General features: G+C 71.0%; 47 protein-coding genes (2 of these 47 cut by a window edge). 30 read left to right on the top strand and 17 right to left on the bottom strand.

What is annotated here, in order from left to right:
- The 4 genes in view from AB0M30_RS31205 to AB0M30_RS31190 are tightly spaced (at most 47 nt apart) and all read left to right on the top strand, a layout consistent with a single transcriptional unit that may run on beyond the window.
- Nucleotides 1-1030, top strand: partial view of a hypothetical protein gene (locus tag AB0M30_RS31205; RefSeq protein WP_364590964.1) — the 3' portion only. 1145 nt of this gene lie to the left of the window's left edge; the window shows 1030 of its 2175 coding nt (coding positions 1146-2175); its start codon lies beyond the left edge, outside the window; its stop codon occupies nucleotides 1028-1030.
- Entirely contained in the window at nucleotides 1027-3981 is a 2955-nt protein-coding gene (locus AB0M30_RS31200) for an ATP-binding protein (RefSeq protein WP_364590961.1), read from the top strand. The genes AB0M30_RS31205 and AB0M30_RS31200 overlap by 4 nt, the downstream gene beginning before the upstream one ends.
- Before the next feature lie 2 nt (nucleotides 3982-3983).
- Nucleotides 3984-4970 carry a hypothetical protein gene (locus AB0M30_RS31195; RefSeq protein ID WP_364590958.1) on the top strand — a complete coding sequence of 329 codons (987 nt, stop codon included), beginning with the start codon at nucleotides 3984-3986 and terminating at the stop codon, nucleotides 4968-4970.
- Between the two features lie 47 nt (nucleotides 4971-5017).
- Nucleotides 5018-5863: a hypothetical protein gene (locus AB0M30_RS31190; protein WP_364590955.1), complete on the top strand. Its 846-nt coding sequence runs from the start codon at nucleotides 5018-5020 to the stop codon at nucleotides 5861-5863.
- A gap of 67 nt (nucleotides 5864-5930) precedes the next feature.
- Here the strand turns inward: AB0M30_RS31190 and AB0M30_RS31185 are convergent, their stop codons facing one another.
- The 5 genes from AB0M30_RS31185 to AB0M30_RS31165 all read right to left on the bottom strand — a co-directional run bounded on the left by AB0M30_RS31185 (nucleotide 5931) and on the right by AB0M30_RS31165 (nucleotide 9696).
- On the bottom strand, nucleotides 5931-6377 hold the full coding sequence (locus tag AB0M30_RS31185; RefSeq protein ID WP_364590952.1) for a hypothetical protein: 447 nt from the start codon (nucleotides 6375-6377) through the stop codon (nucleotides 5931-5933).
- Between the two features lie 17 nt (nucleotides 6378-6394).
- The gene (locus tag AB0M30_RS31180; protein ID WP_364590950.1) at nucleotides 6395-7393 is read right to left on the bottom strand and encodes a hypothetical protein; all 999 of its coding nucleotides are present in this window, start codon (nucleotides 7391-7393) and stop codon (nucleotides 6395-6397) included.
- Nucleotides 7394-7506: 113 nt separating this feature from the next.
- Nucleotides 7507-7956 carry an HIT family protein gene (locus tag AB0M30_RS31175; protein WP_364590947.1) on the bottom strand — a complete coding sequence of 150 codons (450 nt, stop codon included), beginning with the start codon at nucleotides 7954-7956 and terminating at the stop codon, nucleotides 7507-7509.
- 76 nt (nucleotides 7957-8032) lie between these two features.
- Nucleotides 8033-8524 carry a MarR family winged helix-turn-helix transcriptional regulator gene (locus AB0M30_RS31170; protein ID WP_364590944.1) on the bottom strand — a complete coding sequence of 164 codons (492 nt, stop codon included), beginning with the start codon at nucleotides 8522-8524 and terminating at the stop codon, nucleotides 8033-8035.
- Nucleotides 8521-9696, bottom strand: coding sequence for an alpha/beta fold hydrolase (locus tag AB0M30_RS31165; RefSeq protein ID WP_364590942.1), 1176 nt, complete (start codon nucleotides 9694-9696; stop codon nucleotides 8521-8523). Before AB0M30_RS31165 ends, AB0M30_RS31170 begins: the two co-directional genes overlap by 4 nt.
- 221 nt (nucleotides 9697-9917) lie before the next feature.
- Between AB0M30_RS31165 and AB0M30_RS31160 the strand changes: the two genes are divergently transcribed.
- Nucleotides 9918-12686, top strand: a complete 2769-nt coding sequence (locus AB0M30_RS31160; protein WP_364590939.1) for a BTAD domain-containing putative transcriptional regulator — start codon at nucleotides 9918-9920, stop codon at nucleotides 12684-12686.
- A 94-nt stretch (nucleotides 12687-12780) separates the two neighbouring features.
- Here the strand turns inward: AB0M30_RS31160 and AB0M30_RS31155 are convergent, their stop codons facing one another.
- The 3 genes from AB0M30_RS31155 to AB0M30_RS31145 all read right to left on the bottom strand — a co-directional run bounded on the left by AB0M30_RS31155 (nucleotide 12781) and on the right by AB0M30_RS31145 (nucleotide 16991).
- Nucleotides 12781-14238, bottom strand: a complete 1458-nt coding sequence (locus AB0M30_RS31155) for a ricin-type beta-trefoil lectin domain protein (protein ID WP_364590936.1) — start codon at nucleotides 14236-14238, stop codon at nucleotides 12781-12783.
- An 18-nt stretch (nucleotides 14239-14256) separates the two neighbouring features.
- Complete coding sequence (locus AB0M30_RS31150) at nucleotides 14257-15660, bottom strand: glycosyl hydrolase (protein WP_364590934.1); 1404 nt, start codon at nucleotides 15658-15660, stop codon at nucleotides 14257-14259.
- 278 nt (nucleotides 15661-15938) lie between these two features.
- On the bottom strand, nucleotides 15939-16991 hold the full coding sequence (locus AB0M30_RS31145) for a LacI family DNA-binding transcriptional regulator (RefSeq protein WP_364590931.1): 1053 nt from the start codon (nucleotides 16989-16991) through the stop codon (nucleotides 15939-15941).
- Between the two features lie 148 nt (nucleotides 16992-17139).
- Between AB0M30_RS31145 and AB0M30_RS31140 the strand changes: the two genes are divergently transcribed.
- The 5 genes from AB0M30_RS31140 (at nucleotide 17140) to AB0M30_RS31120 (ending at nucleotide 23576) form a co-directional block, all read left to right on the top strand.
- Nucleotides 17140-18423 carry a PHB depolymerase family esterase gene (locus tag AB0M30_RS31140; RefSeq protein WP_364590928.1) on the top strand — a complete coding sequence of 428 codons (1284 nt, stop codon included), beginning with the start codon at nucleotides 17140-17142 and terminating at the stop codon, nucleotides 18421-18423.
- A 369-nt stretch (nucleotides 18424-18792) separates the two neighbouring features.
- Nucleotides 18793-19755: an arabinan endo-1,5-alpha-L-arabinosidase gene (locus AB0M30_RS31135; protein ID WP_364590926.1), complete on the top strand. Its 963-nt coding sequence runs from the start codon at nucleotides 18793-18795 to the stop codon at nucleotides 19753-19755.
- Nucleotides 19756-19820: 65 nt separating this feature from the next.
- The gene (locus AB0M30_RS31130) at nucleotides 19821-20834 is read left to right on the top strand and encodes a GDSL-type esterase/lipase family protein (protein ID WP_364590923.1); all 1014 of its coding nucleotides are present in this window, start codon (nucleotides 19821-19823) and stop codon (nucleotides 20832-20834) included.
- Between the two features lie 94 nt (nucleotides 20835-20928).
- On the top strand, nucleotides 20929-22218 hold the full coding sequence (locus tag AB0M30_RS31125; RefSeq protein WP_364590920.1) for a ricin-type beta-trefoil lectin domain protein: 1290 nt from the start codon (nucleotides 20929-20931) through the stop codon (nucleotides 22216-22218).
- A gap of 119 nt (nucleotides 22219-22337) precedes the next feature.
- Nucleotides 22338-23576: an AGE family epimerase/isomerase gene (locus tag AB0M30_RS31120; protein WP_364590917.1), complete on the top strand. Its 1239-nt coding sequence runs from the start codon at nucleotides 22338-22340 to the stop codon at nucleotides 23574-23576.
- On the opposite strand, the gene AB0M30_RS31115 is transcribed toward AB0M30_RS31120, so the two are convergent.
- Nucleotides 23562-24839: an ROK family transcriptional regulator gene (locus AB0M30_RS31115; RefSeq protein ID WP_364590914.1), complete on the bottom strand. Its 1278-nt coding sequence runs from the start codon at nucleotides 24837-24839 to the stop codon at nucleotides 23562-23564. The genes AB0M30_RS31120 and AB0M30_RS31115 overlap by 15 nt on opposite strands.
- A gap of 200 nt (nucleotides 24840-25039) precedes the next feature.
- On the opposite strand from AB0M30_RS31115, the gene AB0M30_RS31110 reads away from it, so the two are divergent.
- The 9 genes from AB0M30_RS31110 to AB0M30_RS31070 all read left to right on the top strand — a co-directional run bounded on the left by AB0M30_RS31110 (nucleotide 25040) and on the right by AB0M30_RS31070 (nucleotide 37149).
- Complete coding sequence (locus tag AB0M30_RS31110) at nucleotides 25040-26722, top strand: ABC transporter substrate-binding protein (protein ID WP_364590912.1); 1683 nt, start codon at nucleotides 25040-25042, stop codon at nucleotides 26720-26722.
- A 3-nt stretch (nucleotides 26723-26725) separates the two neighbouring features.
- Complete coding sequence (locus tag AB0M30_RS31105) at nucleotides 26726-27715, top strand: ABC transporter permease (RefSeq protein ID WP_364590909.1); 990 nt, start codon at nucleotides 26726-26728, stop codon at nucleotides 27713-27715.
- Nucleotides 27716-27730: 15 nt separating this feature from the next.
- The gene (locus AB0M30_RS31100) at nucleotides 27731-29545 is read left to right on the top strand and encodes a dipeptide/oligopeptide/nickel ABC transporter permease/ATP-binding protein (protein WP_364590906.1); all 1815 of its coding nucleotides are present in this window, start codon (nucleotides 27731-27733) and stop codon (nucleotides 29543-29545) included.
- Nucleotides 29542-30504, top strand: coding sequence for an oligopeptide/dipeptide ABC transporter ATP-binding protein (locus AB0M30_RS31095; protein WP_364590903.1), 963 nt, complete (start codon nucleotides 29542-29544; stop codon nucleotides 30502-30504). Before AB0M30_RS31100 ends, AB0M30_RS31095 begins: the two co-directional genes overlap by 4 nt.
- A 147-nt stretch (nucleotides 30505-30651) precedes the next feature.
- Nucleotides 30652-33096 carry a glycoside hydrolase family 2 protein gene (locus AB0M30_RS31090; RefSeq protein WP_364590900.1) on the top strand — a complete coding sequence of 815 codons (2445 nt, stop codon included), beginning with the start codon at nucleotides 30652-30654 and terminating at the stop codon, nucleotides 33094-33096.
- The gene (locus tag AB0M30_RS31085) at nucleotides 33097-33945 is read left to right on the top strand and encodes a substrate-binding domain-containing protein (RefSeq protein WP_364590897.1); all 849 of its coding nucleotides are present in this window, start codon (nucleotides 33097-33099) and stop codon (nucleotides 33943-33945) included.
- A gap of 365 nt (nucleotides 33946-34310) precedes the next feature.
- On the top strand, nucleotides 34311-35654 hold the full coding sequence (locus AB0M30_RS31080) for a glycosyl hydrolase (protein WP_364590894.1): 1344 nt from the start codon (nucleotides 34311-34313) through the stop codon (nucleotides 35652-35654).
- 106 nt (nucleotides 35655-35760) lie between these two features.
- Nucleotides 35761-36777, top strand: a complete 1017-nt coding sequence (locus tag AB0M30_RS31075) for a LacI family DNA-binding transcriptional regulator (protein ID WP_364590891.1) — start codon at nucleotides 35761-35763, stop codon at nucleotides 36775-36777.
- A gap of 183 nt (nucleotides 36778-36960) precedes the next feature.
- A complete protein-coding gene (locus tag AB0M30_RS31070) occupies nucleotides 36961-37149 on the top strand; it encodes a hypothetical protein (protein WP_364590888.1) in 189 nt (62 codons plus the stop codon).
- A gap of 46 nt (nucleotides 37150-37195) precedes the next feature.
- Here AB0M30_RS31070 and AB0M30_RS31065 read toward each other — a convergent pair whose 3' ends face one another.
- Both AB0M30_RS31065 and AB0M30_RS31060 read right to left on the bottom strand, forming a co-directional pair.
- A complete protein-coding gene (locus tag AB0M30_RS31065) occupies nucleotides 37196-38290 on the bottom strand; it encodes a ricin-type beta-trefoil lectin domain protein (protein ID WP_364590885.1) in 1095 nt (364 codons plus the stop codon).
- 102 nt (nucleotides 38291-38392) lie between these two features.
- Nucleotides 38393-39556, bottom strand: coding sequence for an ROK family transcriptional regulator (locus AB0M30_RS31060; RefSeq protein WP_364590882.1), 1164 nt, complete (start codon nucleotides 39554-39556; stop codon nucleotides 38393-38395).
- Between the two features lie 117 nt (nucleotides 39557-39673).
- Here AB0M30_RS31060 and AB0M30_RS31055 point away from each other — a divergent pair, with 117 nt between their 5' ends.
- Genes AB0M30_RS31055 through AB0M30_RS31040 form a run of 4 tightly spaced genes read left to right on the top strand, consistent with a single transcriptional unit; the run spans nucleotide 39674 to nucleotide 44985 of the window.
- On the top strand, nucleotides 39674-41845 hold the full coding sequence (locus AB0M30_RS31055; RefSeq protein WP_364590879.1) for an alpha-galactosidase: 2172 nt from the start codon (nucleotides 39674-39676) through the stop codon (nucleotides 41843-41845).
- A gap of 10 nt (nucleotides 41846-41855) precedes the next feature.
- The gene (locus tag AB0M30_RS31050; protein ID WP_364590876.1) at nucleotides 41856-42734 is read left to right on the top strand and encodes a sugar ABC transporter permease; all 879 of its coding nucleotides are present in this window, start codon (nucleotides 41856-41858) and stop codon (nucleotides 42732-42734) included.
- Nucleotides 42731-43615 (top strand): carbohydrate ABC transporter permease, encoded by an 885-nt coding sequence (locus AB0M30_RS31045; RefSeq protein WP_364590873.1) that lies wholly within the window; start codon nucleotides 42731-42733, stop codon nucleotides 43613-43615. Before AB0M30_RS31050 ends, AB0M30_RS31045 begins: the two co-directional genes overlap by 4 nt.
- A 20-nt stretch (nucleotides 43616-43635) precedes the next feature.
- Complete coding sequence (locus AB0M30_RS31040) at nucleotides 43636-44985, top strand: sugar ABC transporter substrate-binding protein (RefSeq protein WP_364590870.1); 1350 nt, start codon at nucleotides 43636-43638, stop codon at nucleotides 44983-44985.
- Nucleotides 44986-45012: 27 nt separating this feature from the next.
- Here the strand turns inward: AB0M30_RS31040 and AB0M30_RS31035 are convergent, their stop codons facing one another.
- The 3 genes from AB0M30_RS31035 to AB0M30_RS31025 form a co-directional block, all read right to left on the bottom strand.
- Nucleotides 45013-45345 (bottom strand): DUF6355 family natural product biosynthesis protein, encoded by a 333-nt coding sequence (locus AB0M30_RS31035; protein ID WP_364590867.1) that lies wholly within the window; start codon nucleotides 45343-45345, stop codon nucleotides 45013-45015.
- Nucleotides 45339-45599: a DUF6355 family natural product biosynthesis protein gene (locus AB0M30_RS31030; RefSeq protein ID WP_364590864.1), complete on the bottom strand. Its 261-nt coding sequence runs from the start codon at nucleotides 45597-45599 to the stop codon at nucleotides 45339-45341. Before AB0M30_RS31030 ends, AB0M30_RS31035 begins: the two co-directional genes overlap by 7 nt.
- Before the next feature lie 82 nt (nucleotides 45600-45681).
- Nucleotides 45682-46035 (bottom strand): hypothetical protein, encoded by a 354-nt coding sequence (locus tag AB0M30_RS31025; protein WP_364590861.1) that lies wholly within the window; start codon nucleotides 46033-46035, stop codon nucleotides 45682-45684.
- A gap of 87 nt (nucleotides 46036-46122) precedes the next feature.
- Between AB0M30_RS31025 and AB0M30_RS31020 the strand changes: the two genes are divergently transcribed.
- Nucleotides 46123-46305 carry a hypothetical protein gene (locus AB0M30_RS31020; protein WP_364590859.1) on the top strand — a complete coding sequence of 61 codons (183 nt, stop codon included), beginning with the start codon at nucleotides 46123-46125 and terminating at the stop codon, nucleotides 46303-46305.
- A gap of 937 nt (nucleotides 46306-47242) precedes the next feature.
- Here the strand turns inward: AB0M30_RS31020 and AB0M30_RS31015 are convergent.
- Nucleotides 47243-47863 carry a DUF998 domain-containing protein gene (locus AB0M30_RS31015; protein WP_364590856.1) on the bottom strand — a complete coding sequence of 207 codons (621 nt, stop codon included), beginning with the start codon at nucleotides 47861-47863 and terminating at the stop codon, nucleotides 47243-47245.
- 140 nt (nucleotides 47864-48003) lie between these two features.
- Between AB0M30_RS31015 and AB0M30_RS31010 the strand changes: the two genes are divergently transcribed.
- From AB0M30_RS31010 to AB0M30_RS30995, 4 genes are all read left to right on the top strand, one after another.
- Entirely contained in the window at nucleotides 48004-48327 is a 324-nt protein-coding gene (locus AB0M30_RS31010; protein WP_364590853.1) for a YciI family protein, read from the top strand.
- Nucleotides 48324-50267 carry a sigma-70 family RNA polymerase sigma factor gene (locus tag AB0M30_RS31005; RefSeq protein WP_364590850.1) on the top strand — a complete coding sequence of 648 codons (1944 nt, stop codon included), beginning with the start codon at nucleotides 48324-48326 and terminating at the stop codon, nucleotides 50265-50267. Before AB0M30_RS31010 ends, AB0M30_RS31005 begins: the two co-directional genes overlap by 4 nt.
- 173 nt (nucleotides 50268-50440) lie before the next feature.
- Complete coding sequence (locus tag AB0M30_RS31000) at nucleotides 50441-51814, top strand: amidase (protein WP_364590847.1); 1374 nt, start codon at nucleotides 50441-50443, stop codon at nucleotides 51812-51814.
- 162 nt (nucleotides 51815-51976) lie between these two features.
- Nucleotides 51977-52474, top strand: a complete 498-nt coding sequence (locus AB0M30_RS30995; protein ID WP_364590844.1) for an N-acetyltransferase — start codon at nucleotides 51977-51979, stop codon at nucleotides 52472-52474.
- Between the two features lie 14 nt (nucleotides 52475-52488).
- On the opposite strand, the gene AB0M30_RS30990 is transcribed toward AB0M30_RS30995, so the two are convergent.
- Entirely contained in the window at nucleotides 52489-53175 is a 687-nt protein-coding gene (locus AB0M30_RS30990; protein WP_364590841.1) for a class I SAM-dependent methyltransferase, read from the bottom strand.
- Nucleotides 53176-53221: 46 nt separating this feature from the next.
- Between AB0M30_RS30990 and AB0M30_RS30985 the strand changes: the two genes are divergently transcribed.
- A complete protein-coding gene (locus AB0M30_RS30985) occupies nucleotides 53222-53641 on the top strand; it encodes a MarR family transcriptional regulator (RefSeq protein WP_364590838.1) in 420 nt (139 codons plus the stop codon).
- A gap of 86 nt (nucleotides 53642-53727) precedes the next feature.
- Nucleotides 53728-57414 carry a S8 family serine peptidase gene (locus AB0M30_RS30980; protein ID WP_364590835.1) on the top strand — a complete coding sequence of 1229 codons (3687 nt, stop codon included), beginning with the start codon at nucleotides 53728-53730 and terminating at the stop codon, nucleotides 57412-57414.
- On the opposite strand, the gene AB0M30_RS30975 is transcribed toward AB0M30_RS30980, so the two are convergent.
- On the bottom strand, nucleotides 57401-57671 hold the 3' end of the coding sequence (locus AB0M30_RS30975) for a helix-turn-helix domain-containing protein (RefSeq protein WP_364590832.1). The gene runs 764 nt beyond the window's last position; 271 of the gene's 1035 nt are visible here — the last part of the coding sequence; its start codon lies off the right edge, out of view; the stop codon is at nucleotides 57401-57403. The two genes, AB0M30_RS30980 and AB0M30_RS30975, sit on opposite strands and share 14 nt — an antisense overlap.

Here is a 57671-nt window from a genome sequence, read left to right as displayed (position 1 = left end):
CGGCGCGGCGAGCGGTGGCGAGCAACGCGAGGAGCGGGCCTTGGCCACCGAAGTGTTCGGGCAGGTGCTCGCCTGCCTGGACCAGCCGCCGACCTTCGCCCGGCTCGCGGCCGCGCTCCGGGTGCTGCGCCGCGGCGGCGACGTCGAAGTACTGGCGCCGCACGAGGTCGGCCGGCTCGTCGACGGGATCGGCGAGGTCGACCAGAACGAATGGACCGGCCGCCGGCTGCGGTACTGGGCGAGCCGGCTCGACGTGCTGCACCGGCTCGCCCCCGCCGGGGGACGAGCGGGGTCGCTGTGGTCGCGCGACGACGTGTCGCTGCTGGCCACCCCGGGCGGCCGTGACGACCGCACGGAACTGATCGACCGGCTGCTGCTGCAGCTGGCGCGCCAGGCGATGCGGGTACCCGGGCTGCTCGGCTCGCACCTCGTCGTGGCGGGGGCCGACCGGCTCGGCGCGAGCACCGTGGCCGCGCTGTCGGAGCAGGCGCGTGCCGCCGGGATCCGGCTGGTGCTGTTCCTCGACCAGCCGCAGGGCGACATCGAGAAGACCGTGGGCACCGGCGGGGCCGTGTGCATCATGAAGATGTACAACCACCGGGACGCCACGATCGCGGCCGAATTCATCGGCAAGGGCCACAAGTTCGTCGTGAACCAGGTGACCTCCCAGTTCGGCAGGACGTTCACCGACGGCGGCGGCGACAGCTTCTCGGCGAACACGACGGCGGGCTCGAACAGCACCCGCAAGCGGATGCGCAACGAGCGTGGGCTGTCCGACTCCCGCGGGCACGCCTGGACCGGCAGCCGGAACTGGTCCGCCGCCGACAACATCGGCACTTCGACCGGCCGCGCCCGGGTCTACGAGTTCATCACCGAACCCCAGTCGATCCTCGGGATGGCGCCCACGGACTTCATCCTGGTCGACAACTCCGGCGAAGACCGCCGGGTGCTGATGGCGAACTGCTACCCCGGTATCTGCGTCATGGACCGGGTGTCGAGCGTGCCGGCCGGGCCGGGGCGACGTGCATGACGCCGTGGCGGGACGTCGAATTCCGCGAACTGACCGAGGTCCCGGCGCCGCCGCCGTCGTCGGAGGCGAAGGACCGCAAGGACCGTCGTGAAACCGGCGACGACGGCGACGGGCCGTTGGCCGCGTCGCTGGGCGGCGCCCACACGAGCCTGCTGGCCGGGGGCAACCCGGCGGCCGCGCTGGCGACGGCGTGGATCCGGCCGCGGCACACCCGGAGCCTGCGGTTCCTGCTCGGAGGGCTGCCGGACTTCCCGCTGGCCGCGGGGAGCCCGGACACCTCCGGCGACGGCCGCGCACCGGAGGTGCTGTTCCCGCCCGGCGCCCGCGCCACCCCGCTGCCCCCGGCCGAGGTGGCCGAGCTGCTCGGCGGCTTCCGGTTCTGGGTGCCCTGCGTCGGCACGCCGGACGCGCTGTGGGCGCCCGCGGCGTCGAAGCAGACACCGAACGGCCGGCGTCGCGGGTCCTTCGACCAGCACGTCGCGCACCTGCGCGACCCGTTCGCCTGGCTGGTGCTCGCCGAACCGCTGCCGCCGCACCGGGTCCAGCCCGAGCTGGACCGGCTGGTCGGGGAGATCCTGCCGCTCTCGCGCGGCGAAGTCGGGGAAGCCAAGCGGATCACGCTCGAACGCAAGCAGGCGCGGCACCGGGAACTCACCCGGTCGCAGGCCGAGCACACCTGGCGCGTCCGCGTCTTCGTCGGCGGGGTCGACGAGGCCGAAGCGCGCCGCTCGGCGGCGATGCTGTGCGCCGCCGCCGATCTGCAGGACCAGCCGTACGTCCTGACTCCGCTGGGCCCGGCCACCGCCGATCCCGGCCCCGATGCGGGTGCCTTTTTGGCCACCACCGATCTGCTGGTCCCGCTGACCCGGCCGCCCCGGCGTGAGCTCGGCGGGGTGCGGGTGGTCGACCCGCACCGCTTCGACGTGACACCGGAGCACTCCCACCCCGGCGGGGTGAAGCTGGGCGAGGTGCTCGACTCGGCCCGCACCGAGGCCGGCGGCGTCTCGCTCGGCCACGACTCGCTCAACCGGCACACGTTCGTCTGCGGCGCCACCGGCAGCGGAAAGTCGTTCACCGTCCGGCACCTGCTGACCGAAGCGACCCGGGCCGGCCTGCCCTGGCTGGTCATCGAGCCGGCGAAGGCCGAGTACCACCGGATGGCCAACCGGCTCGAGCGAATCGGCCGGACGCCCACCGGGGCCACCCCGGAGGTGGTGGTGATCAAGCCGGGTGCCGCCGAGGTGGCGCCGGCCGGCTTCAACCCCCTCATCCCGGCCGTGTCCCCGGCGGACGGCGACCGTGTGGAGAAGAGGTTCTCGCTGCAGACCCACCTCGACCTGACCCGCGCGCTGTTCCTGGCGGCCTTCGAGGCCCACGAGCCGTTCCCGCAGATCCTCGCCACCGCGTTGACCCGCTGCTACGAGGAACTCGGCTGGGACCTGGCTCTCGGCGAACCCGCCCATCCGCGGGGACGGCCGCGCTACCCGACGCTCGGCGATCTGCAGCGGGTGGCCCTGAACGTCGTCGCCGAGGTCGGCTACGGCCCCGAGATGGCGGCCGACGTCCACGGCTTCATCACCGTGCGGCTGGGCAGCCTGCGGCTCGGCACCACCGGCCGGTTCTTCGAAGGCGGCCACCCCCTCGACTTCGCGAAGCTGATGCGGCGCAACGTCGTGTTCCAGATCGAGGACGTCGGCGACGACGCCGACAAGGCGTTCCTGATGGGTGCCGTGCTGATCCAGCTGTCGGAGTACCTGCGCATCACCCGCGGCGGCACCGCCGAAAACCCGCTGAGCCACCTCACCGTGATCGAGGAGGCGCACCGCCTGCTGCGCCGCCCGGACCCCGGGGCGACCGGCGCGGCCTCGCAGGCCGTGGAGATGTTCGCCGCCCTGCTGGCCGAGGTCCGCGCCTACGGCGAGGGCCTGGTCATCGTGGAGCAGATTCCCAGCAAGCTGGTGCCCGACGTCATCAAGAACACCGCCGTCAAGGTCGTCCACCGGCTGCCCGCCGAGGACGACCGCAAGAGCGTGGGCGCCACCATGAACCTCGGCGAAAGCCAGTCGCGCTACGTCGTCTCGCTCGAGAAGGGGGAGGGCGCCGTCTTCACCGACGGCATGGACCGGCCGCTCCTGGTGCGCGTCCCGAACGGTCGCAGCGCCGAGAAAGGCGACCCGGCGCCGCCGGCCCCGGTGACCGGCCTCATCGGGCGCCGCAGCCCGACCTGCGGCGACGCCTGCCGGGCCGAGGCCTGCACACTGCGCCAGATGAGCGAAGCCCGCCAGGTGCTCGCCCGGTACCCGGTGCTGACGATCTGGGTCGAGCTGACCGTCCTCGCGCACCTGGTCAATTGCCGCAATCCCACCCTCGACCCCGGCTACCGGCGCCTCCTCGGCGCCGAGCCACCCCGGATCCTGCAGTGCGCGGTCTCCCACGCGGTCGACGACGCCGTCGACGTCCGATCCGGGCAGCTGCAACCCGGCCTGTCCCCGGCGGAGCTCGCCCGGCACTGCCGTGACGTGCTGATGGAGTCGTTGTCCAGAGACGGGCAAAACCACTGCCAGGGCGACGATTGGGGCTTCCTGGCGAAGCCGTACCAGTGGGAACCCGTCGAGCAAAGCCTCTCGCAGCAGGCACCCGGCTACCAGCGCCATCCGTCGTCCGACGCCTGGGAACGCCGCTACGGCCGGGCCATCCCGGGAGAAGACTGCTTCGACCAGCTGACCGCGGTCCAGGGCTGGAACGATCGCGCGCAGGACGACCAGGGCGTCCGGGACGCGGTCACGTTCGGCACCCGGCGGCCCTCGGTGCTCGAGCTGGCCATCGGCGGCGTGGTCGCCGACGGCGAGAGCTGGGACGCCAAAGCCGCGGCGGCGACCATGCCGTTCGCCGACGACGGGTGGTCGCTGCTCCACCTCGTTCCCCGCCTGCGGCAGAGAAAAGAGGAGTGATCATGGGAGCCGACACGCCGACGACGCAGAAGCCGCCGGACCAGCCGAAACCGCCGGCGGCGGTGGTGGCCGGACCGTCGATTTCCCAGGGGGAGTGGCGGGACAAGGTCAAGGCGCAGCTGCAGCCGCTGCCCGCGGAGAAGGATCCGGCCAAGGACGCCCGACGGCTCGTCGACCTGAGCGGCGGCCAGAACCCGGTGGTGAAGCTGGACGCCACCAGCAAGGCGCAGCTGGAACGGATCGCGGCGGGCCCGCCGCCGGGTAAGTCCACAGTGGAGCTGACCCGCGACGGCCGCACCCTCGAGGTCGGCGCGAACCAGGCCAAGGCTCTTTCGGTGCTGGGTGTCCTGGCGGAGAAGACCGCCGAGCGCCGGACGGAGCCGGGGCACGGCTCGGACGTGCTGGAGATCGTCTCTTACGTCCGGTTCGGCGACGCGAAGCACCCCCAGGGCAAGCACGGCGAGGGCGTGGCGTTCGACATCGCCGCGTACGGCGGCCACCGGTTCGACGAGAGCCGCCCGGCGGAGTCACGCGCGGCGGTCAAGGCGCTCGTGGCGGACCTGCCCGCCGGCCATTACGGCCTGGGCCTCCCGCGGTTGCCGACGAAGTTCCCGATCCCCGAGGACCGCGGGCACCTGCAGAAGTACGCCGAAGACGTCGGCGCGCACCCCGAGGCCTACCAGCGCGATCCCGGCGGCGGGGCGGCGTTCGAGCTCACCCGGAGATGGGGCGATTCCCGGGCTTCGTCGTACGCGGTCGTGCACGCCCGGCCGACCGAGGCCCTGCTGAAGGCGGAGGATCCGCACTTCAGGCAACCGCAGACGGTCGCGGAGGTGAAGCCGTTCGGGGACGTGACCCGGCTGGACGCGGGCACGGCGGCCGTCATCCGCGAGGCGGCGAAGGACCGGCAAGCCCACATAACACCGTTCGCGGACGGATTCGGCCACGCCCACCTGTCCGTGGTCCTCCCGGGCGCGACCAGCTTCTGACCCGTGCCGCCCCGGACCCCGGGCACCGCGAGACGAACGGAGTGATCATGACCGGAGACAAGCCGAGGTCGGCGGACCAGCCGAAACCGCCGCCGCCGCCGGTGGATGTGCGTCCCCCGATCTCCCAGGGGGAGTGGCGGGAAAGGGCCAAGGCGGAGGCGAAACCGCTGCCCGCCGGACCGGGACCGGCGCCGGCCAAAACTCCGGACGGCCAGCACAAGCCGAGTCCCGCGGAGTCCGCGGAGAAGACGAAAGCCGGCGCTCCGGCCGATCACCGGCCCCCACCGCCCACGGCCGACCGATCACGCCTTTCGCCCGATTTCAAGGAATGGCCGAAGCTGGGGCCGCCGATCGACTCCGCGAAACCGCCCGCGTGGCGGGGCGGGCCCGTCGACGTGACCCGGGTGACCAGGGAGATCAAGGTCGACGTCAACCGGTATCGGCCGCAAGGAGGCGGCCCGGTCGACTTGGCCAAGCTGAAGAGCGATGTCGGCAAGCACGTCAAGGAGCTGTCCGAGCTGCGCTCGAAGGACGGTGGCGGCGCCTTTTTGAAGGTCGAGCTGCGGAACGTCCAATTCGGAAAGAGCAGCGAGGCGCAAGCGATCCGGAAGAGCGTCGTCGAGGCCGGAGCGAAATCCGGCGTGATCGTGAACGTCAGGGTGCAGGACGGGAACAAGATCCGGACGGCGGACGGGACGATCCTCGGCGCGGTGTCCCAGCCGAACAAACCGGGTCCGCCCGAGGGCACGCCCGGCGGGCCGAAGCCGGGCGACGGAAGGCGGGGTCCCGCCCATGACGCGAAGCCCGGGCCGCCTTCACCGGGACACCGGATCGAGGTGCCACCGCTCAGAAACATCCCCGTCCCGCCGCACATTCCGGGCCGCCCGCACTGATCCCACGAGAGGTGCCGGCTCCGCGGTCGATACACCGCGGAGCCGGACCTCCGCCCCGTCGGACGCCTCAGTCGCACCAGCCCCAGCCGCTGACGGCGACCGCGGTCGTGCCGGCGTCCCCGGTCTTGTCGCCGACCCAGCCCGCGTAGCTGATGCACTGGGGCGCGTACCCGCGGACGACGGCGTAGTACTTGAAGTTCCCGCGGTCGTGGATGTTCTGGCTCGAGTCCTCGGAGTCCCGGTTCAGCCCGGCGAAGGTGTCGGTGGCGACCCCGATGAACGACCACTTGATGGTGACGACGCAGTTGTAGCCGCCGGACTTGTAGAGCAGGTAGACCCCGCCCCACTTGCTCCCGCCGTCGGTCTTGGCCGGCAGCGACGAGATGATGCGGTAACCGGAACCGCAGACCTCGGCCGGGGTGTAGGGGTTGGTGGCCGCCCCGGCGGGCGGCGCGGCCGTGAGGACGGCCGCCAAGCTCAGCACGGCGACCAGGGTGCGGCGCAGAAGTTTCATGGAAAGCTCCTCGTTCGTCAGGTGCAGGTCCAGCGCAGCGCGGCGGGCGCGTTGCTGGTGTTGCCGAAAATCACGCCGTCGTCGCCGATGACGAACACGTCCGCGTCGCCGCCGTCGGGGAACGGGAGCCGGCCCAGCAGCTTGGTGTCCTGCCAGACCGCGGCCGGTCCGATCAGGTTGGTCAGGCTGCCCGCGATCAGCCCGTGCTTGTTGGTCGCTTCCGCCGTCCCGCCCTGCTCGAGGGGACGCGGGTCGGCCGGGCCGTGCCACGCCAGGGCGCGCGAAGCGGGCCACGAGTCGATCGCCGTGCCGACCACGACGCCGTTGCGGATCTGGCGGATCAGCACGGGACGGTCTTCGCCGGTCAGCGGGGTGACGACGCCGGCCCGCCAGAGCCCGCCGAGCTTGCTGTCCGGGGCGCCGAGCAGCACCGTGCCGTCGTCGTCGAGGTCCATGCCGTACCGGTCCGGGAGGTCGATGATCCGCGGTCCCGCGGCCAAGACCGACCAGAGGACGCTCACCCGGTGGCCGTCCTTGAGCTCGGTGGCGGAGGCGAGCACGTCGCCGCGGTCGTTGAGCGCGACGGCCGATTCGAGCCGGTACCCGGGCGGGTCGGGCAGGCGGCTCAGCGTGCCGGGACCGCGGTGGCCGCCGCTGAACAGGTAGACGCCCCGGGTCGTCGACGGCAGGCCGCCGTCCAGCAGCACGGTTCCCGCGGAGTTCTCGTCGGCGACGTTCGGGTAGACGAACGCCGCGAGCGCGTCCGGGATGCGCGGCTTGCCGCCGGTCCAGAGCACGACCCGGCCCATGTCGACGCTCCGGTCGCTGACGTCCCCGGAGTAGTTGCCGTGGCTGTCGGTCCCCCGGATGTGGACGTCGGCGGCGAAGTAGCCGTCGGGCGCCTCGATGTTGTGCGCCGTCCAGGTGCAGGCCCCGGCCGCGATCGCGGAAGGTGCGGTGACGGCGGTGCCCAGTGCGAGTGCCGCGAAGGTGAGCGCGGCAGCACGTCGGAACATACGAATCCCCCTCGGAATCGGTCGACGCCGAGTCCACGCCCGACCGCGCCGGTGGGTTGAGCCGCGTCACCCGCACGGCCTAGTCGTCGTGAGCCGGCGGACGAAGTCACCGGTCAGTCCGTCGACACGATGGCGTCCTTGATCGCTTGCGCGTCACTGTCGAGGAGCGACCTCTCGCGTTCCGGGGTGTCGGCCTCGAGCGTCCAGCCGTCTCCCGCGTAGCGGGGGATGACGTGGAGGTGGAAGTGGAAGACCGTCTGGAAGGCGGCTTCGCCGTCACAGACGAGGATGTTGATTCCCTCGCAGCCCCTGCGTGAGCGTCGCAAGGCTCGTGCCATGTCTTGCCCGACCGACCAGACGTGAGCGCTCGTGGCCCGATCGAGGTCTTCGAGGCCCGAGGCGTGCTCACGTGGCACGACGAGAAGATGGCCGGGCGTGACGGGGTTCAGGTCCATGAAGGCGACAACGGTCTCGTCCTCGTGCACCACGCTGGCCTCGGCCTGGCGCGCCACGATGGCGCAGAAGACACACCCCTGCGCCGGCGATGTCGCGCTGTCTGCCATGCGCGCAATGGTTCCAGAACGCGGGCCGTTCACTCTGGCCCCGGATGGAGCAAGCACCTTTGCCGCCGGCCGGTGCTCAGTCTTCGCCGCGGGAGGTGTTGTGGGCGCGCTGGTGCTCGGTGATGTCGATGAGCTGGCGCTTGAACCGCCCGTAGTCGTCGTCGCCGAGGCGTTCGGTGTGCCGCTGCTGAATGGCCGCCATGATCGCGTCCGCCGTGCGCATCTGCGCGACACCGCGCTCGGTAGGGCGGATGAGCTTCGCCCGGCGGTCGCTCGGATCGGGGCTCCTCTCGACGTACCCGAGTGCCTCCAGCTCGTCGATGAGGATGCCGATGTTCTGCTTGTGCTGGCCGGACAGCCGCGACAGGTCGGTGGCCCGCACCCCGTCCTCGTCGAGGTAGGCCAGCACCGCGCCGTGGCGGGGTTTCAGGTCGTCGAAGCCTTGCTCGGCGAGCCTCGAGAACAGCTCCCGCTGCACGGCGAACAACAGCCGGCCCGCGAGGACGCCCAGGTCGGGGTCCGTCGAGTTGCGTTCCGCTCGGGTGATCGCCCGCACCTCCTCGTTCACGCCTGCTCCGGCCCCTTGATGGTTTCATGGAGCCAGCCGGTGATCTCCGCCCACACCGGGTGGCCCGGCCGGACGACGTCGAAGTGGGTGCCGCCCTCGACCTCGACGTAGCGGGCGATGCCGCCCTCGGCGACGACCTTCTCGACGTAACGCCGGCTCCATTCGGCGGGCACGGCCTCGTCGGCGGTGCCGTGGACGGCGAGGACCGGGACGCCGGCGCCGGCCAGCTCCGACGGCGACGTCCACGCGTAGTGCTCGGGCACGTCGGCGGCGTGCCCGCCCAGCAGCAACGGCAGGATCCCGTCGCCGACGGCCGCCGCGACCGCGGGCCACGCTTCGGGCCGCGCCGGCTCGGGCGCGTCCTTCGGCGGTTCGGCGTCCAGGTCGGCGAGGACCTTCCCGAAGCCCTCGGTGTCGGCCGCCCGCAGGTCGAGCGCGCCGGCCAGTTCGACCAGGCCGGCCGGGGTGACTTTCGGGCGCGCACCGGGCGCCTCGGGCGGCAGGGCGTCGCGGTGGGCGGCCCACGTGGCCAGGTGCCCGCCGGCGGAGTGGCCGAGGAGCACGACCCGGCGGAGGTCGAGCGCGGGGTCCAGGCCGTCGAGGGCGTCGATGGCGGCGGCGACGTCGAGGAAGGTGCCGGGCCACCCGCCGCCCGGCTCGCCGATCCGGCGATATTCGACGTTCCACACCGCATACCCGCGGGCGACGAGATCGTCGGCGACGTCGGTGATCTGACGGCGGTCCCACATGGCCGTCCAGTACCCGCCGTGGATGACGGCGACGACGGGGAACGGGCCGTCGCCCCCGGGCAGGTACAGCTCCCCGACCTGCGACGGCTCGGGGCCGTAGGCGACGGTGCGGACGCGCCTGGCGCCGTCCTCGGCGTCGTCGTAGCGAACACCGCGCTCGGCGCCGACCAGGGAGGCGATCGTCGCGAAGAAAGCCCCGATCTCCGGCAGGTTCGCCCCCTTCGCCTTCGACTCGTCCCACGCTGCGTCGTCGGTCCATTCGACGAAGTCCAGCCAGGTCTGCTCGTCGAGGCGGACCAGGCGAGCGGCGAGGAAGCCGCGCCGGTCCCGCCGGAACGCGGCCACCATGCCCGGGCGCGCGGCCAGCATCGCCTCGGTGTTCTCCGGGGTCACGGTGAAGGTGGTCAGCTCGATGACCGACATCGTCAGCTCCTCAGTCCGCTACTTAGTCCAGATCTATGATAATCATAGAACTTGACTAAATGCGAGACTGCGGCGCGAGACGGTAGGGGAGCTCCCCGCACGGTCCGTTGTGAAGTCACCATGCACGGCCGATCGTGTGAATTGATTGCAGGGTTTCTGCATCCGGCTGCGTGAACCGCTATGCCTGGTTTCAGCGAAGTCGCGGGACCAGGGGGGTCGGTGTGGCAGCAGTGGTGCGGTTGCTGGGGGAGGTCGCCGCGGACGTCGACGGGGTGCCGGTCGACCTGGGGCCGCCCCGGCAGCGGTGTGTGCTGACGGCGCTGGCGGTCGACGCCGGGCGGGCCGTGCCGGTGGACCGGCTGGTGGAGCGGGTCTGGGGCGCGGACGTGGCGCAGCGGGCGCGGGCGACGTTGCACAGCTACATCTCGCGGCTACGGCGGGCGTTGGCCGGTGCGGACGGGATGGCCATCGGGCGCCGGTCAGGCGGCTACGTCCTCGTGACCGATGCCGCCCGGCACGTGGTGGACCTGCACCGGTTTCGTGAGCTGTGTGCTCGGGCCCGCTCCGATGACGAGCAAGCCGTGCACTCGTTGACCGAAGCTTTGGCCCTGTGGCAGGGAGAGGCACTGACCGGCTTGACCGGCGCGTGGGTCGAAGCCGAACGAAGCCGGTTGCGGCAGGAGCGCCTGGCCGCCGAGCACGACCTGGTGGACGCGCGGCTGCGCGCCGGAGAAGGCGGGGAGCTGGTGGCAGAGCTGTCCGCCCGGACGACGCAGTGTGCGCTGGACGAGCGGGTGGCGGGCCAGTACATGCTGGCCCTGCACCGGGCCGGGCGCACGACCGATGCCTTGGAACACTATCGGCAGGTACGCGCGCGATTGATCGCGGAGCTGGGGACCGAACCCGGTGCCACCCTCCAGGAACTGCACCAGCAGGTCCTGGCCGCCGACCCCGGTCTCACCGCGGCACCTGCCGGCGGCGCCGGTGAGCAGGTGGCGCCTCGTCAGCTGCCGGCCGCACCCGCACCGTTCGTCGGCCGGCACCCCGAATTGGACCGGTTGGACGACTGGGGGACGGCAGCCACGCCCGCGATCCTGGCCATCGCGGGGCCGGGCGGTATCGGCAAAACGTGGCTGGCGCTGCACTGGGCCCACCGGCAGGTGGATCGGTTTCCCGACGGCCAGCTGTTCGTGGACCTGCACGGTTTCAGCCCGGACAGGTCACCGATGGACCCCGCCGTGGCGGTGCGGGGGTTCCTCGACGCCTGGGGCGTCGATCCCGGACGGCTGCCCGTCGCGCCCCACGCCCAGGCAGCGCTGTTTCGCAGCTTGGTCGCGGGCAAGCGGATGCTGCTGGTGCTGGACAACGCCGCCGACACCGCCCAAATCGCCCCGCTGCTGCCGGGGAGCACAACGTGCACGGTGGTGGTGACCAGCCGCAACCGGCTTCCGGGCTTGATCACCCAGGGAGCCCGGCACGTGCCCCTGGACTTCCTGCCTGACACCGAGGCGCGCGCCTTGCTGACCGAGCGTCTCGGCGCCGTGCGGGTGCGGGAGAATTCCGCGGCGGTGGACGACCTTCTCGGGTTGTGCGGCGGGTATCCCTTGCCCTTGAGCATCATCGCGGGTGAGGCCTGCACACGCCCGCTCCTGCCACTGACCGAGCTGGCCGCCGAACTCCGTCAGCTCGGCCTGAGCGCGCTGGCGGACGACGACCCCGCCGCCAGTTTGCCGTGCGTCCTGTCGTGGACCCGGCACACGCTCACCGCCGAGCAGGATCGGCTGTTCGCCTTGCTGGGCCTCGCCCCCGGCACCGACCACGGACTCGCCGCCGTGGCCAGCCTCGCGGGTGTCTCGCTCTCGGACAGCAGGATGCTGCTACGCGGGTTGGAACAGGTGTCGCTGATATTCCGGAACGCCGCCGGCCGATACGTGATGCACGACCTGATCCACGCCTACGCCACCGATATCGGGCGGGAGCTGCCCGAGGATGCGCAAGATGCGGCGCTGCACCGGGTGCTCGACTTCTACGCCCACACCGCTCACAACGCAGGCCTCCTGCTGGGTTCGCACCACGACCCCGTTCGGCTCGCTCCGCCCGTACCCGGTACGCACCGCCAGCCGATGCCCGACGCGGCAGCGGCGATGGCGTGGTTCGATGCCGAGCGTGCCGCCCTGCTCGCGGCCCAGCAGACTGCCTCCCACCACCACCTGCACCACACCGTGTGGGGACTGGCGTTGTCCTTGAACACTTTCCACCACCACCGGGGCCACCGCTACGATCGCCTCGCCGCGTGGCGGGCCGCCACGGACGCTGCCGCCCAGCTGTCCGATCCCACCCCGCTTCTCGTTTCCCACCGGCATCTCGGCCACGCCTGCGCCGCGGTGGGATTGCGCGACGAGGCGATCGAACACTTGCAGCACGCCATAACCCTCGCCGAACAGTACGACGATCCCGGCCAGCAGGCGCACGCACACCAAGCTCTTGCGCGGGTATGGGGCCGGTGGGATGACCGGCACGCACTCGACCACGCCACTCGAGCGCTTCGTCTCTTCCGCGAACTCGGCCCGCCGTTGTGCGAGGCCCACGGCCATCACGCGGTGGGCTGGTACACGGCCCGCCTGGGCGACCACGACACCGCTCATCGTCATTTCCGGGATGCGCTCGGTCTGCACCGAGCTCACCACAACCCGACCGGTGAGGCGAACACCCTGGACAGCCTCGGCTACGTCGAGCACCACAACGGCGACCACCGCCGAGCCGTCGACCATTACCGACAGGCCTTGGCCTTGCGCCGTGGTCTCGGCAACGCCTTCGACTCCGCCAGCACCCTCGAGCACATCGGCCAGCCATACATCGCTCTAGGCCGGCACGAGAAAGCACGCGCGGTGTGGCAGGAGGCACTGGAGCTGTACAGGCAGCAAGGACGCGACGAAGACGTCAGAAACGTGCGGCAAAAGCTCGACACCCTGGGAACGCCAACCCGATGAACCCACCCGGGAGAGGACGGTAAAGGCGGGGGTGGGCGCGCGGCGGCCGGGCGGCGCACCGATCGGTACGCCGTCCCGCTGCCGTCGGCCGAAGTCACTTGCGGTTCCACTTCTGGTTGTCGGCGCCGCTGCACGTCCACAGCTGCACCCGGGTGCCGTTCGCCGTGGCCGCGCCCGTGACGTCCAGGCAGAGCCCGGATTCCCGGCCGACGACGGTTCCGGCGGCCGTCAAACTCCACTGCTGGTTGGCACCTCCGGTGCAGTCCCAGATTTCGACCGCCGTGCCGGCCGCCGTGGCGTGGCCGGGTACGTCGAGGCACTTGGTGCCGTAGACCCGCAACGCGCCGTTGGGCAGCTGGGTCCACTGCTGGTTGGCGCCGCCGGTGCAGTCCCAGATGGCCAGGAGTGTTCCGTTGGCGGTGGCCGCTCCGGGCACGTCCAGGCAGCGGTTGGCACCGGCGCCGCGCAGCACTCCGCTGGAGGTGTCGCCACCGGGACCGCTGGGCAGGCCCCAGCCGTAGCGGAGCCGGTCGAGCCCGGACTGGTTGGTGACGGTCAGCGAGAGGTTGGTGCCGGTGCCGTTGAGCGAGGTGATCGCGCAAGAGGCGTTGAAGCACGGGCCCGGGCCGACCGTCTGGTCCGCTCGCTTGACCCCGGTCCACAGCAACGATCCCATGCCCAGGCTGCGCACGGTGTCGGTGAGTGCGTAGAAGTACGAGACGTTGTTGTTGCCGTCACGCGGACCGTTGTAGTCGGCGCCGGTGTTCATGGGCACGCCGAATTCGGTGAGCACGGCCCGGTCGGCGTAGCCGCACAGGCGGCTTTTGAAGCTGGCGATCCAGTCGGCCTCGGTGGGGTGGGTCTCCCCGCCGAGGGTGTACATGTGGATCGACAGCAGCGTGCCGCTCAAGCGCGAGTCGGCGCCCACCGCGCACAGGTCGATGTCCGACCACAGGCCGGGGATGATCATCCGGCCGCGGGGCACTGTGGGGTAACGCGCCAGCCAAGCGGCGGCGAGGTTCGTCAGTTCGGTGGCGCTGTACCCCCAGGGCTCGTTGATGAAGTCGAAGGAGAAGCGGCTGTTGCCACCGTACTTGGCGATGACCTTGTCCCACATCGCGTTGAAGGCGGCCGTGTTCGCGATCCGGCCGCTGCCGTCCGGCGGCGTCCAGGGGGCGATCATGACGTTCATGCCCAGCGCGTCGGCCGCGTCGTAGGCCGCCACGAGGCTGTTCCACCAGGACGACGAAGTCGTCTGCGGGTTGATGCCGAACCGGATCGTGTTGGCGCCCAGGTTCTGGAAGCCCTTCAGGATCGGGGTGGCCTTCGCGTAGGTGGTGGCGTAGCTATCCGAGGTGGACAGTCCGATCGGGACGTTCGGGTCGGTCAGGAAGTTGTCCCGGTAGTCGGCCCAGTTCACCCCGTGGAACTGGTTGGTGGTGGCCTGCGCCGGCGGACCGGCGGCGGCCTGGATGCCGAGGCAGCCCAGCATCAGGGCGATGGCCGGCCCGATCGAGGCGAACCGCCTCGGCCGGTGGTGGGTCGATCTCATCTTTCCTCCAAGGCAGCTCTATTTGAGGTTGGGCACTTCGTCGCGGGTGACGACGTAGGGGCTGTTGAAGGTGCTCCGGAGGAAGCCGGGATCCTGGCCGGTGATCCAGGTGCTGTTCCACGTGCTGAACATGACCCAGCGGGTGCCGGTGGACTGGAGCTGCGCCGGGTCGGGGATGGCGCCGTTCTCGTGCAGCGCGATCGGGATAGTCGGACCGACGACACCGCGGGTGGCGTTGAACAGCGACGTCAGCGGCCCGTGGTCGTTGACGTAGGTGTCCGCGCCACCGACGTCCACATAGGACTTTCCAGGGTAGAAGGACGAATTCGGCTCGCCGTTCGCCGGCCACAGCCACACGAGGTTGTGGATGCCCTTGACGTTGACGAAGTAGTTGAACTGGAACTTCCACAGCCGCTGGTACTGCGCGCCGCCTTCCTTGCTCCACCAGAACCACGTGCCGCCGGCCTCGTGGTACGGCCGCCACAGGACGGCGACGTTCTGGGACTGCAGGCGCAGCAGCTGGCTCGCCGCTTCGTCCAGTTCGGCGGTGTAGGAGGCGTATTCGCGGGTGCCCGGGGTGAGGGTGTTGCCGATCGACGCGGTGCCGCCGTAGTTGCAGCGGCTGGTGGCCGGTGCGCCGACGTGCCAGCCGATCATCGGGATGCCGCCGGCGTTCCACCAGGCGGCGGCGCGGTCGACGGCGCCGGGGCGGTCGCACATGTCCAGCCCGCGGATCGCCGGGGTCTTCCCGGTGTTGTTGTGGATGAAGGTGAACTCGTTCTCGCTGCCGTTGGTTTCCTGCTGGCCCGAGACGATGTGGTTGCCGTACTGGCTGTAGAGGTAGCACAGCAGGTGACGGGCCTGCGGGGTGGCGTTCGGGTCTACGGTTGCGACGTTGCAATCCGTGCCGCTTCCGCCGCCGTTCAACGTCCACTTCTGGTTGCTCTGGCCGGTGCAGTTCCACAGCACCACGGCCGCGCCGTTCGCCGTCGCGGCCCCCGAGACGTCCAGGCACAGCCCGGAGGCCACGCCGGTGATCGTGCCGTCGCCGCCCAGCCGCCACTTCTGGTCCGGGCCGCCGGTGCACGTCCCGACCTCCGCCTTCGTGCCGGGAGTCGTCTGGCTTTCGTGCGCTGCCAGGCACATCGTCCCGTTGTAGACCCGCAGCTCCCCGGCTGCCGTGGTGGCCCAGTTCTGGTTGGCGCCGCCGTGGCAGTCCCAGATCTCCACCGCCGTTCCGGGGGACTGGCTCGCGCCGGTCACGTCGAGGCAGCGACCGGAACCGGCGCCGACGAGTGTGGCGCTGGTCGCCGCCGGCGCGGCGGGGGCCCCAAGCAGGGCTGTGCCCGCGAGGGTGGCAGCCGCGAGGACGCCGAGCCGCCGGATCCGGCGGCGCCAGGGCGTGGTGAGAGCAGGATTCATCTTTTCCTCCAAGCACTGCGTCGTGCGGAGTACTGCTTCTGCGGGCTCCGGAGATGCCCGGACCCCTGATCCGGATCGGCCGCGACTTGCGACGTTCCAATCGATCTTCACCCGGGAGCCGGGAAGTGGGTGGGCCGGTGCCGTGGACCGTACCGCCGTGAAACGCCCACCGGCAATACCCTTTGCCCGGGCAGAAATCGCGAGGGACTGGTCGGCGCAACGCGGAGCGCGCCACCGGAACCAACCGGCAGCGCCGAACGCGCGAAGCCCGGGCTCGGTCAGCCGGCGGAGGGCGGCGCCGTGGAGGCGCGCACGACCAGGTCCGGGGTGAACCGGATTTCCTGGTGCTGGTGGCCGGGCCGGTCCTCGGCCAGGAGCAGCTCCGCGGCCGCGCGGCCGAGCTGGTACTTGGGCTGGCGGATGGTCGTCAGGGCGGGGGAGAGCTGCTCGGCGAACTGCACGTCGTCGTACCCGATCACCGACATCCGCCCGGGCACCGGAATGCCCCGCCGGCGCAAGCCGCGCAACTGTCCCAACGCGACGACGTCGTTGAAGCAGATGACCGCGGTCGGGCGCGGCGACACCGCGAGCACCCGGTCGACGACCGAGTCGGCCACGTCGACCGTGCACGGCTCGGGTACCGGGATTTCGACCAGCGTCGAGGGGACGTCCAGGCCGGCCCGCGCGATCGACCGGCGGACACCCTCCGCGCGGTCTCGCAGCGACCGGACCCCCGCCCGGCCGCTCAGGAAGGCGATCCGCCGGTGGCCGAGCGCCAGGAGGTGGTCGGCGGCGGCGCCACCGCCGTGGACGTCGTCGACGGCGACCGCGCAGAGGTCGGCACCCGCCCGGGGGTGATCGACCAGGACCACCGGGGTACCGCGCCCGCTGAGGCGCTCCAGCCGGTCCAGCCGCGATCCGGCCGGGTTGACCAGGACGCCGCGGACACCCAGCTCCTCCATCATGTGCAGGTAGGTGTTCTCCTGGGCGGTGCGCGAGTCGGTGCTGCCGACGATGAGCAGGCAGCCCGCCTCGGTGAGCCGGTCCTCGATGCCCCGGGAAACCTCGGCGAAGAACGGGTTGGCGGTGTCCAGCAGCAGGCAGCCGGCGATCGTGCTCGGTGCGCCGCGCAGCTGGCGGGCCGCGCCGTTGCGGACGTAACCCACCTCGGACATGGCGTCCTCGACCCGGCGCCGGGTGCTCGTGGCCACGACGTCCGGGTTGTTCAGCACGTTGCTCACCGTGGAGGTCGACACGCCCGCGGCGGCGGCGACCTGCCGGATGCTCGCCCGGAGCGCCCGCTGCGAGCCGCCACCCTCGTCTTGCCCCATTTCCCCACCCTACTGAGCGATCCGGCCGGAGGTAGTCGGCCGGACCCGACGGCCACGGGATACGCGTTGGTTGACTTTCTTTCTTCAGAAACCTAACAATGTCGTGGCAGAGCTCCACCGCGCTCATCGAGGAGACAAGGCGGTTCGGATGGCATCGAGGACGACGGTCTTCGTCACGACCCTGCTCATCTGCCTGGCGGCGCTGCTGGTCCCCGGCACGGCCCGGGCCGCGTCGTTGCAAGAGGTCAGGGACTTCGGCTACAACCCCAGTGGTATCAAGATGTTCGTGTACGTGCCCGCCACGGTCGCGGTGAAGCCCGCCGTCGTGGTCGGGGTGCACTGGTGCCACGGCACCGCGCAGGACTTCTACACCGGCACGCAGTACGCCGCGCTGGCCGACCGGTACGGGTTCATCGTGATCTACCCCTCGGCGGTCAGCTCCGACGGCTGCTGGGACGTCCACTCCCCGTCGGTGCTCACGCACAACGGCGGCGGCGACGCGCAAGGCATCGTGTCGGTGGTCAAGTACGTCCAGCAGCACTACAACGGTGACCCGGGCCGCACGTTCGTCACGGGGCACTCCTCGGGCGGCATGATGACCAACGTCCTGCTCGGCTCCTACCCGGACGTGTTCCAAGCCGGCGCGTCGTTCGCGGGCGTGCCGTTCGGCTGCTTCGCCGGTCCGGCGTCGTGGAACACCGACTGCGCGGAGGGCCGCATCAACAAGACCGGGCAGCAGTGGGGCGATCCGGTGCGGGGCGCCTACCCCGGCTACGGCGGCCCGCGGCCCAGGGTGCAGCTCTGGCACGGCACCGAGGACGACGTGCTCCGCTTCGCCAACTTCGGCGAGGCGATCGAGCAGTGGACCAACGTGCTCGGCGTGAGCCCGGCGCCGACCTCGACCGAGTACAACACCCCGCGCAGCACCTGGACCCGCACCCGCTACGGCTCCCAGGTCGAGGCGATCCGGGAGCAGGGCCAGCCGCACAACCTCCAGATCCTCGCCGACGAGGCGATCCGCTTCTTCGGCATCGGGCAACCACCGGCCGGCGGCTCGCTGGTCGGCGCGCAGTCCGGCCGGTGCCTCGACGTCGCGTCGGCGAGCCACAGCAACGGCGCCGCCGCGCAGCTGTGGGACTGCAACGGCGGCACCAACCAGCAGTGGACGTCCACATCGGGCGGTGAACTGCGGGTCTACGGCGACAAGTGCCTCGACGCCACCGGTCAGGGCACGAGCGCGGGCACCACCGTCCAGATCTGGGACTGCAACGGCCAGGCCAACCAGAAGTGGACCACGCGGTCCGACGGCTCCGTCCAGGGCGCGCAGTCGGGCCTGTGCCTGGACGCGACGAACCAGGCCACCGCGAACGGCACCCCGATCGCGCTCTGGACCTGCAACGGGGCCGCCAACCAGCGGTGGATCCGGCGGTGAGGGAACCGCCGAACCCCCTCGCTCAGCCGTCCGGCGGGCTCACCTTCGACGACGGCAAGGCCGGCAACACCCCGGCCTTGCTCGCCGCGCTCGCCAAGAAGCCCCGCCATTCGGTTCGAGCAATTCGACGGTGCGGTCCGTCGAAGCCGAATACGGCCTCCGGGCCGGTGCTGCCGCCACGCCTCCGGCCGCGGTAGCCGGGACAAATCCGGCTCGGCAGTAAGCGCTTTCACCTGTGTCCTTGACGGGTGGCACACGCAATTGTGCGGGGTCTGTCGGCAGCGCCGGGCTTCGGCTACTCTTGTCTGAGAGCGCTTCCAATCGTGAGTTCCTCAGCGTCACCATCATCGGATTGCCAACGGAGGCACCATGTCGGCCGCTCGAGCACGGTTCATCGCAGTCGTCTTGTTCGCGACGGCGCTCCTCGCCACGCCGGCCGCCGCGGCGGCTGCGTACCCCAATCCAGGCCGCGTCACCGGCGACGTCGGCGTGCACGACCCGAGCGCGGTGAAGCGCGCGGACGGCAGCTACCTGGTGGCGCACACCGGGGACGGGATCGCGTTGAAGACGTCCACCGACCGCGTCGCTTTCCGCAATGCCGGTTCGGCGTTTCCGAACGGAGCGCCGTGGACGACGGCCTACACCGGCGGGAGCCGGGCCTTGTGGGCCCCGGACATTTCGTACCACAACGGCCAGTACTACTTGTATTACGCGGCTTCCACTTTCGGCTCCAACCACTCGGCGATCTTCCTGGCCACCAGCCCGTCCGGCAATTCCGGTAGCTGGACCAACCGGGGCCTGGTCGTCGAATCGCGCAGCGGTGACAACTTCAACGCCATCGACCCGAACCTGGTCGTGGACGATCAGGGCCGGTGGTGGCTGGACTTCGGCTCGTTCTGGTCGGGCATCAAGCTGATCCAGCTGAACCCCGCGACCGGGTTGCGCCAGGGGAGCGGCCTGACCGCCATCGCCGGGCGGGGCGGCGGCGCGATCGAGGCGCCGTTCATCGTCAAGCGTGGCCAGTACTACTACCAGTACGTGTCGTTCGACCTGTGCTGCCGGGGCGCGGCGAGCACGTACCGGGTGATGGTCGGGCGGTCCACGAGCGTCACCGGCCCCTACACCGACCGCAACGGCGTGCTGATGACTTCCGGTGGCGGCACCGAAATCCTCGCCGGCCACGGCAGCATCCACGGGCCGGGTCACGAGGCCGTGCTCGCCGACAACGGCGGCGATCTGCTCGTCTACCACTACTACGCCGACAACGGTGCTTCCCTCCTGGGCATCAACCGCCTGAACTACGACTCGGCGGGCTGGCCGCAGGTCGCCTGAACGTTCAGTTGCAGCCGGAAATTCTTCGGTGTTTTCCGTGCGCGTTCACAGGAACGAGACAACCCATGACGATCGGCACGAAAACGCGGGCCACGATGCTCGCGGTCACGCTCCTGACCGCGCTCACCACGGTGGTGCACCCGGCGGCGGCCGCCACGGGTGACGGCTCGCCGTCCGACTCGAACATCAGGTACTTCGGGCGGTGGGACACCCGGTCGCCGGGCGCCTACGTGCCCGGGTGGGCCGGCGCCTACGCGGTGGTGGGTTTCACCGGTACCGCGGTGAAACTGCGTCAACGCGCGAGCGTCGACCTGTACGCGAGTGTCGATGGCGGCGCCTGGGCGTCGTACCGGAACGTGAGCGGGACGGTGAACCTGACGCCGTCCCGGCTGCCGTCGGGCACGCACACGCTGCGGGTGGCCTACCGGCAGGATGCCGGCTCCTACCACGGTGACGAGGTGTTCCAGGGCGTGAGCCTGGATTCCGGCGCGCACACCGTGGCGGTGAGCGTGCCGTCCCGGATCGTGGAGTTCGTCGGCGACTCGATCACGGCGGGCTACAAGTCGTCCCAGGAGGCGCTGACCGCGTACGGCTGGCTGACCGCCGAGAAACTGGGTGTCGCGCACACCGAGATCGCCCGTCCCAGTGTCTGCCTGTACCCGGCCTCGGGGTGCATCGGCATGCGGGACCGGTACTTCAAGACGGGCCTGGACACCAGTACGCCGGACTGGGACTTCTCCCGCTACCAGGTCAGTGACGTGGTGATCAACCTCGGCACGAACGACCGCTCGCACAACGTGTCCGGTGCCCAGTTCCAGAGCGCGTACGTCACGCTGCTGCAGCGGATCCGCGCGAAGTACCCGAACGCCACCCTCCACGCGATGGAAATCTTCAAGCAGTGGTACGTCACCGAGACCAAGGCCGCGGTCGCCGCCCGGACCAACGCGAGCGACGGCAAGGTGCGTTACGTCGCCACGGAAGGCTGGATCGACCCGGCCACCGACACCGCGGACGGCACCCACCCGAACGACGCGGGTCACCGGAAGATCGCGGCCCGGCTCGCCGCGGTCATCGGGTGAACGAACACCGTCACCCAGCCACCGCATCCCCGGTTTCGCGACGGCGAAGCGAGCTGATCGCCCCGTGGTGCACGTCGAGAAAGGAAGCATTCGCATGGTCCGCAAATCGAGATGGGCGGTGGCTCTGGCCGCCGTGGCGGTCGTTCTCGGGATCGTCGCGCCGGCCGGCGCCCGGCCGGCCTTCGCCGCCGACAACCCGTACCAGCGGGGTCCGGACCCGACCACGACGAGCGTCGCGGCCACGCGGGGGACCTTCGCGACCGCGGAGCTGACCGTGGGCAGCGGGAACGGCTTCGCCGCGGGCAAGATCTACTACCCGACCGACACCTCGCAGGGCAAGTTCGGGGCGATCGCGATCGTGCCCGGCTACACCGCGACCTGGGCGGCCGAAGGCGCGTGGATGGGGCCGTGGCTGGCCTCGTTCGGGTTCGTCGTCATCGGGATCGACACGCTCAGCCGCACCGACTACGACACCGCACGCGGCACGCAGCTGCTGGCCGCCCTGGACTACCTGACCCAGCGCAGTCCGGTCCGGGACCGGGTCGACACCCAGCGCCTGGCGGTGATGGGGCACTCGATGGGTGGCGGGGGTGCGATGTACGCGGCCCTGCACCGGCCGTCCTTGTGGGCCGCGGTCGGGCTGGCGCCGTTCAGCCCGTCGCAGAACCTGAGCACCGACCACGTCCCGACGCTGCTGCTGGCCGGGCAGAACGACGGGACGGTCAGCCCGTCGAGCGTCCAGACCCTCTACAACGGCATTCCGGCCGGGGTGGAGAAGGGCTACCTCGAACTGACCGGTGCGGGCCACGGCTTCCCGACGTCGCCGAACTCGGTGATGATGCGGCGGGTCATCCCGTGGCTGAAGATCTTCGCCGACCACGACACCCGCTACAGCAAGTTCCTGTGCCCGTCCCTGGCGGATTCGACCGGCATTTCGGGCTACCGCAGCACCTGTCCGCTCGACGTCCCGGGCGGCGGTGATCCCGGGCCGGGTGACCAGGCGGTGAGCCTGGTCGGCGCGGGCTCCGGCAAGTGCGTCGACGTGCCGAACCAGTCCCAGGCGAACGGCACCGCGCTGGTCGTCTGGACCTGCAACGGCGGGACCAACCAGCGCTGGACCCCGACGGCGGCCGGCGAGCTGCGGGTTTACAACGGCACGAAGTGCATGGACGCGGGCAGCGGCCAGCCGGGGACGGCGGTGACGATCAGCTCGTGCGGCGGCAGTACGAGTCAGAAGTGGACGGTCGCCGCGAACGGCACGATCACCAACGCCCAGGCCGGCGCCTGTCTCGACGTGTCCGGCGGCGGCACCGCCGACAACACACCGGTCATCGTGTGGAACTGCACCGGCGCTGCCAACCAGGTCTGGACCCGCCAGGCGTAGAGGAGCCGGGGAGGCGGCACCCGGCCGCCTCCCCGGCAGCTCGCGGGCTCGGACAACTTGATTAGATAGCTTAATGAAGTAAGCTGAGCGGGCTCTGTTGTGCGGAACAAGGAGGTCAGGTGCCCGAGAGCCGTCTGCTCGCCGCCGAGGTGGTGCCGCCCTGGCTGGCCGCCGAGCCGGATCGGCTGCTGGAGTTCGCCCGTGCTTCCCGGCACCCCGAAGGCGGCTTCGCCTGGCTGGACGAGCAAGGGCGTCCGGTGCACGGGCGACCGGTCGAAACCTGGATCACCTGCCGGATGACGCACGTCTTCGCCCTCGCCGTGGCCCAGGGGAGAAGCGAGTACCGCGAACTGGCGGAGCACGGGGTCGCCGCGCTGACCGGCCTGTTGCGCGACGACGAGCACGGCGGCTGGTTCGCGTCGGCCACCGCGGCCGGCCCGGTCGCCGACGACAAACGCGCCTACGAGCACGTCTTCGTCATCCTCGCCGGGGCGAGCGCGGCCGCCGCCGGGATCGGCGACGCCCGGCTCCTGCTCGACGAGGCGCTGGCCGTGTTCGACGACCGCTTTTGGGAGCCGGCGGCGGGCCTGGCGGCCGACGTCTGGGACCGGGGATGGACCCGGCTCGAGCCCTACCGCGGGGCCAACGCCAACATGCACGCCGTCGAAGCCCTGCTCGCGGCCGCCGAGATCACCGGCGACCCGCGGCTGTCCGAGCGGGCCGCCCACATCGTCGAGCGGCTCGTCGGCCGGGTCGCCCGCGGGCACGGCTGGCGGCTCCCCGAGCATTTCACGGCGGAGGGGACCGAGCTGCCCGAGTACCACCGCGACGACCCGGCCCACCCGTTCCGGCCGTACGGCGTCACCATCGGGCACCTCTTCGAATGGGCCCGGCTGGCGGTGCACGTGCGGACCGCGCTGGGCAGCCGCGCCCCGGACCGGCTCCTCGAGAGCGCCGGCGACCTGTTCGCCACCGCGGTCCGGGACGGCTGGTCGGTCGACGGCGCGGACGGTTTCGTCTACACCACGGACTTCGCGGGGACGCCGGTGGTGCACAGCCGCCTGCACTGGGTCGTGGCCGAGGCGATGGCCGCGGCCTGGGTGCTGCACCAGGCGACCGGAGAGGCGCAGTACCTCTCGTGGTTCCGGCGGTGGTGCGACTACGCGGAGAAGTACTTCGTGGACCGGGAAGACGGGTCTTGGCACCACGAACTCGACCGCGGCAACGCCCCCGCGGCCGCGGTGTGGCCGGGCAAACCCGACGTCTACCACGCCTACCAGGCCGCGCTGATCACCCGGCTGCCGATGAGCGCGTCGTTCGCCGGTGGCGTGCTGCTGGGCCGTTCAGGAAGCGGGTGACAGCGGGGGTTCGGACGGCTGGAGGTTCTCCGGCAGCCGCAGGCCGCTGTGCAGCGGCACGAGCTCGGACTGCAGCACCATCGCGGCGGCGCCGATCGCCGGTGCGGTCGCCGCCGCCCGGGACAGCCGCATCTCGACTGTGTGGTTGGCGCGGGCGAAGAACATGCCGTCCAGTTCCCGGCTGACCGCCGGCAGGTAGCTCGGCCCGGCGATGGCGAAGCTGGGGCCGGTGAGGACCACGGCTTCGAGGTCCATGATGTTCGCCAGGTTCCGCACGGCGACCGCGACGTACCGCGCCGAGCGTTCCAGCAGCGCGAGCGCGCTCTCGTCACCCCGTCGCGCCGCCCGGCTGACCGCGGCGAAGTCCGGGATCACCGACTGGTCCGGGGTGCGGTCCCGCCGGGACAACCCGGCCGCGCGGGCGAGCCGGCGATCGGCACGCGCGGCGGCCACGACCGCGGCCGGGCCGGCGAGGACCTCGAGACAGCCGCGCGCACCGCACCAGCATTCGGGACCGTCCAGGTCGAGGCAGGTGTGGCCCAGCTCGCCGGTGTTGCCGCTCGTGCCCCGGTAGCTGATCCCGTTGACGATCAGCCCGGCGCCGATGCCGCTGCCCATGTACAGCGCGGCGAAGGTGGGCGGCAGGTCCACGCCGCCGGACCAGTGCTCGCCGAGCGCCGCGGCGGTCGCGTCGTTGTCGAGCACGACCGGCAGGCCGGTGGCGCGGCGCATTTCGCCGCCCAGCGGGAAGTCCGCCCACCGCCGCATGGCCGGCGGGGTGATCGCCATGCCTTCGTTGGCGCTGAGGGGGCCGGGGATGACCAGGCCGAAGCCCAGCAGGCGCGCGCGGTCGACGTCGGCGCTCGCGACGAGCGCCCAGGCCTCTTCGGTCATCCGCCGCACGACCGCTTCCGGGGCGGCGTCCCCCGCGCCGGGCCGGGAGATGCGCGCGACCACGGCTCCCGCCAGGTCGGTGACCACGTACGTGATGTCGGCGTGGTCGAGGTGGATGCCGACGGCGTACCGGGCCGACGGGTTCAGCTGCAGCAGGACGCGGCGCTTGCCGCCGGTCGACGCGGCGCGTCCGGTCTCCTGGACGAGGCCGTCGTCGAGGAGACCGCGGACGACCGTCGAGATCGTGGCACCGGTCAGGCCGGTGGCGTTGACCAGGCTGACCCGGCTGATGGTGCCGGCGGCCCGGATGACGTCGAGGACCGCCGCCCGGCTGCTGGTGTGCGGGGTGGTCCTGGTGGGCGCGCTCATCCGAACTCCTGCCGACTTACTTAGGTCGATACGCGAAGAGTAGCAAGGCGCTGCCCGCCAGCCGGGTGTAGACAGCGCGTTCGCGCCCGGCAGATGCCCCGAAAGGGTTGACTTAATTTCTTCGATGACTTAACAATGCCTCCAGTCTTGTGCCTGCCGTGATCGGCGGACGGTCAACGCAGCCCAGCCAGGAGGACTTGATGTCGGTTCACCCAGCGCGTCGCAGGGCAGGCGGCGCCGTGCTCGCCGCGGTCGCGGCCACCACGTTCCTCACCGGCTGCGGGTCGTCGGACAGCGGGTCCGCCGCGGACAGCACGCTGGTCGCCTACACCGGCCAGTCGGGCGACTACCAGATCAACTTCAACCCGTTCTCCTCCAGCACGATGGAAGGCCCGGGGACGATCTTCGAACCGCTGTTCTTCTACAACATCACCCAGGACGCGAAGCCCGTCCCGCTGCTGGGCACCGACTTCGCCTGGAACGCCGACGGCACGCAGCTGCTGGTCACCCTGCGGCCGAACGTGAAGTTCTCCGACGGCACGCCCTTCACCGCCGAGGACGTCGCGTTCACGCTCGACATGGTGGCGAAGAACAAGACCATCAACACCACCGGCTACGACGGCCAGGCCGTCGCCACCGACGACACCCACGTCCGGATCACCTTCTCGAAGCCCGCGTTCATGCAGGGCGCGCAGGTCCTCGGCAAGACCTTCATCGTTCCCCGGCACCTGTGGTCGAAGATCCCCGACCCGGCGAACGACGTGATCGCGCAGCCGGTGGGCACCGGCCCGTTCGTGCTCGAGGAGTTCAAGCCCCAGGCGTTCACGTTCAAGGCCAACCCCGGCTACTGGGGCGGCGAGCCCGCGGTGAAGCGGATCCGCTACCTCGCGCTGGCGGGCAACCAGTCCGGCGCGGACGCGCTGGCGAGCAAGCAGATCGACTGGCAGACCGGGCCGGTCCCCGAAATCAAGAACGTCGCGAAGAACTACCCGGGCTACCAGGCCATCACCGTCCCGATGAACCAGATGAACCTCACGACCTGTTCGAACGCCGCCCTCGGCTGCACCGGCCCGCAGACCGACCCGGCCGTCCGCAAGGCGATCTACTACGCGATCAACCGCACCCAGCTCAACGCGCTGGCCTTCGAGGACACCGCCTCCGACATCTCGCCCGGCTTCACGCTGCTCGGCCGGGACGCCAAGTACGTCTCCTCGAAACTGCGGGAACGGCTCGCCCCGAAGGGACCCGACCTCGGCCGCTCGGCCGGGCTCCTGCAGGGGGCGGGTTACGTGAAGGGCCCGGACGGCTTCTTCGCCAAGGACGGCAAACCGCTGGAGCTGACGGTGCAGGTGCCCTCGGGCTGGACCGACTACATCACCGCGATCACCACCATGGCCCAGCAGCTGCAGCCCGCCGGGATCAAGCTGACCGCCCAGCAGGTGTCCTACAACGAGTGGGCCGACGCCCGCGTGCGCGGCCGCTTCCAGCTGCTGATCGACGCGATGAACCAGGGCCCGTCGGCGGACCCCTTCTACGACTACAACTACTACTTCTCGACCGAGACCACGGCCAAGGTCGGCGAATCGGCCTACCCGAACTACAGCCGCTACTCCAATGCGGAAGTCGACGCGGCGCTCAACGCCGTCAAGGGCATCGACTCGACGGACGCGGCGAAGCGGCAGCCGTATTTCGACGTCGTCCAGACCCGCGTCGAACAGGACATGCCCTACATCCCGATCCTGACCGGCGGCACGACGAGCGAGTACCACTCGGCCAAGTTCACCGGCTGGCCGGCCAAGGACAGCCTGTACGCCTTCCCGGCGGTGTGGAGCCGGCCGGACCAGGCCCAGATCTACAAGGCGCTCAAGCCCGCGGGTCAGTGACCGGTGAGCTACTACCTCCGGAAGCTGGCGTTCTACCTGGTGGCCCTGTGGGCGGCGCTGACGCTCGACTTCCTGATCCCGCGCCTGCTCCCCGGCAACCCGGTCGACGTCCTGCTCGCGAAGCTGGCCCAGCGCGGTGCGACGCCCGATCCGTCGGTGCGCCGCGCCTACGAACTGCTGCTGGGCACCCACAGCGACGAGCCGTTGTGGTCGCAGTACGGCTCGTACCTCGGCCGGCTGGCGCACGGCGACCTCGGCGTGTCGGTCAGCGTCTTCCCCGCCAAGGTCTCCGACGTCATCGCCCAGGCGCTGCCCTGGACGCTGGTCCTGGTGGGCATCGCGACGCTGCTGTCGTTCCTGCTCGGGGTCGGGCTCGGCATGTTCGTCGGCTGGAAGCGCGGCACGTGGCTGGACGCCCTCGTGCCGGGGACCACGGTCCTGGCCGCGGTCCCGTACTTCTGGCTGGCGCTGCTGCTGGCGGCGCTGCTCGCCGGCGCCCTCGGGTGGTTCCCGCTGCTCGGCGGCTACGACGTGGCCCTCGACCCGGGGTGGAACGCCGACTTCCTCGGATCCGCCGTGTACCACGGCACCCTGCCCGCGCTCACCATCGTCGTCTCCTCGGTCGGCGGCTGGCTGCTCGGCATGCGCAACATGATGGTGTCCACCGGATCCGAGGACTACGTGCTCACCGCGCAGGCCAAGGGACTGCGCGACGGGCGGGTGATGCTGCGCTACGCCGCCCGGAACGCGGTCCTGCCGTCGGTGGCCGGGTTCGCGATTTCGCTGGGCTTCGTGGTGTCCGGGTCGATCGTCACCGAGCAGGTGTTCTCCTACCCCGGCATCGGCTCGAAGCTGCTGCAGGCGGTGCAGAACAACGACTACGCGCTGATGCAGGGCATCTTCCTGATCATCACCGTGGCCGTGCTCGCCGCCAACCTCGTGATCGACCTGCTGTACGGCCTGATCGACGCGCGCACCCGGGCCCGGGCCTGAGAAGGAGAACGGCACGTGACGAACCTCAGTCCCGAAACCACCACGGGCGCGCCGATCCTGACGCCCGTCCGCCGGGGCCGCATCAGCGGACTGCGCGCGGTCCTGCCGGCGTGGTCGCCCCGCCTGGGCGTCGGGCTCGGCCTGGTCGCGGTGATCGCCCTGTTCGGGATCTTCGGGCCGCTGTTCGTCGGCGACCCCGACGCGATCCGTGACGCCGGCCTCGCCCCGCCCGGCGACGGCCACCTCCTCGGTCTCACCCAGACCGGGCAGGACGTCTTCGCCCAGCTGGCGTACGCCACCCGCGGCTCCCTCGAGATCGGCCTGATCGTCGGGGTGCTGGCGACGGTGCTCTCCGCGTTCTTCGGCGTCATCGGCGCCTACGCCGGCGGCGCCGTCGATGAAGTGTTTTCCCTGTTCTCCAACGTCATGCTGGTCATCCCCGGGTTGCCGCTGGTGATCGTGATCGCCGGGTTCGTGCCGCCCGAGTCCCGCGGCGCGTGGACGGTCGCGCTCGTGCTGGCCATCACCGGGTGGGCGGCCTCGGCGCGGGTCCTGCGCGCCCAGACGCTGTCGCTGCGCAACCGCGACTACGTCGCCGCCGCGCGGGTCGCGGGGGAGAAGCGCCGGCGCATCATCACCGTCGAAATCCTGCCCAACCTCCTGCCGCTGCTGGCGTCGCAGTTCGTGTTCGCCGTGATCGCGGCGATCCTGTCCGAGGCCGGGCTGTCGTTCCTCGGGCTCGGTGCGTCGAATTCCTCGACGCTGGGGACGATGCTCTACTTCGCCCAGAACGGGTTCGCCCTCCAGCGGTCGGCCTGGTGGTGGTTCGTCCCGCCCGGTCTGGTCATCGCGTTGTTCGGCTGCGGGCTGTCGCTGATCAATTTCAGCATCGACGAGATCATCAACCCCAAGCTGCGGGTGGCGGGCCGGCGGCGCCGCGCCGAACGGCCGGAAACCCGGCCGCCGGCCGAGGCCGGGGCCGACGTCGTGCTGAGCGTCGGCCACCTCGACGTCGTCTACCGCACGCAGGCGCCGGTCCACGCGGTCAAGGACGTGTCCCTCACGCTCCGGCGTGGCGAAATCCTCGGCCTGGCCGGGGAGTCCGGCTGCGGGAAGACGACCCTGGCCTACGCGATCAACCGGCTGCACCGGCCGCCCGCGGAGGTCACCGCGGGCACGGTCGTCCTGCACGACCGCGACGGCTCGGACATCGACGTGCTGGCCCTCGAACGCGAGGAACTGCGCGCGTTCCGCTGGGACCGGCTCTCGATGGTCTTCCAAGGGGCGATGAACGCGCTGAACCCCGTGACCACCGTGCGTTCCCAGCTGGACGACGTCCTGACCACCCACCGCCCGGGCCTGCCGAAGGCACAGCGGAATGTGAAGTGCGCGGAGGTCCTGCGGCTGGTCGGCGTCGATCCCGGCCGGCTGGGCGCGTACCCGCACGAGCTGTCGGGCGGGATGCGGCAGCGCGTGATGATCGCGATGGCCCTGCTGCTCGACCCGCAGGTGATGATCATGGACGAGCCCACGACCGCGCTGGACGTCGTGGTGCAGCGCGGGATCCTGAAGGAGATCCTGCGGCTGCGGGACGAGTTCGGCTTCGCCGTCATCCTCATCACCCACGATCTGCCGCTGCTGCTGGAGATCGCCGACCGGATCGCGGTGATGAAGGACGGCGAGATCGTCGAAGACGCGCCGGCCGAGCGGATGTACCGCGCGCCGGCGCACCCCTACACCCGGACGTTGCTCGCGTCGTTCCCGAGCCTGACCGGGGAGCGCGGGGCGTTCCTGCGCGACCAAGCCCTCACCGAAGGAGGTGTCCGGTGACCGAGCTGGCGGTTCGCGACCTGGTGAAGGACTTCCGGGTCCGCGACGGGGTGCGCCGGTCCCGGCTGCGCGCGGTCGACGGCGTGTCGTTCACCCTGACCCCCGGCCGGACGACGGCGCTGGTGGGCGAATCCGGATCGGGGAAGTCGACGATCGCCCGGATGGTCGCGCGCCTCGAGTCGCCGTCGTCCGGGCGGATCGTGGTCAGCGCCGACGACGGTGCCGAGGTGTCCGGCCGGGCGTACCGCGACCACGTGCAGATGGTGTTCCAGGACCCGTTCGCGTCGCTGAACCCCTTCCACACGGTCGAGCACCACCTGGCGCGGCCGTTGCTGCTGCACGGGCGTGCCCGGGGACGCGAGGACACCTGGCGGCAGGTCCTGAACCTGCTGGAGCGCGTCAACCTGTCCCCGGCGGACGAAATCGCCCGGCGCCGGCCGCACGAGCTGTCGGGCGGCCAGCGCCAGCGGGTGGCGATCGCCCGGGCGCTCGCGCCGGGGGCGAAGGTCATCATCGCGGACGAGCCGGTGTCGATGCTCGACGTCTCCATCCGCCTCGGCGTGCTCAACCTCTTGGGTCGGCTGCAGCGCGAGGACCGGCTGGCCGTCCTGTACATCACGCACGACCTGGCCACGGCCCGCCACTTCGCCGACGACATCGCGGTGCTGTACCGCGGCCGGATCGTCGAACGCGGCCCGGCGTCGGAGGTGATCCTGCGGCCGAAGCACCCGTACACCCGGCTGCTCGCGGCGGCCGCGCCCGATCCCGACCGGCGGGGGACAGCGGCGGTGGAGCAGGCCGAGCCGGTCGGCGGCGGCCTCGCGCCCGGCGTGCACAGCGGCTGCACCTTCCGCGACCGCTGCCGCTCGGCGACGGCGGTCTGCGCCACGACACCGGCGGAGGAGAAGGTGGGAGACGCGCACTTCGCGCGGTGCTGGTTCCCCGGCGCACCGGCATGACCCGAGGTGGGCACGCCGCGCCGTCGTCCAGCTGACCCGCTGATCGAAGAAGGTCTGAACCATAACTTGGTTGACTTACTTAAGTTACTTGAGTAACAATCGCGAGGGAGGCGCGCTCGAGGTGAGCCGCCGGGAGGAGCGCCCGAATTGAACCGTCAGGAACTGCACCGCGGCTGGCGGATCGAGGCCGTGGCCGGGCCGGTTCCGGACGCGGTCCGGGGTCGTGCGCTCCCCGCCACCGTGCCGGGCTCCGCCCACCTGGACCTGCTGGCCGCCGGCCTGATCGAGGATCCGTACCTCGACGCCGCCGAGGCCGGCGTCGCGTGGATGCACCGGGCCGGGTGGCGGTACACGCTCGACTTCGAAGCCTCCGCGCCGGCTTCGGCGGAACGCACGGATCTCGTCTTCGACGGCCTCGACACCGTGGCGACCGTGACCCTCAACGGCCGGCCGCTCGGACAGACCGCCAACATGCACCGCTCCTACCGCTTCGACGTCCGCGAGATCCTGCGGGAGGGCACGAACACCCTCGTCGTCGAGATCGCGAGCGCGCTGACCCACGCCGAGGCGGTCGAGGCGGAGCTGGGCTGGCGCGACCACGCCTACCCGAGCCCGTTCAACATGATCCGCAAGATGGCCTGCTCGTTCGGCTGGGACTGGGGACCGGACCTGCAGACCGCGGGGATCTGGAAGCCGGTCCGGCTCGAGCGGTGGACCACCGCCCGGCTCGCCACCGTGCGGCCGCTGGTGACGGTCGACGAGGATGGCACCGGCCGGGTCACCGTCCACGCGGACGTCGAGCGCGCCACCGGCCCGGGCGACCGGCTCGAGCTGGTCGCCTCCATCCCGGCCGAGAACCGGACCGTGCGCGCCACCATCGAACCGGGCGGCACCCGGGGAACCGTGACGCTGACGGTGCCGGACGTCCGGTTGTGGTGGCCCGCCGGCTACGGCGAACACCCGCTCTACGACCTCGAAGTCGGCCTCGCCGGAGCCGGGATCGAGCTCGACGCCTACCGGCGCCGCATCGGGTTCCGGACCGTCACCGTGGACACCGAACCGGACGGGATCGGCACCCCGTTCACGTTCGTGGTCAACGGCACGCCGGTGTTCGCCAAGGGGGCCAACTGGATTCCCGACGACCACTTCCTCACCCGGATCACCCGCGACCGGCTCGCCCGGCGCGTCGACCAGGCCCTCGGGGCGAACCTCAACCTGCTGCGCATCTGGGGCGGGGGGATCTACGAAACCGAAGACTTCTACGACGTCTGCGACGAACGCGGCGTCCTGGTGTGGCAGGACTTCCCGTTCGCCTGCGCCTCCTACCCCGAGGAGGAGCCACTGTGGACGGAGGTGGCGGCGGAGGCGCGGGAGAACGTCGCCCGGCTGACCCCGCACGCCTCCCTCGCCCTCTGGAACGGCAACAACGAAAACCTCTGGGGCTTCGCCGACTGGGGCTGGCCCGAGCAGCTCGACGGCCGCACGTGGGGCCTGAAGTACTACACCGAATTGCTGCCCGCCATCGTCGCCGAGCTCGACCCGACCCGCCCCTACGCGCCGGGAAGCCCGTACAGCCCCGGCGATCGCCACCCCAACGACCCCGACCACGGCACCCGGCACGAGTGGGACGTGTGGAACCGCGTCGACTACGCCCACTACCGCGACCACATCCCGCGGTTCTGCTCGGAGTTCGGCTTCCAGGGCCCACCCACCTGGGCCACCCTGACCCGGTGGATCCACGACGACCCGCTCACGCCGGCGTCGCCGGCGTTCCTGCGGCACCAGAAGGCCGAGGACGGCAACGGCAAGCTCGACCGCGGGCTGGCGGCGCGCCTGCCGCGGCCGGAGACGTTCCCCGACTGGCACTGGGCCACCCAGCTCAACCAGGCCCGCGCGGTCGCCTTCGGCATCGAGCACTTCCGGTCGTGGTGGCCGCGCACCGCCGGGGCCGTCGTCTGGCAGCTCAACGACTGCTGGCCGGTCACCTCCTGGGCCGCGATCGACTCCGACGAACGGCTCAAGCCGTTGTGGTACGCCCTCAAGCACGCGTTCGCCCCCCGGCTGCTCACGGTCCAGCCGCGCGACGGCGAAGACGTCGTCATCGCGGTCAACGACACCGCCACGCCCTGGTCGGGTGACCTCGAGCTGGAAACGCGGACGGTCGCCGGCGAGGTCACCGGGCGCCGTAGACTGCGGTTCGCCGTGCCGGCCCGTTCCACAGTGGAGCTGGCACCGGCCGGGACCGGAGAGGAGGTGCTCGTGGCGACGACCGAAGAGACCCGGCTCGTGCACGTCTTCGGCGAAGACCTCGAGCACGACTACGTGCCCGGTCCGCTGTCCGCCGCCGCGACGGCGGTGCCGGGCGGCTACCGCGTCGACGTCACCGCTTCCGCGCTGGCCCGGGACGTCGCCCTCCTGGCCGACCGCGTGGCGCCCGACGCCGTGGTCGACGACATGCTGATCACCTTGCTCCCGGGCGAAACCCGGTCGTTCCTGGTCCGCACCGCGAACACGGTCGATCCGGCCGCCTTCGCCGACCCGCTCGTGCTGCGGTCGGCGAACGCGCTCGGCTCCCCGGTGATGAGGTCCTGAGTGAGTACCCCCCGTCCCTCCGGCGCGATCGGCCTGGTGCTGGCCCGCCCACCCCGGCTGCTCGGCACCGAGCCGTTCTTCATGGAGTTCATCGCGGGGATCGAGCAGCACCTCGCCGACTGGGACCTCTCGCTGCTGCTGCACGTCGTCAGCACGCAGGACGGCGAACTCGCGGCGTACCGGCGGTGGGCCGCGCAGCGGATGGTCGAGGCGACCGTCGTGGTCAACCTCGTCCACGACGATCCCCGGCCGGCCCTGCTGCGGTCGCTGGACATGCCGGCGGTCCTCGTCGGCGAGCCCGAGGACGACCACGGCTTCCCGACCGTGCGCACCGACAACGCCGGGCCGGTCCGGGAGGCGCTGGGCGTCCTCCTCGACCTCGGTCACCGGCGCATCGCGCGGGTGACCGGGCCCGCGCCGCTGCTGCACACCCGGGCCCGCACCGAAGCATTGGTCGCCGGCTGCCGGGAGGCCGGCATCGAGCCGCTCATCGCGGAGGGCGACTACTCGGAGGAGTCCGGGGCGAAACGCACCACCGAGCTGCTGTCCGGTGCCGAACCGCCGACAGCCATCCTCTACGACAACGACGTGATGGCGCTGGCGGGGCTCGCGGCCGCCAAGGAACTGGGCATCGAGGTGCCGGAGCGGCTCAGCATCATCGCCTGGGACGACTCGACGCTGTGCCGCCTGGCCACCCCTTCGCTGACGACGATGAGCGTCGACGTGCACCAGTACGGCGTCTCGGTGGCGGAATCGGTGCTGGAACTGGTCGACGGTGCCCCGGTGACCGAACGCTGGTCGCCGGGCGCGAAGTGCGTGCTGCGCGCCAGCACCGTGCCGCCTGCCTGAGGTCGCGCCCGGAGAAGCGCGACGATTCGGTCCGTCGCGATTGATTTCCCGCCGATCGCGGAATCTTCGTTCCGCGCTGCACGGATTTACCGGCGGTTCAAGTCAACCTTCTTAAGTTTCCGGCTCGAACTTATTCTCGGAGGGTTTCCGGGTGTCAATGTGGTGTTAGAATTTCGGACTGGAAGCGCTCTCAGACGTTGTCATCCTCCCTCGCGCCGCGCCCGCTTTCGGGCGGGCCGGCCTTCATCGCCATCAAAGGAGATGCGATGTCGTTCCCTCGAAGTTCGCCACAGGTGCCAAACCCGTTCGGCCGCTGGGGAAGGAGAGCCGGCCGGGTTTTCGCGGCGTCGGTTCTCGTCGTTCCCTTGCTCGCCACCGGCGGAACCGCTTCGGCGGCCCAGACCGGCTCCCTCGTCGGCGCGGCGTCCGGCCGCTGCCTCGACGTGACCGGCAACGTGCAGACCGCCGGTACCGGGATCCAGATCTGGGACTGCAACGGCCAGGCCAACCAGCAGTGGACCCTCACGGACGCCGGTGAGCTGCGTGTGTTCGGTGGTTCGATGTGCCTGGACGCCGCCGGTACCGCGGCCGGCACCAAGCTGCAGATCCGGACCTGCACCGGCGCGGCGAACCAGAAGTTCGCCCTGCGTTCCGACGGCAGCGTCTACGGCGCCCAGTCGGGCTTGTGCGCCGACGTGAACGCCGCGGCGACCGCGAACGGCACGGCGGTCCAGCTCTGGGGCTGTCACGGCCAGGCCAACCAGCGGTGGAGTCTCGGCGGCGGATCGACGCCGCCCGGCGGCACCTGCTCGGCCGATCCCGTCAACCCGCGGGCGACGGCCCAGGCGAAGAAGCTGCTCTGCTACTTCTACAGCCAGTACGGCAACCACATCATCTCCGGCCAGGAGGAGTCCACCTGGGTGGCCGGCTCCGAGTACGAGATGAACTACATCCACGACCGCACGGGCAAGTACCCGGCGATCCGCGGCATGGACATCGAGCAGGACGGCGTCGGCGGCCGCGGGGTGACGTGGTGGAACGCCGGTGGCATCCCGATGGTCGGCTACCACATGGGTGCGCCGACGAAGCCGGACACCTACGAGGGCAGCCAGATGTCCGTGTCGATCAACGCCGTGCTCACGCCGGGAACGGCCGAATACGCCTCGTTCGTCCAGCGGCTGGACAAGGCCGCCGCCCAGTTGCAGATCATGGAGAACGCCGGGGTTCCGGTGCTGTGGCGTCCGTTCCACGAAGCCGGGGGAACCTGGTTCTGGTGGAGCAAGGAAGGCGGCGCCCAGTACAAGCGGCTGTGGCAGTTCGAGTACAACTACCTCACCGGCACCAAGGGGCTCGACAACCTGGTCTGGCTGCTGCCGTTCAACGGTCAGCCGGACTCGTCGTTCTACCCGGGCAAGTCCTTGGTGGACATCGCCGGTTCGGACACCTACGCCGGTGACTACGGACCCCAGGCCGGCCTGTTCACCGCCACCCGGAACATCGTCGGCGGCACCATCCCGATCGCCCTGCACGAGAACGGCCCGATTCCGGACCCGGACCAGCTGCAGTCGTCGAACACGCGGTGGGTCATGTTCAACACCTGGCACACCGACTGGCTGACCAACACCTCGCACAACTCGATCAGCCAGCTGCAAAAGACGTACACCAGCGCGTACGTGATCACCAGGGACGAAGTTCCCACTCTGAAATGAACCGGCTTCCGCCCCGGACGGATTCCGTCCGGGGCGGATCTCGCCGAATTCGCCAGGATTTGCGGCTGCGGGGGTGAGCTACGACTTCAGCGTTTCCGGAGGTGTGATGAAGCGTCCGACCGTCAGGGAAATCGCGGCGCGCGCCGGGGTGTCGCAGGGTGCCGTTTCCTACGCGCTCAACGGCCGCCGCGGCGTCTCCGAGGCGACGCGCAACCGGGTCGTCGAGATCGCTCGGCAGCTCGGCTGGACGCCGGGTGGCGGAACGCACCGCCACGTCCGCCGGTCCGGGGCGCTGGGGATGGTGGTCCACCGGCCGGCGGCCGCTCTCGCCGCCGAGCCGTTCTTCGGCGCGCTCCTGTCCGGGATCCAGCGGCAGCCGGCCACGGGAGCGGTGTCGCTGGTGCTGCAGGCCGCGCCGAGCCGCTCCGCCGAACTCGAGATCTACCGGCGCTGGCACCGGGAGCGGACCGTGGGTGGCGTCCTCCTGCTCGACCTGCGGATCGGCGACACCCGGCCGGACGAGCTCGCCGAGATCGGCCTGCCCGCCGTCGCGCTGGGCGGTCCGCTGGGCCGGTCCGACGTGCCGTCGGTGTGGGTGGACGACCGGCAGGCGATGACGGGGGTGCTCGCCCACCTGGCCGGCCTCGGACACCGGTCCGTGGTGCGCGTCGCCGGGCCCGAGACGTTCCTGCGCACGCGAACCCGGACGGACGCGTTCGTGGCCGCGGCGGGCCGGCTCGGCCTGGCGGACGCGCGCACGGTCTACGCCGATTACAGCGACGAAGGCGCCGCGGGCACGACCCGCCGGGTCCTGAAGTCGAAGCGTTCCCCGACCGCGTTGGTGTTCGACAACGACGTCATAGCGGTGGGCGGTCTGGTGGCCGCACAGGGGCTGGGGCTCCGGGTTCCGGGGGACCTGTCCATCGTGGCGTGGGACGACTCGGTGCTCTGCCGGCTCGCCCGCCCGGCGTTGACCGCGGTCCGGCGGCCGATCGCCGAGTGCGGCGCGCTGGCGGTGTCGGTGCTGCGGCAGGTGATCGACGGGGGAAACGCGGCCGACACCGCAACTTCGGCTCCGGCGTTCGCGATCCGGGGGAGTACCGGACCGGTGGCTCGCCGGTGACCGTCGGGACGCGCGGACCGGGCTCCGGCCTGGTCGGCGTGCGGGTCTTCTCGGCGCCGGGATCAGTGCTGCGGTGGCGGTGTCGGTGCTGCGGCAGGTGATCGACGGGGGAAACGTCGGTGACACTGCCACGTCGGCTCCGGCGTTCGCGATCCGGGGGAGTACCGGACCGGTGGCTCGCCGGTGACCGTCGGGACGCGCGGACCGGGCGGGGCCCGGTCGGCGTGCGGTCTCCTCGGCGCCGGGACCAGTGCTGCGGTGGCGGTGTCGGTGCTGCGGCAGGTGATCGACGGCGGGAACGCGGGCGACACCGCCACTTCGGCTCCGGCGTTCGCGATCCGGGTGAGTACCGGACCGGTGGCTCGCCGGTGAGCCCCGGGACACGCGGACCGGGCCGGGCCCGGTCCGCGTGCGGTCCTCAGTGCCGGGACCAGCGCTGGTTCGCCTGCCCGTTGCAGGTCCAGAGCGCCACCGCGGTTCCGTTGGCCGTCTGCTGGCCACTCGCGTCGAGGCAGAGGCCGGACTGCCGGCCGGTGACCGAGCCGTCGGCGTTGAGCGTCCACTGCTGGCCGGCCTGGCCGGTGCAGTCCCGGATGTCCACCACGGCGCCCGGTGACGTGCCTTCGCCCGCGAGGCAGCGGCCGCTGCCGCCCCGGATTTCGCCGGCCGAACCGAACGTCCAGGCCTGGTTGGATTGGCCGTTGCAGTCCCAGAGCTGGACCTTGGTCCCGTTGGCCGTGCCGGCCCCGACGACGTCGAGGCACCGTCCGGACTGGACGCCCACGAGGGTGGCGCCGGTCGGCGTGCTGCCACCGCCGAGCGCCGCGGTCAGCGCCGGGTACCACCGGCTTTCCATCTTCTGGATCCCGGTCGTGCTGTTCGGGTGGACGCCGTCGACGGTGTCGGCGGCGGTGCTGAACCCGGTCCACTGGTCGACGACCGTGATGGGGGACGCGGCCGTCGAACGGGCCTGGGCCCAGCCGGGGATGGCGTTGTCGAGGTCGACGACGCGCTGGCCGCACGCGGAACAGTTCGCCGGGTTCATCGGGAGGATCTTCGCCACGATCACCTTCATGGCGGGGTTGCTCGCCCGCATCTGGCCGAGCAGGCGGGTGTAGGCGTCGAGGATCGTCGTGGTGCCGATGTTGCTCCAGACGTCGTTGGTGCCCAGGTGCATGAGCACGATGTCCGGGTGCGTCGCGCCGAGCCACCCGGGCAGCTGGTTGTTGTTCGCGATCCCGGTGGCGAGGTAGCCGCCGTGACCTTCGTTTTCCCCGTCGTAGGCGAATCCGCAGCCGGGCGCCGGCAGCGTACCGACGAAGTCGGTGTTCGTGTACCCGGTGTTCTGCAGGTGCCGCCAGAGCAGCGCGCGCCAGCAGCCCGGCGACCCGGTGATCGAGTCGCCGAGCGCCATGATGCGCGTGGGTGCCGCGGCGGACGCGGCCGTGGGGACGATGAGCGTGGCGATCAGCGCGGTGAGCACGAGTGCGCAGTAGCCGAGGAATCTCTGCACGATACCTCCCGAGGGCGATCGACCGGCCACTGTGGACGGTCGATGTGGAAGCGCTCTCAGGCGGGAAAAACCTTAACGCCGCGGAACTGTCGTTGTAAACCCTCAGCGGGGACTGACGGTCCGGCCGGTCAGTGCGGCGCGGATGGCCAGCGCGGCCCCGGACCGCGCCCATTCGCCGAAGTCGAAGGCCCGCACGTCGAGGTCGAGCTGGGTGGGATCCGGTTCGTAGGACTTCGCGATCCCGTCCCGCACCCGGTCCGCGGCGAGCTCGTACAGCGGCAGGCCGTCGCCGGTCAGCAGGACCTTGCGCGGGTCGACGAGGTTGGCGACCGTGCCGATGATGGTGCCGAGGGCGAAGCCGGCGTCGCCGAACACCCGCCGGGCGGCGGGGTCGCCGTCCTGGGCCCGGGCGACGGCGTCGGCGTAGTCCCGGGCGCCGAGGGCCCGCACGATCGACTCGTTCAGCAGGTAGCTGGCGGCGCAGCCGCGGTGCCCGAGGTCGCACACCGGCCCGGACTGGTCGACGACGAGGTGCGCCGCCCGGCCCACGGTTCCGTGGGCGCCCTCGACGAGTTCGCCGTTGAGCACCAGGCCGCAGCCGATGCCGACGCCGATCGTGATGAGCACCAGGGACCGCAGCCCGGCGCCGGCGCCGAACCAGTGTTCGGCGGCGGTCAGTGCCTGGACGTCGTTGTCCACGGCGGTGGGCAGGCCGGTCGCCTCGGCGACGAGGCCGGCGAGCGGGACGCCGGACCAGTGCAGGTACGCGGACCCGTGCACGACTCCCGAGCGCACGGTCCCGGCCAGTGTCACGCCCGCGGCGGTCAGGTCCGGGAACGCGGCGCGCAGCGTCGAGCCGGCTTCGGCGATCTGCCCGACGACCTCGGCGACGGCGGCCGAGCGCAGGGGAGTGTCGAGCGACGCCACGACCGCGGCGGTGAGGTCGGTGACCACGGCGTAGAGGTGGTCACCGGTGAGCTTCACGCCGAAGAAGTGCCGGGCGGCGCCGTGGACGTGCAGCAGCTCCGACGGCCGCCCGGTCGTCGAACGCAACTCGGTCCCGCCCTCGGCCAGCAGTCCGTCGTCGAAGAGCTGCCGGGTGATCCGGCTCAGCGTCGGCCGCGACAGCTGCCGGCGCGCGGCGATCTCGGCGCGCGAAGTGGGGCCGTGGATGAGCACCTCGAGGAGGACCTGACGGGCGGCTTCGGGAAGCTGTGGCCAGGGTGCTGCGGCCCGTACTCGGCCTTCACGGGTTCCGGAACTCACCGGGCGAGGGTACCGCGGGAGAGTGTCTCGTTATGTCACTTCTGAAACAAAGTAGGCGCTAAGGGGACCGGAGAGTGACTTCTTGACACACGTTAGTGTTGTAGTGAAACTAACTGGGTGCTGACGACGACGTTCACCGCGAGCGACGACAAGCAAGCGAGCCCCGGCGTGGTCCACTTCGCCGCCGCCGGCACCAGCCTCGTGCTCCACGCGACCGGCGACCGCCTGCCCCGCGTCCTGTACTGGGGCGCCGATCTCGGGCAGCCCACCGAAGCCGAACTGGCGGACCTGGCCCGCGCGGCCCGGCCGCCGGTCGTCTCCAACAGCATCGACCACCCGCTCCCCGTCGGCGTACTGGCCGAAGCCGCCACCGGCTGGGCGGGCACCCCCGGCATCGCCGGCAGCCGGGCCGGTCGGGCGTTCAGTCCGCTGTTCACGAAGACCGCGGTGGACCTGGCGGCCGACGGCACCCTGATCACCGCCGCACAGGACACCGCCGCCGGGCTGGCACTCGAGCTGCGGGTGGCGCTCTCGCCGTCGGGCGTGGTGCGGCTGGGCGCGACGGTGACGAACATCGGCGGCGACGACTACGTCCTCGACTCGCTGACCCTCAACCTGCCGCTGCCGGCGAACGCCTTGGAGCTGCTGGACTTCACCGGGCGGCACCTGCGTGAGCGCGCCCCGCAGCGGCACCCGTTCACGTTGGGTTCCCACGTCCGCAGCGGTCGCCGTGGCCGGACCGGCCTCGACGCGACCCTGCTAATGCTCGCCGGCGAGCCCGGCTTCGGCTTCCGCCGGGGGGAGGTCTGGGGCGTGCACACCGCCTGGAGCGGCAACCACACCACCTACGCCGAGCGCGACGCCGCGGGCGTCGCGATCCTCGGCGGCGGTGAGATCCTGTTGCCCGGAGAGATGATCCTCGCCCCGGGCGAGTCCTACGCCTGTCCCACGTTGATGGGGTCCCACGGCGACGGGATGGACGAGTTGTCCGGGCGGTTCCACGCCGACCTGCGCAGCCGGCCTGAGCACCCCGCGTCGCCGCGGCCGATCGCCCTGAACACCTGGGAAGCGGTCTACTTCGACCACGATCCCGCGAAACTGCGCGAGCTCGCCGTGCTCGCCGCGCGGGTCGGCGCGGAGCGGTTCACGCTCGACGACGGCTGGTTCCGCGGCCGCCGGGCCGACAACGCGGGACTGGGTGACTGGTTCGTCGACGAGCAGGTGTGGCCGGACGGCCTGCGCCCGATCGCCGACCACGTCCGCTCGCTCGGCATGCAGTTCGGGCTCTGGGTCGAACCCGAGATGGTCAACCCGGACTCCGACCTCGCCCGGGCGCACCCCGAGTGGATCCTCCAGCCCGACGCGCGGCTCCCGCCCGAGGCCCGGCACCAGCAGGTGCTCGACATTTCGCGGCCGGACGCCTACGCCTACGTGCTGGAACGGCTCGACGCGCTGGTCACCGAGTACGGCGTCGACTACCTCAAGTGGGACCACAACCGCGATCTCGTCGACGCCGGGCACACCGCGAGCGGCACGGCCGGCGTGCACGACCAGACCCGCGCCCTCTACCGGCTGCTGGACGAGCTCCGCGCCAAGCACCCGGGCCTGGAGATCGAGTCCTGTTCGTCGGGCGGTGGCCGCGCCGACCTCGAGATCCTCGCCCGGACCGAACGGATCTGGGCCAGCGACTGCCTGGACGCGCTCGAGCGGCAGCACATCCAGCGCTGGACCGGTCTGCTGCTGCCCCCGGAGATGCTGGGCTCGCACGTCGGCGCGCCGACCGCGCACACCACCGGCCGCACGCACACCCTCGACTTCCGCGCCGGCACCGCGTTCTTCGGGCACTTCGGCATGGAGTGGGACCTGACGTCGGCGAGCGAGACCGAACTCGCCGAACTCACCGCCTGGATCGCCCTGCACAAGCGGTTCCGGCCGCTGCTGCACAGTGGCACGGTCGTCCGCGGCGACCACCCCGACCCGGCGCACTGGCTCCACGGCGTCGTCGCGCCGGACCGCACCGAAGCGCTCTTCGCCTTCGTCGCCCTGCGGACCGGCGCCTGGGCCCCGCCCGGAAGCATCCGGCTGCCCGGTCTGGACGCCGGGACCCGCTACACCGTGCGGTTCCTCTCCGCCGTGGAGCGGGTGCGGCGGCACGGGCTGCCGACGTTTCCCGACTGGGCGGACCGGCCGCTGACGTTGTCCGGCGCCGCGCTGGCCACGGCCGGGTTCCAAGCACCCGCGTTGCGGCCGGAACAGCTGCAGCTGATCCACGTGCTCGCCGAGCACTGAGGAGGCGCAGGTGAAGCTCCGGCCGGCCCGGGAAACGCGCGCCGCGTGGCTGTTCGTCGCGCCCGCCGCGGCCGGCCTGCTCGCCTTCACCGTCGTCCCCGCGGTGCGCGGGCTCTTCTACAGTTTCACTGACTTCAGTGTCTTCCGGCCCGGAAAGTTCGTCGGAGCGGACAACTACCGGCAGCTCGCCGCCGACCCGGTCTTCTGGAACGCCCTGGGGGTCACCCTCGAGTACGTCGTGATCAACATCGGCGTGCAGACCGTCCTCGCGCTGGGGGTCGCGGTGCTCATGCACCGGCTGACGCGGTCCATGGTGGTCCGCGGCCTGATCCTCGCGCCGTACCTGGTGGCGAACGTGATCGTCGCCCTCGTCTGGTTCTGGATCCTGGACTACCAGCTCGGGATCGGGAACCAGGTCCTGGACTGGCTGGGCCTCTCGCGGATGGCGTTCTTCGGCGACCAGGCGCTGGCCATCCCGACGATCGCCCTGGTCAACGTCTGGCGGCACCTGGGCTACACGGCCCTGCTCATCTTCGCCGGGCTGCAGACGATCCCCAAGGCCGTCTACGAAGCCGCGGCGATCGACGGGGCGACCGAGGCGAAGATGTTCCGGCGGGTCACCCTCCCGTTGCTGCGCCCGGTGCTGGCCCTGGTCCTCGTCGTCAGCGTGGTCGGCTCGTTCCAGACGTTCGACACCGTCGCCGTCACGACCCAGGGCGGCCCGGTCAATGCGACCCGCGTCATCTACTACTACATCTACGAGCTCGCCTTCGGCCGGTTCAAGTTCGGCTACGCCTCGGCGGTGTCGGTCGTGCTGTTCGCCGTTCTCGCCGCGGTGAGCCTCCTGCAGCTGCGGCTCACCAGGGCCGGCCAGTCGGACCTGGCGTGAGGAGCGAGCCGTGGGGGATCGGCCGGGCGATCGCGTGGATCGTCCTCGGCGTGGTCCTGCTGGTGACGCTGTTCCCCTTCTACTGGATGCTGCGGACGTCGTTCTCCAGCAACGGCGCCCTGGCGGCCGACAGCGGCAACCTGCTCCCGGCCGACTTCGGTTTCGGTGGCTGGAAACGCGTCCTCGGCCTGGCCACCCCGGCCGAGGCCCGGGCCGACGGCGGTTCGGGTGCGTCGCTGCACTTCTGGCTCTATCTCCGCAACTCCGTGATCGTCGCGACCTCCACCACGGTGTGCCAGACGTTCTTCAGCGCCATGGCGGCCTACGCGTTCGCGCGGTTGCGGTGGCCGGGGCGCAACGCCGTGTTCTTCCTCTTCCTCTCGGCGATGATGGTGCCGCCGATCTTCACCATCCTGCCGAACTTCGTCCTCATGCGGGACCTGGGACTGCTGAACACCTTCCTCGGCATCGTCCTGCCGACACTGCTGATGGCGCCGTTCGCGGTGTTCTTCCTGCGCCAGTTCTTCCTCGCCATCCCGCGGGAACTCGAAGAAGCCGCGATCCTCGACGGCGCGGGCCGCCCCCGCATCTTCTTCCGGCTCATCCTGCCGATGAGCTCCGCACCACTGTCCACATTGGCCATCCTCACCTACATCACCTCGTGGAACGACTACTTCTGGCCGCTGCTGGTCGGTAAGGCCGACGACGTGCGGGTGCTCACGGTCGCGCTCGGTGTGTTCCGCTCCCAGACGCCCCAGGGAAATCCGGACTGGGCCGGTCTCATGGCCGCGACCCTGGTTTCGGCGCTGCCCATCCTCGTGCTTTTCGCCCTGCTCGGCAGGCGTGTCATCAATTCGATCGGCTCGACCGGGCTGAAGTAGCCCGGCGGAAGGGAACCCCGATGAAGTGGCAACGAAGCCGGTTCGTCGCCGCCGCGGCGGCGAGCGCCCTGGTCCTGGCCGGCTGCTCGAGTACCGCGGGCGGCTCCGGAGACGTCACCCTGAACTACTGGCTCTGGGACTCGGCACAGCAACCCGGGTACCAGAAGTGCGCGGATGCCTTCACCGGCGCGAACCCGGGCATCGGGGTCAAGATCACCCAGTACGGCTGGGACGACTACTGGACCACGCTCACCGCGGGCCTGGTGTCCGGTGAAGGCCCGGACGTGTTCGTCTCGCACCTGAACCACTACCCGGAGCTGGCGAGCCAGAACCAGATCATGCCCGTCGACGACCTCGTCGAGGCGAAGCAGGTGGACCTGGCGAGCTACCGCAAGGGCCTGGCCGACCTGTGGGTCGGCCAGGACGGCAAGCGCTACGGCCTCCCGAAGGACTACGACACCGTCGCGGTCTTCGCGAACCAGAAGATGCTCGACGACGCCGGGATCACCGCGCAGCAGCTGAACTCGATGGCCTGGAATCCGCGGGACGGCGGAACGTTCGAAAAGACGGTCGCCCACCTGACCGTCGACAAGAAAGGTCTCCGGGGCGACCAGCCCGGCTTCGACAAGGCGAACGTCGCGGTGTACGGCCTGGGCTTGAACGGTTCCGGCGGCGGCTTCGGGCAGACGGAATGGAGCCAGTACGCCTTCGGTGACGGCTGGACCCACTCCGACAAGAACCCGTGGGGCACCCGCTGGAACTACGGCGATCCGAAGTTCCTCGAGACGATCGGGTGGTTCCAGTCGCTGGCGAAGAAGGGGTACATGCCGACGCTGCAGGTGGCCGGCGGTGGCAAGGTGGGACGTCAGCCCGACAACTACGGCGCGGGCAAGTACGCGATGGTCACGGAGGGAAGCTGGAACACGAAGACCTACTTCCGGCTGAAGGGCGTGAAGACGACGATCGCCCCGGTACCGGCCGGCCCGAACGGCCAGCGCGCGTCGATGTTCAACGGGCTCGCCGACAACATCGCGGCCGGTACCCGGCACCCCGCCGAAGCCAAGAAGCTGGTGGCTTTCCTCGGGTCCAAGGCCTGTCAGGACCTGACCGCGGCCGAGGGGGTCGCCTTTCCCGCGGTGGAGTCCTCGGCGCGGATCTCCAAGGACGCCTTCGCCAAGCAGGGTATCGACACGGCGCCGTTCCAGGTGCCGATCGACGGGAACAGCACACACCTGGCGCCGGTGGCCCAGCACTGGACCGAGCTGCAGGCGGTGCTGAACCCGGCGATGGACGCGATCCTGAGCCTCACCGCGGAACCGGATTCGCTCAAGGCGGCCAACCAGCAGGTCAACGCCCTCTTCTCGCAGTAGCGGGCGCCGCTTCCCGGCTTCCCCGTGTCACTCGGACGACGGGGATGCCGGGCTGCTCCCCAGCGCTGAAGGGCACGACCGCCCGGTGTACCACGCGAACTTGATCTGCGAAGCGAAGCCGAGATAGTTGCGGCCCGGGTAGGCGCAGTCGTCGTATCCGGACAGGCCGTTCTCCCGCTCGACGCGGATCTGGATGTGCGATCCGTCGGAGGTGCAGTGGGTGTAGAACGCCGAGGGGCCGCCTTCCCAGAACCCGCACCGCTCCGCTTCGGATTTCGCCGACCCTTCCGCGCCCATCGCGAAAACGGCGAGGACCGCGGCGATCAGCCCGATGAGGGCACGCTTCCCGGGCGTCAGCACAGCGTCCCCTTGTACCAGGCGTAAGCGACCCAGGCGGTGTAGCCGAGCCGGTTCTCACCGGGATGGGCGCACACGTCTTTGCCTTTGATCCCGTGGTGCATCTCGACGCGGATCCAGACACTGGAACCGTCGCTGGTGCAGTGGTTGTAGAAACTCTCCTCGACCGTCTCGTGGTAACCGCAGGTCAGTACCCCCGCGCTCGCGGACGGCGCCTCCGTGAACGCCTCGGCGCTCGCCGCCGGCATGGTGCTCATCGTCAAAGCGACCACCCCCGCCACGGCGGCGGACGCTCGTGTCCTCGTCGACCTCATTTTCCATCCCTCCGTCGATCACCGTTCAGATTTGGTAGTGACAGTCGCGACCCCACAGCTTGTTCGGGGGCGTCCAGATCTCGCCACAGGTGAGTCCGCTGCTCCTGAACGAGTAGCGGAAGGTGAAGTAGTGGTTCGGCTTGAGCTCCGCGACACCGGCGCTGCGCTTGTCGAAGCTGCCGTCGAACACGTGACTGTCCACGTTGAACAACGAATAGCCGCACGTGTTCGCGACCGTGACACGCTGCACCCAGCCACTCGGTGCGTAGGTGACCTTCGTGGTCACACAACCGTCCGTCGCCGACGCCGTCCCCGTGCCGAGCGACACGAGCCCGGCGGTCAGCAGCAGCACACTCAGAACCGCCTTGGACATCTTCATGGTTTCTCCTCCCGGAACCCGCCGGCACCACTCCCGGCGCACCGGCTCCGTTGAGTCCTCATCAGCCGGTTCACCCGAATGGCCCGCATGCACGTCCGGATCCAGGCGGTGTGCACCCGCGGGCGTACCGGCGTTTTTTCGGTGGCGGAACCGGCCGCCGACCTGGCCGACCGCGTCGGGCGGGTGTTGCGGCGCAGCGGGGAGTTGCCGCCCGCGTTGCCGCAACCGTTCGTGGACCTGCTGGTTTCGCGGACGGTTCGTTGTGGTTGACCGGACCGGAGACCGAGGCCATGACCGAGCCGTTGACGGGGGTGCGGCTGCGGCCGGGGACGTGTGCCTCGGTGCTGGGGATCGCCGCGGACAAGGTGCCGTTGGCGGGGATGCCGTTCTCCGGTTCGGGGCTCGGCGAGGCGTTGCGCGCGTTGCGGGCACCGTCCCGGCCGGCCGATCGGGCGGTGGCGCTGGCGCGCTCCTCTTCGACGCCGGACTGGGCGGAGATCGCCGTCCGCAGCGGGTTCTACGACCAGCCGCACATGATCGCGGAGTTCCGGCGCGGTCGGGGCGTCCTGTGTCCGTTTCTTCCAAGTGGTGGCCGCGAGCCGGTAGCACCCTGTGGGCATGTCCGTCGAGGAGATCTTCGCTTTCCACGCGCAAGAGGCAGGCCCGGTGCGGTTCGCCGAGCCGTTCGGCGGCTGGGTGGCCACCCGGCACTCCGATGTGCGCAGAGTGCTCACCGACCACGAGGTGTTCTCCTCCGACGACGGACGAGGCCCGCCGGACCGCCTTCCACCAGGCGTTGACGGAACTGGGGGCCTGCTTCCGCGAGGAGTTCGAGCGGCCGGCCGGCATCATCGCGACGTTGATGGCCTCGGGCCTCACCGAGGACGAGCTGATCAACTTCTGCACCCTGCTCCTGATCAACGGCCACGAGACCACCAAGACGCTGCCCGTGAACGCGATCCTTTGCCTGGCCTCCGCACCGAAGCCGGCCGACGTGCGGCCGGCCGTCGAGGAGGTGCTCCGCTCCCTGCCGCCCACCGGCGGAACGGACCGGTTCGTCACCCGGCTCACCACCCTCGGCGGCGAGGAACTCCGGCCGGGCCAACGAGTCGCCGCCCTCACCGCCCTGCTCGACCGCCCCCGGCGGATCGCGGACCTGGACACCCACCGGACTCCGGTCAGTGAAGCTCACCCGTGTTCGCGCGGTTCAGCGGAGGCGGGCGGCGACGACGGCGACCCAGAGCATCGCGGTGATGGCACCGACGGCGAGGGTCAGCGAACCGGCCACGCCCCCGGCCATCGCCCAGACGTCGCCGAGCAGCAACGCGCTTCCGGCGATGTGGGAAGCCACGGCGTCACGGCGGTTGCCGCTGCGGGCGAAGTGGCGGCCGAGGACGTAGCAGGCGGCGATGAGCGAGATGAACGCGATGCTGCCGGCGGCCATGTGCCCGAAGGAGTGCCACGACATCGTCTGTGGCACCCCGGCCGGCGTCCCGGCGGGGAAACCGTCGGCCGGGTCCATCGGGAGGAGGCCGGCCGCGAGCATCCCGACCCCGTTGACCAGCACGAGCCGTGGCGCCCAAGTGCTGGTCAGGGCCGGGCGCAGGCCGGTCGCGCCGATGATGATCAACACACCGGCGACGACGAAGTTCGCGATCTGCAGCCAGCCGAGCGAGCCGGTGCTGAGCATGCTGAGCGGGTGGCGGGTCAGGTCGAAGCCGTCGCGGAGGGCCGCCTGCGCCAGGGAGACGGTGGCCCACAGTGGCGCCGCGACGGCCAGGCAGGTCAGCCGGGCGGAGGCGGTGGAGCGCTGGGTCGTGGTGGTCATGTCGGTCCTTTCCCGAATTCCATTCTTGCCTCGACGTCGTCCGGCCGATGTGACAGGGAATGCGCGCGTTCCCTGTCGGATAGGGTGTTCGACGTCGGGGTGACAGGCGGAAACGCCACGGAAAGACGAGAGGCAAGCCGATGCGCTACCTGATGACGACCAAGGCCACCGACCAGACCCCCGACGAGAAGCTCTACGCCGAGATGGGCAAGTTCATCGAGGAGATGACCGCGGCCGGGGTGCTGCTGGCCACCGGGGGCCTGAACCCCCAGGGCATCCGGGTCGTCTCCGCCGGCGACGAGATCACGGTGACCGACGGGCCGTTCACCGAGGCCAAGGAGGCGGTGGCCGGCTTCGCGCTGGTCGAGGTGCGCTCCGAGGAAGAGGCGATCGAGCTGGCCCGCCGCTTCCGCAAGGTGGTGGGGGACGGCGAGAGCATCATCCAGCAGGTCTTCGGGCCGTGATCGACGTCCGCCGCACGGTCGACGCGGTCTGGAAGCTCGAATCGGCGGGCATCATCGGCGGTCTCACGCGGATCGTGCGCGAGGTGGGCCTGGCCGAGGAGCTGGCCCAGGACGCCCTCGTCGCCGCGCTGGAGCAGTGGCCGGAGTCCGGGGTGCCGGACAATCCGGGTGCCTGGCTGATGACCACGGCCAAGCGACGCGCGATCGACCACCTGCGGCGGGCGGCCCGGCTCGAGCGCCGGCACGAGGACCTCGCCCGCGAACTCGATCAGCCTCAGGACGTCGAGCACGAAGACGTCCTGAGGCTGATGTTCCTCTCCTGCCACCCCGTGTTGCCGACCCCGCAGCGGGTCTCGCTCACGCTGCGGCTCGTCGGCGGGCTCACCGCCGCCGAAATCGCACGCGCGTTCCTCACCTCCGAACAGCTGATCACCCAGCGCGTCACCGCGGCCAAGGAGGCGCTGGCGCGGGAAGGAGCCGCCTTCGAGCTGCCGGCCGGCGAGTCCTTGGCCGGCCGGCTGTCGTCGGTGCTCGAGGTCGTGTACCTGATCTTCAACGAGGGCTACGCGGCGACGTCCGGGGACGACCTGATGCGGCCGGGTCTGTGCCAGGAGGCGTTGCGCCTCGGCAGGCTGCTGGCCGAGCTGGCGCCGGACGAAGCCGAGGTGCACGGGCTGGTCGCGCTGATGGAGATCCAGGCGGCGCGGTCGGCCGCGCGGACCGGCCCGGCCGGGGAGCCGGTCCGGTTGCACGAGCAGAACCGGGGGCGCTGGGACCCGTTGCTGATCCGCCGCGGGTTCACGGCCATGCTGCGGGCACGGGACATCGGCGCGCCGCCCGGCCCGTATGTGCTGCAGGCCGCGATCGCGGTGTGCCACACCCAGGCCCGCACGGCGGAGGACACCGACTGGGCCCGGATCGCGACGCTGTACGACGCGCTGGTCCGGCTGCTGCCCACCCCGATCGTGCGGCTCAACCGGGCCGTCGCGGTCGGCGAGGCGCGCGGACCGAAAGCGGGGCTCGCGCTGGTCGACGAGCTGACGACCGACCGCACGCTGCGGGACTACCACCTGCTGCCCAGCGTCCGAGGCGACCTGCTCGCCCGGCTGGGACGGCACGCCGAGGCGCGCGTCGAGTTCGAACGGGCGGCGGCGTTGACGAAGAACGCGGCCGAACGCGCCTTTCTCCTCCGCCGTGCCGAAGAACTGGAGACGAACACCTCCGCAGTGACCCTCGCGCAGGCCACCGCGGAGTTTCTGGCGCGAGAAGACCTCGACACGGCAACCCTGCGCTCCTACGGCCAGACCCTGCGGCGCCTGCGCTTGTCCTTGGGCGACCGGCGGCCGCTGGAGTCGTTGACGGCCGAGGACGTGACGAAGGTGTTCGAGCTGTCGTGGCGCGACGCCGCGGCGAAAACCTGGAACCGGCACCGATCGGCGATCCGGTCGTTCACCGCCTGGGGATCGCTGGCGGACCTGGCGGCCGGGCTGCCGCGGCGAACCGAGACACCCCAGCGGATTCCGGCCATCCCCACCGAACACCTCGAGCGCCTGTGGACTCTCGACGCCCCGGCGCGCGAGCAGACCCTGTGGCGCCTCCTCCACGAGTCGGCGGCCCAGGTGCGCGTCGTGCTGTCGCTCAACGTCGAGGACCTCGACTTGGAGGACCGTCGCGCCTGGGCAAGCGGCACCTGGGTGAGCTGGCGCGCCGCCACGGCACGGCTGCTGCCCGACCTGCTGACGGGACGCACCCGCGGCCCGTTGTTCCTGGCCGAGCGCAGACCCGGGCCGGCCCGGATGCCCGCGACCCGCGATCTGTGCCCGGACACGGGCCGGAGCCGGTTGTCCTATGAACGGGCCGAATACTTGTTCAAGCAGGCGACCAAAGGTCTCGATCCCGGGGGCGGTGGCTACACACTTCGTCAGCTCCGCCCTTCATGAGCTGCCGGAAGCGCAGGCCGGCTCGACCCGGGCCACGCGCTCTCCGCGGCAGATGAGTGTGGTGATCATGCGGCACAGGGGTCCGTGCAGCGGTCACGGTCTCGCCGCCGCCTTGCTCGGCTCAGGGCGCCGTCCACGATGGGTGCCGGCTCCCATCATTACGATCATCGACTATGGACACCGCCGATTTGGTCTGGCTCGACGCGACCGAGCTGGCGCGCCTCATAGCCGTCGGCGAGGTCACCGCGGTCGAGGTCGTGCAGGCGCATCTGGATCGCATCGAGGCGCTGGGCGAGCGGGTCAACGCGTTCGTCACCGTGCTGGGCGAGCAGGCCCTCGCCGCTGCCGCTCGCCCGCGCACCGGGCCGCTGGGTGGCGTGCCGTTCACGATCAAGGACTCGTTCGACACCGAAGGCGTGCGGACCACCCGGGGATCGTCGTTGTTCGCCGATCACGTCCCGGACGCCGACGCCACCGCGGTGGCGCGGCTGCGGGCTGCGGGCGGAATCCCGTTGGCGAAGACCAACCTGCCGGAGATGTCGTACTGGACCGAGACCGACAACCTGGTCGCCGGCCGGTCGCTCAACCCCTACGACCCCGAGCGCACCCCCGGCGGCTCCAGTGGAGGCGAGTCTGCGGCCATCGCGGCGGGTCTGTCGCCGCTCGGCCTGGGCAGTGATGTCGCGATCTCCGTGCGCGGACCGGCTCACGACACCGGCATCGCCGCACTCAAACCCACCCATGGGCGGGTGCCGTGCACCGGTCATTTCCCGCACGCGCTGCGGCGTTGGTGGCATGCCGGCCCGATGGCGCGCAGCGTGCGTGACCTGCGGCTGGCGCTGTCGCTGTTGGAAGGCCCCGACGGGCGGGACCCCTACGCGGCCGCCCCGGCCGCCGCCCGGCCCGGCGGGCCCGCCCGGATCGGCTGGACCACCGACGCGTTCGGCCCGATCGACCCGGAGGTGGCCGATACGGTGGTGTCGGCGGCTGTCGCTCTGTCCGACCTCGGTCTCCAGGTCGAGCAGGTCGGCGTCCCGTGGCTTGCCGAGCACGACTGCACGCGGATCTCGGCGACGCTGTTCACCGCTGAGATGCTGCCCTACCTGCGCGGCATCACGGCCGGGCGGGAGTCGGAGTTGCACCCGGTGATCGCGCGGACGCTCCAGGCACCGGACGTCACGATCGCCGACTACCTTGCTGCCGAAGGCGAGGTGGAACAACTGAGGTCGGTGTTCACGCACTGGTTCCAGGCCTACGATGTGCTCGTCTGCCCGGTGGTGACGATCCCGGCGCCGCCGCATGCGCAATCCAGTTACGTTGTCGGCGGGGAGAAAGTGCCGGCCCGCAACGTCATGCGGGCGACGGTGCCGTTCAACCTCACCGGCCTGCCCGCCGTCTCGCTGCCGTTCGGGACGACCGCGGGCGGCCTGCCCGTCGGTGTCCAGCTCATCGGCACCTGGTGGGCCGACGACGACCTCCTCGCACTGGCCGAACGACTCGAGTCGGTCAGCCCGGTCCGCGACCGTCGCCCGCCACTCCAGCCCTGACGTACCCGTCCTGGCCGGCCAGTCTCGAAGCGAGCGGCAAGCACGTCGTCGACGTCACCGTCGATGATCATGTTCAGGACTCCGGCGCCATCTGCGTCCGTCTTCGGAATACCGGTTTCCAGGGCGGACGCCACGGCGACCGGGTGTGTAGCCTCGGCAGCCGTGACCTGGCTGCCCGACGACTTCGTCCACCCCCTCTCCACGCCCGTGCCCGGTACCGCGCTTCACCTGCGGCCGATCCGCGAGACGGACACCGCTATCGACTACCCCGCTGTGATGGGCTCCCGGGAGCGCTTGTGGAGCATCTTCGGGCCGGCCTGGTCCTGGCCGAAGGAGTCGATGACCTATGAAGAGGATCGCCTCGACCTGCTGCGGCACGAGAAGGAGATAGCCGCGCACCAGTCGTTCAACTACGCGCTGCTGGACGAGGAGGAGACCGCGATCTTCGGCTGCGTGTACATCGACCCGCCCGAGCGCACCGGTTCCGACGGCGAGGTGTCCTGGTGGGTGGTGGACGACCTCGTCGGCGGCGAAGTGGAGCGGGCGCTCGATACGCTGGTGCCGCAGTGGATCGCCACCGACTGGCCCTTCCGCCGGCCCCGCTTCCTGGGCCGCGACATCACCTGGGAGGAGTGGCTCGCGTTGCCGCCGATCTCGTGACACTTCCCAAGCGGTCAGGACAAGTGCGCCGACAGCAGCCAGGCGGGTGCCGACTTGCGGCCGTTGCCCTCGTCTCGGACGTCGCTGCCCGCGAAGCCCGCGAAGTCGGGGAAGTTGTCCGGGACGTTGGCGTGGATGCGGGCCGGCCGGATCTCGTCGATCGTCCAGTACGCGCCCACCACCTCGCGCAGTTCTTCGGCGGAAACCGGGTTGACCCGGTCCGAGGGCACGGTGGCGCTGTCGAACACCAGCACGAAATAGGACGCGCCGGGTGACGCGGCGCGCACGATCGATTCCTGGTAGCCCCGGCGCAGCCGGACCGGCATCGAGTGGAACAACGTGCTGTCGACAATGGTGCCGAACCGGCCGTCGTAGCCGGTGAACGTGCTGATGTCGGCGACGGCGAAGCCAGCGTCGGGCAGGCCGCGCCGGGCGGCTTCCGCGCGCGCGAACGCGATCGCGGTCGGCGACTGGTCCAGGCCGACGGTCGTGAAGCCCCGCTCGGCGAGGTGGAGCGACGTCGCGCCTTCGCCGCAGCCGGCGTCGAGGACCTCGCCGTGGAACGCGCCCGCGTCGATGAGCGCGGCGATCTCGGGTTGCGGTTCGCCGAGACTCCACGGCGGCCGGAGCCCCGGCCCCATTTCCGGGGCCTGGCCTCGATAGGCGGATTCGAACAACGCGTCACTCGATGCGCTCGTCATGCACCCCAGAGTGTCAACCGGGTTGATATATGTCAACATGGTTGACATGGAAAGTGTCCGGGACGAGCCGCTCGGCTACCTGCTGCACCGGGTCACCGCGGCCTTGCGCGCCGAGGTGGCCGCCACCGTGCTCGGGCCCGCCGGCCTGGCGGCGCCCGAGTACCTCTGCCTGCGGATGCTGGCGCAGTCGCCCAAGTCCAACGCCGAGCTGGCCCGCGAAGCTCAGGTGTCACCGCAAGCGATGAACAAGGTGGTGCGCGAGCTGCAGGATCGCGGCCTGGTGACGCGGCCCGCCTCGGTGCCGTCCGGGAGGTCGTTGCCCGCCACGCTGACGCGCGAGGGCATGACCTTGCTCGCGCGCCTCGATCCCGAGGTGGCCGAGGCCGAGGACCGGGTCCTGGCCGGACTCGACGACCACGGCCGGCGCGAGCTCCGGCGGCTCCTCGTCGCGGCGTTCCGCCGGTAGCCGGCCGCTGACGAAGATGCGACGTGTCGTGATTCGGACGCGTCCGCCCTAGTGACGGACGACGTCGGCGGCGTGAGCCTGGTGCGATGCACTGGAGATCATCTGTTCCGGTCCTCGCTTGCGTAAGCATCCTGGCCGCGGGCACCGCCGGCGTCGCGAACGCGGCTCCCGGCCGGCAATCGGCACCGCCACCCGCGGGCCTCGAACGTCATTCGGTCACCCTGCTCACCGGGGACGTCGTCCAGGTCGAACGGCAGCCCGGCGGCAAGCAGGCCGCCACCGTCCGGCCCGCGCCGGGCCGGGAGAAGATCCGGTTCCACCAGCAGGAGGTCGACGGCCACCTCAGCGTCTTCCCCGAAGACGTCACCCCGCGGCTGGGCTCGAAGCAGGTCGACCGGACCCTCTTCGACGTCACCGAACTGATCGCCGAAGGGTACGCCGACGAGCAGTCGGCGACCCTGCCGCTGATCCTCACCTACGGCAAGGGCACGGATCTCCGGAAAGCCACGGCGGCGGCCGACCTGGGCGCGACGCTGACCAGCGTCAACGGCCGTTCCGCGCGGGCGAGAAAGGCCAACGTCACCGCGTTCTGGGCCTCGTCGGGAAACCTCGAGCGGATCTCCCTGGACCGCAAGGTCCGCGCCTCCCTCGACCGCAGCGTCCCGCAGATCGGCGCCCCGGAGGCGTGGGCCGCGGGCTACGACGGCACCGGCACCACGGTCGCCGTGCTCGACACCGGCTACGACCCCACCCACCCCGACCTGGCCGGCCGCGTGAGCGAGGCGGTCAACTTCACGACCAGCCCCGACACGACCGACCACTTCGGCCACGGCACGCACGTCGCCTCGACGATCGCGGGCTCCGGCGCCGCCTCGGGCGGCCGGCTCAAGGGCGCCGCGCCGGGCGCGAAACTGCTCGTCGGCAAGGTGCTCGACGACGACGGCTTCGGGTACGAGTCCTGGGTCCTCGCCGGGATGGAATGGGCGGCGCACTCCGGCGCCAAGGCGGTCAACATGAGCCTCGGCGGCGGCCCGACCGACGGCACCGACGCGCTCAGCGTCGGCCTCAACGCGCTCAGCGAACAGACCGGCACGCTCTTCGTGGTGGCCGCCGGCAACGACGGCGAACAAGGCGCCTACACCGTCGGCTCGCCGGGCACCGCCGAAGCCGCGCTGACCGTCGGCGCCGTCGGCCGTGACGAGAGCTTGGCGTCGTTCTCCAGCCGCGGACCGCGGTTGGGCGACAACGCCGTCAAGCCGGACATCACCGCACCCGGCGTCGGCATCGTCGCCGCCCGGGCCGCGGGGACCGCCATGGGCGACGTCGTCGACGACCACTACACCGCAGCTTCCGGCACCTCGATGGCCACGCCGCACGTCGCCGGCGCCGTGGCGATCCTCGCCCAGCAGCATCCCGACTGGAAGGGCGGTCAGCTCAAGGACGCGCTGGCCAGCACCTCGCTGACCGCGACCGGGCGCTCGGTGTTCGAACAGGGCGGCGGCCGGGTCGACGTGGCGCGCGCGGTGAAGCAGCAGGTGTTCGCCACCGGCACGCTCGACCTCGGCGCGGTCGAGGACGGAAAAGCGCAGGTGTCCAAAGTGGTCACCTACACCAACGTCGGCACCACGTCGGTCTCACTGAAGCTCGCGCTCGACGCCAAGTCCCTCGCCGGCGTCCCCGCCGGGGACGGGATCCGGCTCGGCAAATCCACTGTGGACGTTCCGGCCGGCGGCCGGGCGAGCGTCACGATCACCGGCGACCCGGCGAAACTGGCGCCGGGCACCTACAGCGGCCGGCTCACCGCGACCAACGACGGTGTCACAGTGCACACCGCGCTCGGCGCCGACAAGACCGCGCCCAAGCACAAGGTCACCCTCACCGCCCTCGACCTGCAGGGCAAGCCGGCCGTCGCGCCGTGGCTGCTGATGTACGGCGAGGACTACCGCTTCGACGTCAACACCTGGCTGGCCGGCGACGGCCTGACGGTCGAGCTCGGCGCGGGCGTGTACTACCTGACCGCCCAGGTCAACGGCACCGAGGACGGCCTCACCGCGTTCCAGGTCGTCCAGCCGGAGATCCGGGTCACCGGCGACACGACCGTCGTGCTGGACGCCCGCAAGGCGGTGAAGGTGGACATCCGGACCCCCCAGCCGTCCGAACAGGCCGGGATCTGGAGCTACTACACCTACCGGGAGCTCGGCCCGCGCAAGATCGCGAACTACGCCATGCAGTTCGACTACACCCGCGAGCTCCGGGTCACCCCGACGCCGAAGGTGACGACCGGGGCGTTCGAGTTCGGCTCCCGCTGGTCGAGGATCGCGCCGCCGTTGACGGTGAACGTCTTGGGCGGCCGTGATCCCCTCACGAACCGCTACCTCGCCGGGTCGCCCAAGCTGGACGGGTGGCGGCTGCTCCAGGCCGTCTCCGCCGGACGGGGAAAACCGGCGGACTTCAAGAACGTGCGGGGCAAGGCCGCGATCGTCGACCCGGACCCGGCCGACTACAACCGCGACGAGGTCTCCCGCGCCGCCGCGGCCGCCGGGGCGGCGATCGTCTTCATCACCGTGCCGGACGGCTGGAGCACCGCCTCGGTGCCCTCGATCAGCGCGGCGCCGAACCTGGCGATCCCGACCGTCCAGCTCGACCGGGACGAGGGGCTCGCGCTGCTGGCCAGGATCAAGCGCTTCCCGACGTTCCTGAGCCTGGACGGGATCGCGGTCAGCCCGTACCTCTACGACGTGGTGCAGACCGAGCGCGACCGGATCCCGGAAAAGATCGTCCACCAGGTCACCGCCGCGAACACCGCGACCGTCACCACCCACTACCGCCAGACCGGCAGCGGCGGTGCGGCCAAGGAACAGCGGTTCGCGTGGAAGCCGTGGCAGGACTTCGCCGTGAACGAGTACCAGCGGTACGTGACGACGCCGTCGACCCGGCAGGAGTACGTCAGCTCCGGGGACGTCCAGTGGCAGCACCGGGTCAAGCACGGCCTGGTCTGGGACGAGATGTCGCCGCTCGACGGCGGCATGACCGCGGCGCCGCGCACCTACACGGGCCGGGAAAACCTCACCGAGGACTGGTTCGCGCCGGTCGTCCGGCCCGCCATCCCGCGGGGCGTGCCGGGCATGGACTCGACCCGTGAAGGGGACAACCTCCGGATCCGGATCCCGGAGTTCGTCGACAGCCAAACCGGGCACTACGGCTTCAACGAAGGCGACGACCAGGCCGGACCGGCCACCACCTCGGCGAAACTGTTCCGCGACGGGAAGCTCGTGTCGGAACAGCCCTACGCGTACGGCACCTTCCCCGCCGGCGCGGACCCGGCGACCTACCGGCTCGACCTGTCGGTGCGGCGCGATTCGCCGGAGTGGCTGTTCGGCACCGGCACGCGGACGTCGTGGACGTTCCGCTCGGCCCGGTCGGCGGCCCCGGCGCTGCTTCCGTTGCTGCAGCTGGACTACGCGGTCGACGCGGACGCCGGCAACCGCCTCCCGGCCGTCCGCCGGGCCAGGATCGGCCTGACCGCGCGGTTCCAGGACGGGATGGCCGCGCCGGACGTGCGGTCGGTGCTGGCCTGGGCGTCCTACGACGACGGCAAGACCTGGCGTACCGTCGACGTCAAGCGGGCCGGGAAGTCGTATGAGGCCACGATCGACCACCCGCCGCTGGGGGCCACGAACTCCTACGTCGCGCTGCGGGTGCAGGCCACCGACACCGCGGGCAACGCCGTCGACCAGACGGTGCTCCGCGCGTATGGGCTCAGCTCGAAATAGCGTCACCCAAGGGCTCCGGGTGCCTCCCGCCGTCACGCGGCAGGAGGTGCCCGGGGCTCGGCTCGTCCAGCCAGCCGAGCTTGCTGGCCTGCCAGGCCAGCTGCATCCGGGTGCGGGCGTCGACCCGGCGCATGAGGTCCTGCAGGCGCCGCTGGACGGTCCGGTAGCTGACGTTGAGCTGGGTCGCGATCGACTTGTCACTGACCCCGCCGATGAGCAGGGACAACAGCCGCCGCTCGTCGGGGTCGAGGGGGGCG

This window comes from Amycolatopsis sp. NPDC051716, assembly GCF_040681595.1.
Lineage (GTDB): Bacteria > Actinomycetota > Actinomycetes > Mycobacteriales > Pseudonocardiaceae > Amycolatopsis.
The sequence above is the reverse complement of the archived record's forward strand: the minus strand, read 5'-3'. Positions and strand labels throughout refer to the sequence as shown.

Excerpts from the sequence above, each read along its gene's own strand:
- AB0M30_RS31020 (WP_364590859.1), top strand. The coding sequence starts at position 46,123 with ATGCACGTCCGGATCCAGGCGGTGTGCACCCGCGGGCGTACCGGCGTT.
- AB0M30_RS30980 (WP_364590835.1), top strand. The coding sequence starts at position 53,728 with ATGCACTGGAGATCATCTGTTCCGGTCCTCGCTTGCGTAAGCATCCTG.
- AB0M30_RS30990 (WP_364590841.1), bottom strand. The coding sequence starts at position 53,175 with ATGACGAGCGCATCGAGTGACGCGTTGTTCGAATCCGCCTATCGAGGC.
- AB0M30_RS31195 (WP_364590958.1), top strand. The coding sequence starts at position 3,984 with ATGGGAGCCGACACGCCGACGACGCAGAAGCCGCCGGACCAGCCGAAA.
- AB0M30_RS31010 (WP_364590853.1), top strand. The coding sequence starts at position 48,004 with ATGCGCTACCTGATGACGACCAAGGCCACCGACCAGACCCCCGACGAG.
- AB0M30_RS31165 (WP_364590942.1), bottom strand. The coding sequence starts at position 9,696 with ATGTCGGTCATCGAGCTGACCACCTTCACCGTGACCCCGGAGAACACC.
- AB0M30_RS31115 (WP_364590914.1), bottom strand. The coding sequence starts at position 24,839 with ATGAGCGCGCCCACCAGGACCACCCCGCACACCAGCAGCCGGGCGGCG.
- AB0M30_RS31040 (WP_364590870.1), top strand. The coding sequence starts at position 43,636 with ATGAAGTGGCAACGAAGCCGGTTCGTCGCCGCCGCGGCGGCGAGCGCC.
- AB0M30_RS31185 (WP_364590952.1), bottom strand. The coding sequence starts at position 6,377 with ATGAAACTTCTGCGCCGCACCCTGGTCGCCGTGCTGAGCTTGGCGGCC.
- AB0M30_RS31140 (WP_364590928.1), top strand. The coding sequence starts at position 17,140 with ATGGCATCGAGGACGACGGTCTTCGTCACGACCCTGCTCATCTGCCTG.
- AB0M30_RS31135 (WP_364590926.1), top strand. The coding sequence starts at position 18,793 with ATGTCGGCCGCTCGAGCACGGTTCATCGCAGTCGTCTTGTTCGCGACG.
- AB0M30_RS31145 (WP_364590931.1), bottom strand. The coding sequence starts at position 16,991 with ATGGGGCAAGACGAGGGTGGCGGCTCGCAGCGGGCGCTCCGGGCGAGC.
- AB0M30_RS31190 (WP_364590955.1), top strand. The coding sequence starts at position 5,018 with ATGACCGGAGACAAGCCGAGGTCGGCGGACCAGCCGAAACCGCCGCCG.
- AB0M30_RS31150 (WP_364590934.1), bottom strand. The coding sequence starts at position 15,660 with ATGAATCCTGCTCTCACCACGCCCTGGCGCCGCCGGATCCGGCGGCTC.
- AB0M30_RS31125 (WP_364590920.1), top strand. The coding sequence starts at position 20,929 with ATGGTCCGCAAATCGAGATGGGCGGTGGCTCTGGCCGCCGTGGCGGTC.
- AB0M30_RS31110 (WP_364590912.1), top strand. The coding sequence starts at position 25,040 with ATGTCGGTTCACCCAGCGCGTCGCAGGGCAGGCGGCGCCGTGCTCGCC.
- AB0M30_RS31000 (WP_364590847.1), top strand. The coding sequence starts at position 50,441 with ATGGACACCGCCGATTTGGTCTGGCTCGACGCGACCGAGCTGGCGCGC.
- AB0M30_RS31155 (WP_364590936.1), bottom strand. The coding sequence starts at position 14,238 with ATGAGATCGACCCACCACCGGCCGAGGCGGTTCGCCTCGATCGGGCCG.
- AB0M30_RS31075 (WP_364590891.1), top strand. The coding sequence starts at position 35,761 with ATGAAGCGTCCGACCGTCAGGGAAATCGCGGCGCGCGCCGGGGTGTCG.
- AB0M30_RS31180 (WP_364590950.1), bottom strand. The coding sequence starts at position 7,393 with ATGTTCCGACGTGCTGCCGCGCTCACCTTCGCGGCACTCGCACTGGGC.
- AB0M30_RS31015 (WP_364590856.1), bottom strand. The coding sequence starts at position 47,863 with ATGACCACCACGACCCAGCGCTCCACCGCCTCCGCCCGGCTGACCTGC.
- AB0M30_RS30985 (WP_364590838.1), top strand. The coding sequence starts at position 53,222 with ATGGAAAGTGTCCGGGACGAGCCGCTCGGCTACCTGCTGCACCGGGTC.
- AB0M30_RS31175 (WP_364590947.1), bottom strand. The coding sequence starts at position 7,956 with ATGGCAGACAGCGCGACATCGCCGGCGCAGGGGTGTGTCTTCTGCGCC.
- AB0M30_RS31030 (WP_364590864.1), bottom strand. The coding sequence starts at position 45,599 with ATGAGCACCATGCCGGCGGCGAGCGCCGAGGCGTTCACGGAGGCGCCG.
- AB0M30_RS31025 (WP_364590861.1), bottom strand. The coding sequence starts at position 46,035 with ATGAAGATGTCCAAGGCGGTTCTGAGTGTGCTGCTGCTGACCGCCGGG.
- AB0M30_RS31130 (WP_364590923.1), top strand. The coding sequence starts at position 19,821 with ATGACGATCGGCACGAAAACGCGGGCCACGATGCTCGCGGTCACGCTC.
- AB0M30_RS31200 (WP_364590961.1), top strand. The coding sequence starts at position 1,027 with ATGACGCCGTGGCGGGACGTCGAATTCCGCGAACTGACCGAGGTCCCG.